Origin of the sequence: Streptomyces sp. NPDC003077 (assembly GCF_040611095.1) — a bacterium.
Lineage (GTDB): Bacteria > Actinomycetota > Actinomycetes > Streptomycetales > Streptomycetaceae > Streptomyces.
In genome coordinates this window covers 1-57671 of record NZ_JBEXNM010000011.1, presented here as the reverse complement: position 1 = coordinate 57671, position 57671 = coordinate 1, and the positions used below count along the sequence as shown (strand labels likewise).

The following is a 57671-nucleotide window of genomic DNA, read 5'->3' as shown; positions in this document are numbered from 1 at the left end:
GCCGATCACCTCCGTCACCAACGGCGTGCACGCCCCCACCTGGGTCGCGCCCGAGGTCTTCCGGCTCGGCGCCCGCCAGATCGGCGCCGGCCGCACCGAGGACGCGCTGACCGTCGGCGACTCCCGCCGCTGGTCCGCCGTCGCCGACATCCCCGACCAGGCGGTCTGGGACCTGCGCCGGCTGCTGCGCGAACAGCTCGTCGAGGAGGTCCGCCGCCGGCTGCGCGTCTCCTGGCGGCAGCGCGGCGCGGGCACCGCCGAACTCGGCTGGATCGACGACGTGCTGGACCCCGACGTCCTCACCATCGGTTTCGCCCGCCGGGTGCCGTCCTACAAGCGGCTCACCCTCATGCTGCGCGACCGCGACCGCCTGATGGACCTGCTGCTGCACCCCGAACGCCCGGTGCAGATCGTCGTCGCCGGCAAGGCCCACCCCGCCGACGACGGCGGCAAGCGCCTCATCCAGGAACTCGTCCGCTTCGCCGACGACCCCCGGGTCCGCCACCGCCTGGTCTTCCTCCCCGACTACGGCATGGCCATGGCGCAGAAGCTCTACCCCGGCTGCGACGTGTGGCTCAACAACCCGCTGCGCCCCCTGGAGGCGTGCGGCACCTCCGGCATGAAGGCCGCCCTCAACGGCTGTCTGAACCTCTCCGTCCTCGACGGCTGGTGGGACGAGTGGTACGAGCCGGACTTCGGCTGGTCCATCCCCACCGCCGACGGCTCCGCCATCAGCGACGACCGCCGGGACGAACTGGAGGCCGCCGCCCTGTACGACCTGCTGGAGAACCGCGTCGCCCCACGCTTCTACGACCGCAACGAGGCGGGCATCGCCCCCCGCTGGGTCGAGATGGTCCGCCAGACCCTCGTCACCCTGGGGCCCAAGGTGCTGGCCGGACGCATGGTGCGCGAATACGTCGAACGGCTCTACGCCCCCGCCGCCCACGCCCAGCGCGCCCTGACCCCCGAGGCCGCCACGGAACTGGCCCGGTGGAAGGCCCGCGTCCGCGCCGCCTGGTCGCAGGTCGCGGTGGACCACGTCGAGACCGGCGCCCCCGCCACCCCCGTCAACGGCAGCGCGGAACTGGGCGCCACCCTCGCCCTGCGTGTCCGCGTCGCCCTCGGCGAACTGGCCCCCGACGACGTCGAGGTGCAGCTCGTCTCCGGCCGGGTGGACGAGTCCGACCGCATCGCCGACGCCACGACCCTGGCCCTCAAACCCACCGGCGGCCCCGACCTCGAAGGCCGCTGGCTCTACGAGGGCCCCCTCACCCTCGACCGCACCGGCTCCTTCGGCTACACCGTCCGCATCCTCCCCGCCCACCGCCTCCTCGCCGGGAGCGTGGAGATGGGCCTGATCGCCGTGCCCTCCGAGGCGACGAGCGAGGCAGCGGGGGTGCTGATGCGGTGAGCCGCCCGCCCCGCACAGCAGTGGCCCGGCGTTACGCGCCGGGCCACACGTCCGTCCGGGCTCAGTCCCGTCCGGCCCCCGCCCGCACGGTGGCCAGGAAGGCTTCCCACGCGGCGTCGGGGAACAGGAGGGCGGGCCCGGTGGCCCGCTTGGAGTCGCGCACGGCCAGGCGGCCGGCGCGCAGCGCGGCGACCTGGACGCAGTTGTTGCCGCCGCCGCTGTAGGACGAAGTGGTCCACCGGACCGGAAGCTCAGCGGCGTTGGGGGCATGGGTGGTCATGTGAGTTCCTTGATGGCGGTCTTCAACAGGGACACGGATGCTCGCGGTGACGCGGCGATGGCGGTGAGCCGGTCGAACGCCCATTGAAAGCGGTGCAGTTCGCGCTTGTCCTCGAAATAGAGGCTACTCGCCAGATTTTCCGTCAGCACGACGTCGGCATCGCCATCCTGCGCGAACCCCAGTACGGTGAACGGCCCGTTCAGCCCCGGGTGCGCGCCCGCGCTGTACGGGAGTACCTGCAAGGTGACGTTGGGGCGCCGCTCCACCTCCACCAGGTGCTGGAGCTGCGCCCGCATCGTCTCCGTACTCCCGATGCACTGGCGCAGGGCCGACTCGCAGATGATGGCCTTCAATTCGAAGGGCTCCTCGCGATCCAGCAGCTCCTGCCGCAGCCGGCGCACCTCCACCAGCCGCTCGACCTGCTCCGGCCCCTCGGTCTCCCACGCCTCGGTGATGACCGCCCGCGCGTAGTCCGGTGTCTGGAGCAGCCCCGGCACCAGCATCGTCTCGAAGCTGTCGATCCGCGCCGCGTCCGCCTCCAGCCCGATGAAGTCCGCGTACGCCGGCGGGATCACGTCCGTGTACGACTGCCACCAGCCCTTCGTCTTGGCGCTGCGCGCGAGCTTGAGCAGGGCCGGGCGCCGGTGCTCGTCCGTGACGCCGTACAGGTCGAGCATCGCTTCGAGGTCCAGCCGCCGGGTCGGGGACTGTCCGAGCTCGATCCGGCTGATCTTGGAGATGTGGCAGTCCAGGCGCGCGGCGACCTGCTCCGCGCTGACCTTGCTCTCCTCGCGCAGTCGCCGCAGCTCGGCGCCGAGGCGCCGCTGCCGGACGGTGGGCTCGTTGGCCATACGCAGACCCCCTCGCTCGTGGTGCGGCGAGCGTACCCGGAACGTCGTGGTTCGCGGGAAGAGATTGGCATATGCCAGAACCCGCACTTCATAGGAATTCGCACCGCGCGCACCACTACGGTGGGTCGTCTGTCGCGCACGGAACGAACAGAAGAGCGCAAATAAAGGCCGCATCGTGCAAATCCAGTCAAAAACAAGCACGGCAAGCAGGCCAGTAAAAACGCGCAAACCAGGCATGCAGTACCAAGCGACAGACCTAATACAAGGCAAAAACGGACAGAGCGGGTGCGCGGAAACGCGCCTCGCCTCACGAGAGGGACCCACCTCCATGCCCGAATCGCCTCCCGCCCCGCCCCCCGCGCCAGGGCTGCCCGCACACCGATTGGCCATGCGGTTCAGCTCCACCCCGCGCGGCGCACGGCTGGCCCGGCGACTCGTCGCGCACTGCCTGGACCAGTGGGGCTACGCCCAGGGGAGCGACGACGCCGAAGCCGTCGTCCTCGTCGTGGCCGAACTGGCCGCCAACGCCGTCCAGCACGGCCACGTCCCCGGCTGCGACTTCCACCTCCACCTGTGCGTCCACCCCTCGGCCGCCACGACGACCACCCTCCGCGTCGACGTCACCGACGCCCGCGCCGACCGCCGCCCCCACTTCCCGGCCCCCACCCCGCCGGACGGCACCTCCGGCCGCGGCCTGCTGCTGGTGGACCGGCTGGCGACGCGCTGGGGGGTGGACGAGCGGTGCCCGTTGGGGAAGGCGGTGTGGGCGGAGTTCGACGTGGTGGGCACCGTGCCGGGCCCGTACCGCGACCACCGTCCGGTGTCGGAGTGTCCCGATACGCTGACGTGACAGGCGCCGTTCGCGGTTGGTCCTGACGTGGTGCGCGCCGTCTGCGGTTGGTCCTGGTGTGGCACGCGCCGTTCGCGGTTGGCCCTGACGTCACGCGCGCCGTCGGCGGTTGGCTGGAGACCGCGTGCTGACGCGACGCGAAGCCGACGGGTTCGAGAGCCCGCTCGGCTCGGCGGTGGACCTGGGGACGTTGCCTATCGTGGCGCGCCTTCGCCCACGCCTTGCGCGCCGCCCCGCGTGATCCGGGTGGGAGCCGCGCCACCCGAGCCCGCCGCGCCGCCTGGTTCGGCTTTTCCGAACCCGCGATGCGGGTGGTTGCCCCATCCCCCGTTGACCTGCGTGTTTGTAACGTCGCAGGTATGCGAGACAACGGTAGGGACAGCCGTTCCGAGGGTGGGGAGTGGGCGCTCGACCTGGTGGGCGTGACGCGGCGGCACGGGCGGGGGGCCAGGGCCGTGCACGCGCTGCGGGGAGTGGACGTGCGGCTGGCGCGGGGGAGTTTCACGGCCGTGATGGGGCCGTCCGGGTCCGGGAAGAGCACGTTGCTGCAGTGCGCGGCGGGGCTGGACCGGCCGACGGGCGGCAGCGTGCGGCTGGGGGGCACGGAGATCGGCGCCATGGGGGAGCGGCGGCTGACGCGGTTGCGGCGCGACCGGGTGGGGTTCGTCTTCCAGTCGTTCAACCTGCTGCCGACGCTGACCGTCGAGCAGAACGTCCTGCTGCCGGTGCGGCTGGCGGGCGGGGCGCGGGACCGCGAGCGGGCCCGGCGGCTGCTGGCCCGGGTCGGGCTGGCGGACCGCGCGCGGAGCCGGCCCGGGGAACTGTCCGGTGGCCAGCGGCAGCGGGCCGCCATCGCCCGGGCGCTGATCACCGACCCCGAGGTGGTGTGCGCGGACGAGCCGACCGGCGCGCTGGACCCGGCCACGGCCGAGGACGTCCTCGCCCTGCTGCGGGGAGCCGTGGCCGAACTGGGCGCGACGGTGCTGATGGTCACGCACGACCCGGCCGCCGCCGCGTGGGCCGACCGGGTGCTGTTCCTCGCGGACGGGCTGGTCGTGGAAGAGGTGCGGCCCGACGCGGTCGGGGTGGCCGGGATCGCCGGGCGGATGCGCGCGCTGGGCGGCGCCCGGCCGGGGGCCCGGTTGGGCACCACGGGTGTGAGGGGCGCGGGGGTGGCCGGGTGACCACCGGACTCGCCCGTGCCTCCGTACGGGCCCGGCCCTCCGCCTTCGGCGGCGTCTTCGCGGTGCTCACGCTGTCGGCGACCGTGGTGACGGCGTCCGTCGCGATGGTGCGGACGGCCTCGGGGGCGCCGCCCTCGGCGCATCGCGAGGACCTGACGACGATGGGCCTCGGGTTCACCCTCGTCACCGTCTACCTGTCGGTGTTCGTCATCGGGCAGGTCATGGCGCTGTCCGTCGCCCAGCGGGCGCGGGAGAACGCGCTGCTGAGGGCCGTGGGCGCCAGTCCCTGGCAGGTGCGCCGCATGGTCGCCGCGGAGGCGCTGCTCACCGCGCTGATCGCGTGGCCCGTCGGCTACGGGCTCGGCACCGCACTGGCGCGGGTGTGGTGCGACGGCATGGCCGGGCAGGGGATGCTGCCGGCCGGGACACGGCTGGTGGTCGGGTGGCCGCCGGCGCTGGCCGCCGCGGGCGTGCTGGCGGTGACCGCGCAGCTCGGTGGCCTGCTGGCCGCGCACCGCGCCGCGCGGTCGCGCCCGGCCGCGGCGCTCGGCGAGGCGGAGGCGCCGCGCAGCGGTGTGACGGTCGTGCGGCTGGGCATGGCGGTGGCGGCGCTGGCGGGGGCGGTCGCGCTGACGGCGGTGACCGCCGCCGGACCCGCGGACGAGACCGCCGAACGGCTGCCGCTCGTGCTGTTCGCCTACTTGGCGGCGGTGGGGCTGGCCGGTCCGGCGATCGGGCGGCTGGCGACGGGCGTCGCCGCGCTGGTCCTGCGGGCGCTCGGTAACGGCGTGGTGGGGGAGCTGGCGGTGGCCAACGGCCGGGCACTGGCCCGCCGGTGGTCCTCGGCGGTCACGCCGGTGGCCATGGTGGTGGCGTTCGCGCTGGTGAGGTTCGCCGCGCTGGCCCGGACGGGCACCCCGGCGTGGATGGACGTCTTCGCCACCGCGCTGTACGCGGGGTTCGCCTCGCTGGTCGCCGCCAACACGGTGGTGATGCTGACGGCCGAACGGCGGCGCGAGGTCGCGCTGCTGTGGGCGGTCGGAACCGGCGCGGGCCAGGTGGTGCGGATGGTGCTGCTGGAGGGCGCGATCGTGGCGCTGACGGGCTTCGGAGCGGGGGCGGCGGTCGCCTGCGCGGTGACGCTGCCCCTCGGCGCGGCGGCCGGTGCCCCGCTGTCGGCGCTGCCGGTGGCGGCGTGGGCGGCCACGGGGGGCGGGGTGCTGCTCCTGGTCCTGGGCTCGGCCGCCGTACCGCTGGGGCGGTTGCTGCGGGGGCGGCGCGGGGTGGTGGTGTGAGCGTGGGACGGTTCGGACGTGGGGGAGCCGAGGGTTTCCGGCGGGGGGCTGAGGGGTCATCGCGGGAGGCTGAGGGCTTCTCGCGGAGGGGTGAGGGGTCATCGCGGGGGGCTGAGGGCTTCTCACCGAGGGCTGGCGACTTCGCGCGGAAGCCTGACGACTCCTCACGAAGAGTCGGGGGCTCCTCACGACGAGCCGGGGACTCCTCACGACGAGCCGGGGACTCCTCACGAGGCGTGGAGGGCTCCCGGGAAGTCGGGAGCTCCTCACATGGCGTGGAGGGCTCCCGGAAAGTCGGGGGCTCCGCCCGGACCCCGCGCATCCTCGACGCCCTCGGGCTGCCCGCCTCCCGGGCCGCCTGCGGGGCCTCGGCGTACGCGGTGGCGGGCCTCGTCCCCGGGCTGCTGGGGATCCTGCTGGTGCCGCTGATCGCGTACGGCGGGCTGTTCTGCGTGACCAGGCTCGGGCCCCCGTTCCTGTCCGGCGTCCTCACCGCCGCGCGCGGGCTCACCACCGTCGACCGGTTCCTGCTGCGCCGGCTCGTGGGGGAGGAGATCCCCGCGGCGCCGCGCCCCCGGCGCGCGGTCAGGGATCGCGACGCGTGGCGCGGCGCCGCCTTCGCCGTCGTCAACGTGCCGCTGGCCGTCTTGCTGTTCTGCGTCGAGGTGCCGGTCCGCCTCTACGGGCTCGTCCTCGTCAGCTATCCCTTCTGGTTCGCGAGCGTGTCGGAGGACGGTCACCGGGGGCTGGAGATCGTCCGGGATCTTCCCCTGGACACATGGCCGCGGGCGCTCGCGGTCGCCGCCGCGGGGATGCTGCTGCTCGCCGTCGCGGGGCGGGCCGGGCGCGGGGTGCTCGCGCTGCACCGGGCGCTGGCCCGCGCGCTGCTCGCGCCGGGGCGGCTGGCCCGCCGCATCCACGACCTGGAGGAGACCCGGGCGCTGGCGGTCCGCGACGCCGCGGCCACCCTCCGCCGCATCGAACGCGACCTGCACGACGGCGCGCAGGCCCGCCTCGTCGCCGTCGCCATGTCCCTGACCCGCGCCCGCGCCGCCCTGGACCCGGCGCGGACGGACGCCGCCAAGGCGCGCGACCTGGTCGACCACTCGCTCGCCAACGCCCGGACCGCGCTGGCCGAGTTGCGCGACCTCGTCCGCGGCATCCACCCGCCGGTGCTCGACAGCGGGCTGGACGCCGCGCTCGCCTCGCTCGCCTCCGACATCGGGTCGGAGACGACTCGGGTCAGCGTCCGGACCCACCTGCCCGCCCGGCCGCCGGAGGCCGTGGAGACCATCGCCTACTTCTGCGCGGCGGAGCTCCTGACGAACGCCGCCCGGCACGCCCGCGCCACCACCATCGAGGTCACGGCACAGGCGCGGGCGGGCGCCCTGCTGCTCACGGTGCGGGACGACGGCGCGGGCGGCGCCCGCGTCACCCGCGCCGGATCGGGGCTGGCGGGGCTGGCCGAACGGGTGCGTACCATCGACGGCGCCCTGTCCCTGGACAGCCCACCAGGCGGCCCGACCACGGCCACCGTCCGGCTGCCCCTCCCGGAAGACACCCCATGCGCATCGTGATCGCCGAGGACGCCGCCATCATCCGCGAGGGGCTGGTCCAGCTCCTCGCCGACCGCGACCTGGACGTGGTGGCCGCCGTCGGCGACCCCGACGCGCTGCTCGCCGCGGTGGACGCGCACCGGCCGGACGCCGTCGTCGCCGACGTCCGCATGCCGCCCACCCACCGCGACGAGGGGGTCCGCGCCGCCATCGAACTGCGCCGCCGCCACCCGGGTTTGGGCGTGCTGCTCTTCTCGCAGTACATCGAGACCCGGTATGCCGACGCCCTCCTCGCCGACGGCTCCGCGGGCGTCGGCTACCTGCTCAAGGACCGGGTGCTGGACGTGGACGACTTCGTGGACGCCCTGCGCCGCGTCGTGGCCGGCGGCACCGCGCTGGACCCGGAGGTCGTCGGCCGCCTGCTCGCCGCCCGCGGCACACTCGGCGCGCTGAGCGGACGGGAGCGGGAGGCGCTGGAGCACATGGCGACCGGCCTGACCAACGCGGCCATCGCGCGCCGGATGGAGATCTCCCAGCGGGCCGTCGAGAAGCACGTCGCCGCGATCTTCGACAAGCTCGGCCTGCCACGCGGCACGGAGGAGCACCGGCGGGTGCTGGCGGTGCTCCGGTATCTGGATCCGGGGCGGGGTCCGGGGCGGGGTCCGGGGCGGTTTCCGGAAGGGGCGTGACGGGGGCCAACGGGGCGTGACGGGGGCCAGAGGAGGTGTGACGGGGTTCGGAGCCGGTCGGGCCGGCACGGATTCCGGCCTCGGGTATTCCTCCCTCCTGGCACCCCACTGCCCTCCGGGCACCAACGCGACCGGGCGCCGCTCCCGAAGGGCGGCGCCCGGTCTGTGTGCGCGGTGCTGTCCTGCTCGGCGGTCACCGCCGAGCGAGCCGCTCACACGGTCAGAACGTCAGCTTTCATGTGTCAGAACGTCAGCTTCCACGCGTTGATGTAGCCGCTGTCCTGCGCGTACACGTCCTGGACCTGGAGTTTCCAGGTGCCCTGGGCGGACTCGGAGGAGGCGTTGACGGTGTAGGTGGCCTTGACGTCCGGCATGCCGTCGCCGGCGTTGGAGTTCTTCAGGCGGTAGGAGGTGCCGTCGGGGGCGATCAGGCTGATGACGAGGTCACCGCGGTAGGAGTGGACGATGTCCACGTCGACCTTCAGGTCGCTCGGGGCGTTGCCGGAGCGGGTGACGTTGATGGGCGAGGTGACCGCGGCGCCCGCGTCGGGGATCTGGACGTCGTCGGTGTTCTCGAAGACGTCGCCGCTGCCGCCGCCGGTGACGGTCCAGGTGAAGGACGTCGAACCGGTCTTGTTCGCCGAGTCGGTGACCGTGACCGTCACGTTGCTGGTGCCGGTGGCGGTCGGGGTGCCGGAGATCAGGCCGGTGTTCGCGTCGATGGACAGGCCGGCGGGCAGGCCGGTGGCCGCGTACTTCAGCGGGCCGGTGTTGCTGCTGGTGGCCTTGATCTGGAGGCTGGCGGGCTGGTTGAGGGTGCTGGACTGGTTGCCCGGGTTGGTGACGGTGACGCCGCTGTCGGGGACGCGGGCGCCGACGTTGATCGCGGCCCAGGTGTTGGCGACCGTGTTCCACGTGGCGCTGCCCTCGCCGAAGAGGTCGGCGGCGGCGCGCAGGGTGGCGGTGCGGGCCGCGGCGTAGTTGGTGTTGGCGGTCATGTACTGGGTCAGCGCCTTGAACCAGATCTTCTCGGCGTTGTCCAGGCCGATGCCGGGGACCGGCAGGTTGTCGTAGGTCGGGCTGTCGTAGCGGACGCCGTTGATCTCCTTGACGCCGCTGCCCTCGGCCAGCAGGTAGAAGAAGTGGTTGGCCGGGCCCGAGGAGTAGTGGACGTCGATGCCGCCGAGGCCCGAGTACCAGTAGTCCTTGGAGCGGCCGTCCCGGCTGGGCTTGTCCATGTAGCGCAGCGGGGTGCCGTTGCTGTTGATGTCGATCTTCTCGCCGACCAGGTAGTCGCCCGGGTCGTTGGGGTTGTTGGCGTGGAACTCCACGGCGGCGGCGAAGATGTCGGAGGTCGCCTCGTTCAGGCCGCCGGACTCGCCGCTGTAGACGAGCTTGGCGGTGGCCGCGGTGACGCCGTGGGTCATCTCGTGGGCCGCCACGTCGATGGAGGTCAGCGGCTTGGTGTTGTTGGTGCCGTCGCCGTAGGTCATGCAGAAGCAGCTGTCCTGCCAGAAGGCGTTGACGTAGTTGCTGCTGTAGTGGACCCGGCTGTACGCGCCGACGCCGTCACCGCGGATGCCGCTGCGACCGTGCACGTTCTTGTAGTAGTCCCAGGTCAGCGCCGCGCCGTAGTGCGCGTCCACGCCGGCGGTCTGGGCGTTCTGCGGGGTGCCGTCGCCCCACACGTCGTCCGGGTCGGAGAAGAGGGTGCCGGTGCCGGACGTGCCGCGGTTGAGGTTGTAGGTCTTGTGGTTGCCGCGGGTGGTGTCGGTCAGCGTGTACGAGGGCGCGGTGCCGATCGTGACCTTGCCGCTGTACTGGCTGTTGCCGGTGCCGTTCTGCACACCCTGGTACTCGAAGATCTTGGCGCCGGTGTTGGCGTCGGTGATGACGTGCAGCTCGTTGGGCGTGCCGTCGTGCTGGAGGCCGCCGACGACGGTCTCGTAGGCCAGCAGCGGCTTGCCGTCGGCGACCCAGACCACCTTGCGGGGGGCCTTGCTCGCGTCGGCGTCCTTCGAACCCTGGGCGCGGGCCGCCTTGACGGCGGTGGCCTCCGCGGTGGGCGGGGCGAGCCTCGCGGTGGTGCTGGGGACCTCGATCCGCGACCGGACGGCGTGCGTGACGCCCTCGACCTTGCCGCCGCGCGCCTCGTGCACGACCAGGTCGCCGCCGAGCACCGGCAGGCCCGCGTACGTCCGCTCGTAGCGGGTGTGGACCGTGCCGTCGGCGTCCTTGGCGACGTCCCGGACGACGAGCTTCTCCTTGGCGCCCAGCTTCAGGTCCTTGGCGGTCTGCGCGGTGGTGGCGCTCGCCTCCCGCAGCAGTTCCGCGCGCTGGGACGGGGACAGCTTGACGGGCAGCGCGCCCGGGTCCGGCTTGGCGACGATCTTGCCTGACGGCAGCGGGGCGGCGGCGGTGCTGGCTCCGGCCTGTAGGCCGACGGCCAGCAGGGCCGATACGGCGACGACGGCGCCGGTGGTGGCGGCGCGGCGTCTTCCATGGGGGGTGCGTCTCACACGGACTCCTTCTGCGGTGGCCGCGTCGGAACGGGCGCGGTCGAGGGGGACCGGGCGGCCCCGTGGCCGCCCGGGCAGAGCGAGGCAGAACTCGTGGAGCGAGTGGAACGGAGTGCGGAACGGTGTGGGGGTGTCGCGCGCGCCGTGCGGACGGGGACGGGACGGTGGGGGACCGTGCGACGGCTGCGGGGAAGAGTGCCACCGGAGGTGTTGCGTTGTCAGGGTCCCGTCACGAAGTTGGCGGAAAACCGTTGGGAGGAGGGAGGCGGGGTTCGGATAGGGGACGGGTGGGGGTGAGGGGGAGTGCGGGGAATCGGTGCGTGACGTGTTGGCGGTTGTCGTGCCGATTCGGGTGGTGGGTGTTTGAGCGCGGGGCTCGGGGATGTGGTGTGCGCACGGTGGTTGCGCCGCGCGCATTCGCGTGTGCGTCCGGGGAGCCGATGCGTACTCCGTTGGCGCCTGCTGCGCCGATTTCGGCGCGGACTACGCGGAGACGGGCGGCCTCTCCCGGCCGGCGGCGTCGATGAGCATCTTGGCGGCCACCGTCGCCCCGTCGGCACGGATCGTGCCGGCCACGGCGCTCGCCCGTGCGCGGGTCTCGGGCGCCAGGGCCGTGGTGAGCGCGGTGGACAAGGAGTCGACGGTCGGCGTCCGGCCGGCGTGGGCCGCGCCGATGCCCAGTTCGGCCACGCGGGCGGCCCAGTACGGCTGGTCCGCGATCTGGGGGACCACCACCTGGGGCGCGCCGGCCCGGGCCGCCGTCGTCGTGGTGCCCGCGCCGCCGTGGTGCACCACGGCGGCCACCCGCCGGAACAGGGCCTGCTGGTTGACCTCGCCGACGACGAAGCAGTCCGCGGCGTCGTCGACCGGGGCCAGGCCCGCCCAGCCGCGGGCGAGGAGCACGCGGTGGCCGTGCGCGCGGATCGCTTCCGTGGCCACCCGGGCGGCGTCCTTCGGGGCGTGCGCGGCCATGCTGCCGAAGCCCACGTACACGGGCGGCGCTCCCGCGTCGAGGAACGCCTCCAGCTCTGCGGGGAGCGGGCGGTCGTCGGGCAGGACCCACGCCCCGGTCTGGACGAGGTCGAGCTCCGTCATGCCGTCCTGCCAGGGGATCAGGACCGGGTCCGCCGCCAGCAGAGCCCGGTCGCCGAAGACGTGGTCGCGGACGTTGTCCACCGGGGGCAGGCCGATCGCCGCCCGGTGGCGGTTGAGCGCCTCGCCGTACAACGCGTTCACCCGCTGGGCGTCCTCTTCCCACAGCGCCTTCAGGTCGGTCTTCTCCGGCGAGGACTGCTTGCCCGGCCGCCTCCCCGGAGGGAAGTGCCGCGACGGCAGCCCGAACGGGTGGAAGCAGGCGAGCACGTAGGGGATGCCCCGTTTCTCGGCCACGTCCCGCGCGCCGGCCGGCATCAGGCCGGTGGCCAGCAGCGCGTCGCACCCCTCGGCCGCCGCGCCGAGCGTGGCGAACCGCGCGGCGACCAGCTCGGGAGCGAGCCGGAACGCGTCCTTTGCCGTCGGCGGCTTCGGACCGGCGACCACCGAGCGCACCGTCGGGCCGAGCGGGATCAGCGGCACGCCGGCGCGGGCGAGCAGCGCCGCGAACTCCTCGTCCGGCGGCGCGCACACCCGCACCCGCGCGCCGAGTTCCCGCAACGCCACCGCCAGTCCCGCCAGCGGTTCGACATCTCCGCGCGACCCCCACGTCGTCAACAGCACACGCATTTCGCGACCCCCCATTTCCGCGGTACCGGTATTCGGTCGCCGATTGTGCGGTACGGGCCGGGTCTTGCCGCAAGCCCCCCGGTGCGTTATATGTTGAGAGTGGCAGGGAGTGGGAACTCCCTGCCTTCGCTTTTGCCGTCCGGTCTTTGTTTCCTCGTTCCTTTCTTCCGCCCGTTCCCTTTCTTTGCTTTCCGTCTGCGCGGAATTCGCTTTCCCGGTCCGCGTCTTGTGTTCGCCGTCCGCGACCGTGGTCATCCATGGCCGTCCGTGGTCGCGGTGACGCACCGGCCTTTCGCTTTACCGCACCTGTGTCTCCCGCCACGCCTGGTGCAGGGCCGCGAAGGGGCCGTCGCCCGCGGCCAGTTCGGACGGCGCTCCGTCCTCGACGACGCGGCCGTCGGCCATGACCAGGACGCGATCGGCCGTCTCCACCGTGGACAGCCGGTGGGCGATCACCACGGCCGTACGGCCGCGCAGGACGGTGTCCATGGCGTGCTGGACCGCGCGCTCGCCGGGAATGTCCAGGGAACTCGTCGCCTCGTCGAGAATGAGCACGGCCGGGTCGGCGAGCAGGGCGCGGGCGAAGGAGACCAATTGGCGCTGGCCGGCGGATATCCGGCCACCGCGCTTGCGGACGTCGGTGTCGTAGCCGTCCGGCAGCGCGGTGATGAAATCGTGCGCCCCGATGGCTTTCGCGGCGCGTTCGATGTCCTCACGGGTGGCGTCGGGACGGCCGAGGGCGATGTTCTCGGCGACCGTTCCGGAGAAGAGGAACGCCTCCTGGGTGACCATGACCACGCCCCGGCGCAATTCCGCCGTGGAAAGGTCGCGCAGATCCACTCCGTCCAGCAGGACCCGCCCGGACGTCGGGTCGTAGAAACGCGCCAGCAGCTTGGCGAGCGTGGATTTGCCCGCGCCCGTACTGCCGACGACGGCGACCGTGCGGCCCGCGGCCAGCGTGAGGTCGAAGCGCGGCAGGACTTCGCCGCCCGTGCGGTAGGCGAAGCGCACGTCCCGGAAGACGACCTCGCGGCCGGGTGCGGAACCGGCGCGGGCGGGCAGCGCCACCGGGGCGGCGGGCTCCGGGACGGAGGGCCGCTGCGCGAGCAGCCCCGCGATCTTCTCCAGGGAGGCCGCCGCGGACTGGTACGAGTTCAGGAACATCCCCAGCCGGTCGATCGGGTCGTACAGCCTGCGCAGGTACAGCACGGACGCGGCCAGCACGCCCAGGGCCAGCCCGCCGGTGGCCACCCGGTACGCGCCCCACAGGACGATGGCGGCCACCGCGGCGTTCGCGGTCAGGCGGGAGGAGACGACGTAGCGGGCCATCTCCAGGATCGCGTCGCCGTTGACGCGCTCGTGGGCGCCGTTGAGGCGGGCGAACGCCGCGTCGTTGGCGCGCTCGCGGCGGAAAGCCTGCACCGGGCGGATGCCGTTGAGCGTCTCGGTGAACTTCACGATCACGGCGGCGGTGGCCGTGGACTTCGCCCCGTACACCCGGCTCGAACGCCGTTGGAAGCGGCGGATCAGTAGGTAGAGCGGCCCGGCCGAGACGACGGCCGCGGCGCCCAGCCCCCAGTCCAGGTACAGCAGCGTCACCGAGATGAAGACCGCGGACACCAGGACGGAGACGAGCTCCTGGAGCCCGTCGTTGAGGAGTTCACGCAGCGACTCGACGTCGGTGGTGGCCCGGGATATCAGCCGGCCCGAGGTGTAGCGCTCGTGGAAGTCCAGGCTCAGCGCCTGGCCGTGCCGGAAGATCCGGCCGCGCAGGTCCAGCAGCACGTCCTGGCTGACGCGCGCGGACACCCGGACGAAGGCGTACTGCAGCCCGCCGGAGGCCGTCGCGCACAGCAGGTAGCCCACGGCCACGGCGATCAGCGGGCCGTGCGCTCCCGCCCGCAGGGCCGGGACGGCGCGGTCGATGGCGTACGCGACCAGCAGCGGGCCCGCCTGGACGGCGGCCTGCTGGAGCAGGAGCAGGAACGCGCCGCACCAGGCGCGGCCGGCGCGCGGACGCAGCAGCGACGCGAGGAGGGCCCGGGAAGCTCCCTTGGGGGTGGGCAGGACGTCCCGGTCGAAGTCGTCGGGCGGCTGCGGGGCGGTGTCGTCGGGCGGCTGCGGGGAGGTGTCGTCGGGCGGAGGTGGCGCGGTGGGCTCGGGGGTGGTGGTGCCGTGTGGGTGGTGCGGTGCGGGGCTACCCTTGCCGGTGGTCCGTTCCTTGATGGGGGAGGGCTTGCGGGGCGAGGGGGACGCGGTCGGGCGGTCGTCCGAGGACGGGCCGTCGGCCGGGAGCTCGGCGGGACCGCCGTCCACGGTCGGGTGGTCTGCTGCGGGACCGTTCATCGGGCGCTCTCCCCCTCGCGTCGCGGCGTGGCGGGCCCCTGCGGGCCGCCGGACATCAGCTCGGCGTACTCGGTGTTCGTACGCAGCAGTTCGTGGTGCGTGCCGACCGCGGCGATCCGGCCGCCGGAGAGCAGCGCCACCCGGTCGGCCAGCAGGACCGTGGACGGCCGGTGGGCGACGACGAGGGCGGTGGTGGTCGCCAGGACCTGCCGCAGCGCCGCCTCCACCAGCGCTTCGGTGTGCACGTCCAGCGCGGACAGCGGGTCGTCCAGGATCAGGTAGCGCGGTCTGCCGACCACGGCGCGGGCCAGGGCGAGCCGCTGGCGCTGCCCGCCGGACAGGCTCAGCCCCTGCTCGCCGACCTGGGTGCCGGCTCCCTGCGGCAGCGCCCCGACGAACCCGTCCGCCTGCGCCACCTCCAGCGCGCGTCGCAGCTCCGGCTCGCCGAGCCCGTCGCCGCCCATGAGGACGTTCTCGCCGGCGGTGGCGGAGAAGAGGGTGGGTTCCTCGAAGGCGACCGCCACCAGGGAGCGCACCTGGGCGCGCGGGAGCGTCGCGATGTCCACGCCGTCGAGGGTGATCCGCCCGCCGGTGGGGTCGTACAGCCGGGGCACCAGGGCCGTGAGCGTGGTCTTGCCGCTGCCGGTCGCCCCGACCAGGGCCATCGTCTCGCCGGACCGGATGCGCAGGTCCACGCCCCGGAGGGTGGGCGGGGAGCCGGGTGGCGCGTCGGGGTAACGGAACTCGATGTCCTCGAAGACCAGGCCGCCGCCCCGGGAATCGTCAGCGCGGGTGCCCGCTGCCGCACCCGTCTTGATCGCCGCCGGCCGAGGCCCGGCCGGTGCCGGGTGTGCCGTGACCGCCGTCGGCTCCGCCGTCACCGTGGCGGCCCCTCTTCCCTCCGGCCCCGTCCCCTGCGGTTCCGCCTCCACCGCCTTCTCGTCCATGACCTCGAAGAAACGGTCCGTGGCGGTCGCCGCCTCGTTGCTCATCGCCAGCAGGAAGCCGATCGACTCGACCGGCCACATCAGGGCGAGCGCAGTGGAGAGGAAGGCGACGAGCGTGCCGGCCGACAGATCGCCGTCGGCCACCTGCACCGTGCCGAGCACCAGGGCGGCGCCGACGGCGAGCTCCGGCAGCGTCACGATGAACGCCAGCAGGGCCGCCAGCAGCCGGGCCTTGCGCAGCTCCGTGCCCCGGACCCGGTGCGCGAGGGCCTTGAAGGCGCGGGCCTGGCTGCGGTGCCGCCCGAAGCCCTTGATGATGCGTATCCCGAGGACCGACTCCTCCACGACGGTCGTCAGGTCGCCGAGCTGGTCCTGAGTGCGGCGCGAGGCGACGGAGTACTTCGCCTCGAAGACCCAGCACAGCGCGATCAGCGGCAGGATCGGGGCGAGCAGCACCAGGCCCAGCGTCCAGCGCTGGGCCAGCAGGATGCCGCAGCCGACCAGGATCGTCGTGGCGTTGACCACCAGGAACGTCAACGGGAAGGCCAGGAAGAGCCGCACCAGCTGGAGGTCGGTCGTCCCCCGGGAGAGCAACTGGCCCGACGGCCAGCGGTCGTGGAAGGAGACCGGCAGCCGCTGGAGGTGCCGGTACAGCGCGTCCCGCATGGACGCCTCGACCCCGGCGAGCGGACGGGCCACCAGCCACCGCCGCAGCCCGAACAGCCCGGCCTCCGCCACCCCGAGCAGCAGCAGGTACCCGCCGCCCAGCCACACGCCGCCCGCGTCCCCCGCCGCGATCGGCCCGTCCACCAGCCACTTGAGCACTTGGGGGATGACCAGCCCGATGCACGACGCGAGGACGGCGACGAACGCGGCCGTGGCGAGGCGCGCCCGCACCGGCCGGACGTAGGGCCACAGCCGCAGCAGGGAGCGCACGGCCGACCGGCGCGGCACGGCATCGGTGCCGGTGGGTCCGGGACCCGCGGGAGGCCCGGCGGACGGGCCGGCGACCGGATCGGCGCCCGGTTCGGCGGGCGGTTCGGCGGGCGGATCGGCGGGCGGATCGGCGGGCGGTAAGAGAGCGGACGGATCGGCAGGTGGGGTCTTCGCTGTATCGGCCATCGTCACCGAGCGTACGGGCGACCACTGACAACGCTCACCGGGTTTTCCGGCGCACCGGCCGCACCGCGCCACGGCCGGCCAAAGCTCCTGAACTCCCACCCGCCGCTAGCCCCGTGGCGTCGATCGCCTCGCCCGCCCGGCGCCCCCCGGCAACGCTCGCCCCGCCCCCGCTCAGTCCTCCACGACCCGGAACAGCAGCACCGACCGCCCGGTCAGCGACACCACCGCACCCCCCTCGTACCGCGTCCCGGGCCCCCGGTCCTGCTCCTCCTCCGAGGTGTCCACGACGCACTCGTAGGCCCGCGCCCACGGCGTCCCCGGCAGGACGAAGGGCACCGGGTCGGGGCCCGCGTGCAGGACCGCGAGGAAACTGTCGTCGGTCACCGGCGCGCCCTGGGCGTCGCGCTGCGGGATGTCCCGGCCGGAGAGGTAGAAGCCGAGGGTGGCGGTGGGGGCGTACCAGTCGGACTCGGTCATCTCCGTGCCGCGCGGCGTGAACCAGGCCAGGTCGCGCAGCCCGCCCTGCCCCTGCGCGCGGCCCGAGAAGAACGCGCGGCGGCGCAGCACCGGATGGGCGCGCCGCAGCCGCAGCAGGCGGGAGACCAGGTCGGTCAGCGGACGCCACTCGGGGTCGTCCAGCAGCGACCAGTCCAGCCAACTGGTCTCGTTGTCCTGGCAGTAGGCGTTGTTGTTGCCGCCCTGGGTGCGGCCGAGTTCGTCACCGGCCAGCAGCATGGGCACGCCGGTGGACAGCAGGAGGGTGGTCAGCAGGTTGCGGAGCTGGCGGCGGCGCAGCGCCCGGATGGCGGGGTCGTCGGTCTCGCCCTCGGCGCCGCAGTTCCAGGACCGGTTGTCGTCGGTGCCGTCGCGGTTGCCCTCGTCGTTGGCCGCGTTGTGCTTGTGCGCGTACGAGACGAGGTCGCGCAGGGTGAAGCCGTCGTGCGCGGTGATGAAGTTGACCGAGGCGTAGGGGCGGCGGCCACCCCAGGCGTACAGGTCGCTGGAGCCGGACAGCCGGTAGCCCAGGTCGCGGACGTCGGGGTGGGCGCCGCGCCAGAAGTCGCGCACGGCGTCGCGGTAGCGGTCGTTCCACTCCGTCCACAGGGGAGGGAAGGCGCCCACCTGGTAGCCGCCGGAGCCGACGTCCCAGGGCTCGGCGATCAGCTTGACCCGGCGCAGCACCGGGTCCTGGGCGATGACGGCGAGGAAGGGGGAGAGCATGTCCACGTCGTGCATGGAGCGCGCCAGCGCCGCCGCGAGGTCGAAGCGGAATCCGTCCACGCCCATCTCGGTGACCCAGTACCGCAGCGAGTCGGTGATCAGGCGCAGCACGTTGGGCTGCACGACGTGCAGGGTGTTGCCGCATCCGGTGTAGTCGACGTACCGGCGGGCGTCCCCGGCCAGCCGGTAGTAGCCGCGGTTGTCGATGCCGCGCAGGGAGAGGGTGGGGCCCATCTCGTTGGCCTCGGCGGTGTGGTTGTAGACCACGTCGAGGATGACCTCGATCCCCGCGTCGTGGAGCGCGCGCACCATCTGCTTGAACTCGCCGACCTGCTGGCCGCGCGTCCCGGAGGCGGCGTACGCGGCGTGCGGGGCGAAGTAGCCGATGGAGTTGTAGCCCCAGTAGTTGCGCAGGCCGCGGCGGAGCAGGTGGTCCTCGTGGGCGAACTGGTGGACGGGCAGCAGCTCGACGGCCGTGATGCCGAGCCGTACGAGGTGGCCGACGGCGGCCGGGTGCCCGAGCCCCGCGTACGTGCCCCTCAGGTGCTCGGGGATACCGGGGTGCCTCATGGTGAAGCCCCGGACGTGCACCTCGTAGATGACCGAGTCGGGCCACGGCGTCTTGGGGCGGCGGTCGTCCATCCACTCGTCGTCGCCGCCCTCGTCGTGGACCACCACGCCCTTGGGCACGTACGGGGCCGAGTCGCGGTTGTCCCGCACGGTGTCGGCGACGTGCTGCTGCGGCCAGTCCCGCACGTGCCCGTAGACCTCGGCGGGCAGCGTGAACTCGCCGTCCACCGCCCGCGCGTACGGGTCCAGGAGCAGCTTGGCCGGATTCCAGCGGGCGCCCGTCCACGGGTCCCAGCGGCCGTGCACCCGGTAGCCGTACCGCGTGCCCGGTGTCACGCCGGGGAGGAAGCCGTGCCATATCTCGTGGGTGAGCTCGGTCAGCGGGTGCCGGGTCTCGTGGCCGTCGTCGTCGAAGAGGCACACCTCGACGGCCTCCGCGCCGCCCGCCCAGAGGGCGAAGTTGGTGCCGGCGGTGCCGTCCGCGGCGACGCGGTAGCGCGCGCCCAGGGGCTGTGGGCTGCCGGGGCGTACGGGCGGCGGGCCCGCCTCGGAGGCCGGGGCCGGGCGCGCGGCGCGGCCGGGGGAGGCCAGGGCGTCCGGCTCGCGTACGCCGCGGCCGTTGACGGCCCGCGGCGGGGCATCGGGCGTACCCGGCGCGGACGCCGGTGGGGGCACCAGGGACGGGGGCTCCGGGGGGCTCGGCGTCCGCGCCCGGTCTCCGCCCGCCTGTTCCTCCTGCTCTTCCCGCCCCTCTTCCGGCGCCCCCCGCCGGTCCTGCACTGCCTCGTGCTCGCGTGCGCTCGACACGCCGGCCTCCTGCGGCTCATGACTCGATCTCGGACGGCGGCCCGCGCGCGGCGTCCCGGCCGGGCGTTCGGCCCCGCCCTCCCCCCTGTTGTGCCCGCAACGGGCCGCCGCCTCACGTTTCCCGGCGGTACGGGCGCCCGTCGCCGGGCCGTACCCCGGAACGGCCGGGACCGGACCGGTGGGCTTGACGCAGCCGGGCGGGACCGGGGCGTCCCGCCCTCCCGCCTCCGCGCCGCGCTGCCGCGGAACCGGTACGGGCCACCGTACGGGCGCGTAGCGCACCATGCACGGGCGCCACCGTACGGGCCCGTTCCGCACCATGGGAGCACGCGCCGGTACCGGGACGGGGGCGGTATCCGGCCGACTCCCGGGGAGCTTCCGCTTTCTTCCGTACGTGCCGTCACACGCCTCTCACAGGCGACTGAACCGGTACCACAGAGGGGAGTTCACTGTCAGAGCGGTGTGGTTATCTATCCGCGAGCCGTGCGGGTGAGTCGGTGACCACGCGCGGGGGAGTGCGGGCCATACGAGGGGAAAAGGGGCCAGTGGTGAACGTGCAGCCGATATCGGGCGCGTCGGGCCGGAAGCGGCGGCGCGCTGCCAAAGGACCGCTCGCGCTGGTGGTCGCGACGTTGCTGCTGCTGGTGAGCGCCTGCGGTGGCGGTGACGACGAGCCGGGGAACGGGTCGAGGCAGGACAGCGCGGCGTCGAAAGCGGTCGTGACCGTCTCGCCCAAGGACGGGGCCAAGGAGGTGGCCACCAACGGCGCCCTGTCGGTGACGGCGGCGAAGGGCACCCTGAAGTCCGTCAAGGTCACGGACGGCAAGGGCAACACGGTCGAGGGGAAGATCGACGGTTCCGTCTGGCGGCCCAGCGGCCACCTCGGCGCCTCCACGACGTACACCGTCGACGCGGTGGCGGTGGACGACGAGGGGCGTGAGGCCGCCGAGCACAGCACCTTCACCACGCTCGTCCCCAAGAACACCTTCGTCGGCCAGTACACCCCGGAGAACGGCCAGAAGGTCGGCGTCGGCATGCCGGTCTCCATCCGCTTCACCCGGGGCATCACCGACCCCGCGGCGGTCGAGAGGGCCATCAAGGTCACCGCCGAGCCGTCCGTCCCGATCGAGAACCACTGGTTCGGCAACGACCGCCTCGACTTCCGCCCCGAGAAGTACTGGGCGCCCGGCACCAAGGTCACGCTCAGGCTCGCCCTCAACGGCGTCGAGGGCCGCCCCGGGGTGTACGGCACGCAGAACAAGGTGGTCTCCTTCACGGTCGGCCGCAGCCAGATCAGCACCGTGGACGTCGCGTCGAAGCGGATGACGGTGGTCCGCGACGGCAAGCCGATCCGCACCATTCCGATCACCGCGGGCGCCCCCGGCACCGAGACCTACAACGGTCAAATGGTGATCAGCGAGAAGCACCAAGTGACACGGATGAACGGTGAAACGGTCGGCTTCGGCGGCGAGTACGACATCAAGGACGTACCGCACGCCATGCGGCTGAGCACGTCGGGCACGTTCATCCACGGCAACTACTGGACCGGCCGGTCGGCGTTCGGCGCCCGCAACGCCAGCCACGGCTGCGTGGCCATGTACGACCAGCGCGGCGGCGGGGACAGCTCCACCCCGGCCGCCTGGTTCTACGACAACTCGCTGCTCGGCGACCTGGTGATCGTCAAGAACTCGCACGACAAGACCATCCAGCCGGACAACGGACTCAACGTCTGGAACATGCCCTGGGCCGAGTGGAAGGCCCCCCAGTAACGGCGCCGGCGCGACCGGGGCAACCGGCCGCCCGCCCCCGAATACGGCCCGGCGCACTGTGACCAAGTGCACCGGGCCACTCCGCGTTAACGACGGCTAACCTGCGGCTAACCTGCCCCCATGACTGTCAACCTTGAGGTAGCCGAGGGCGTCGGCACCATCCGCCTGAACCGCCCCCCGATGAACGCGCTGGACATCGCCACCCAGGACCTGCTCCGCGAGACGGCCGAGGAGGCCACCCGCCGCGACGACGTGCGGGCGGTGGTCCTGTGGGGCGGGGAGAAGGTGTTCGCGGCCGGCGCGGACATCAAGGAGATGCAGGACATGGACCACACGGCCATGATCCTGCGCTCCAAGGCCCTGCAGGACTCCCTCACCGCCGTGGCCCGCATCCCCAAGCCCGTGGTTGCCGCCATCACCGGCTACGCGCTCGGCGGCGGCTGCGAGCTGGCGCTGTGCGCCGACTACCGCATCGCCGCCGAGGACGCCAGGCTCGGCCAGCCCGAGATCCTGCTCGGCCTGATCCCGGGCGCGGGCGGCACCCAGCGGCTGCCCCGCGTCGTCGGCCCCTCCAAGGCCAAGGACCTCATCTTCACCGGCCGCCACGTCAAGGCGGACGAGGCGCTGGCCATCGGCCTGGTCGACCGGGTGGTGCCCGCCGCCGAGGTCTATTCGCAGGCCCACGCCTGGGCCGCGCGGCTGGCCGCCGGGCCCGCCCTCGCCCTGCGCGCCGCCAAGGAGGCCATCGACGCGGGCCTGGAGACGGACATCGACAACGGCCTGACCATCGAACGCAACTGGTTCTCGGGCCTGTTCGCCACCGAGGACCGGACGACCGGCATGCGCAGCTTCGTCGAAGAGGGCCCCGGCAAGGCCAAGTTCCGCTGATCGGGGCGGGGTTGGACCGACCCGCCCGGCCGGCCGGTGCTCCGTGCGGGCGAATCGCCGGCCCGCGCGGGCGGCCCGGCCGCGCCGCGGGGCGGCCTCCCGCGCGTCCTCGGCAGGGGGCGGGTCAGCGCAGGTCGGCGCCGGTGCCCGGGGGTGTCCGCTGCCGTTGGCATATGTGTCGGCGGTGGCGCGGACCGGTGTGTTCGGGGAGGGGATTCCACCGGTTCCGCCCCCGGACCCGCCCGGCAACGGCCATGATGGGGGCATGGCGGGCCTCGAAGGAATGGAGCAGCCGCAGCCGCGGGGCGACAGCGCCGCCGCGCGCTGGGCGCTCCCCGGAACAGACGGGGAGCGGGCGCCGGCCGCCGCGGTCGAGTCCGCGTCCCGGGTCCTGGAGCTGGTGGGCGATCCCACCCTCGGCGAGGTCCGGCTGCCGTCCCGCCCCGTCTCCGCCGGTACGGCCCGCCGGCTGACCCAGGCGGTGCTGTCCATGAAGTGGTCGGTGTCGCCCCAACAGACCGAGCACGCCGTGCTGTTGGTCTCGGAGCTGGTGGGCAACGCCGTCCGGCACACCGGGGCGCGCACCTTCGGGCTGCGGATGTACCGGCGCCGCGGCTGGTTCCGGATCGAGGTGCGCGACCCGTCCCGCGGCCTGCCCTGCCTGATGCCGGTCCACGAGATGGACATCAGCGGCCGTGGCCTCTTCCTCGTGGACAAGCTCTCCGACCGCTGGGGCGCGGACCTGCTGCCGCACGGCAAGACGACGTGGTTCGAGATGCGGGTCACCGACCGCTGAGGCGGGGCGGTGGGGGCGGCGCGAGGCGGGCCGAAGCCGGTGGAGCCGGTGCGGGGCGGGCCCGGAAACGAGACTGGGGCCCTTCCGCGGATTACGCGGCTCAGGGCCCCAGTGTCGACGTCCGGTGGGCGAAAAGGGGTGTGCCCCCGGCGTCTGAACGACCTAGCCCGGGTCAATGGGAGTCGTTGATCACGACTATGGCAGGTCGGACGTGACCTTGCCAAAGCCGCGATTGCGGACACAGTATCCCGTATGCGGAGCAAACAGTGGGAGATCAAAGGTGAGGTGTGCCACCAGCCTTGCTTTGGGTGGTTAAGTAATCGATTCCGTCGATGGTTATGCGGTGGGGGTGGGGAAGGGGCGCTGCGGTGAACGGGAGGGGGCCGAGAGGCGTGGCGCGGGCGGGAGGCCGCGCCGCGAGCCGCCGAGGGGGCCATCCGGATCATCTTCGGCGGCCGGGCGGAGCGGCGGCCCGCGGCCTGCGCGGAAGATCGCGGGTCAGGCGTTAGCTTCGCCGACCATGGACACCCTCATCTTCTCCGGCCTCTTGTTCGCGTCGCTGGCGGTCATGGGACAGAAGAGGCGGAGCCTGGTGCTCGGTGTGTGGTGGCTGCTGCTCGTCGTCACGCTCCTGCTGCTGGCCCACCACATCACCGGCGGCCTCTCCCTCGGGCTCAGCTACTGACCATGAGCACACGGACGCTCATCGGCCTGGAACCCGGGCCGCCTGCCCTCGTCGCCCGCGGGCAGTACTGGTTCGCCTGCGTCGTCGTCATCGGCTGGACCGGGGTGCTGGGCGGCGGGCTGTACTACCAGTTCGGGCGGTGGGAGTACCCGTGCCCGCTGTGCGTCGTCCAGCGGATGTTCATGGTGCTGGCGTCACTGGGCGCGGCGTACATCGTCCGGCAGGGGCTGGACGGCGTGATCACGCGCCGCGACTACCTCATGGGCTGGGGGCTGTCCCTCGTCGCCTGCGTCGCCGGGTCGTTCGCGGCCTGGCGGCAGACGATGCTGCACATCCTGCCCGGCGACCGGGGCTACGGGAGCACGGCGCTGGGGCTGCACCTCTACGTCTGGGCGTGGATCCTCTTCCAGGCGTGCGTCGTCGCCATCGGTGTCGTCATGGCCTTCGGGCACCTCACCGCGGCCCGCCGCATTCCGATGTCCGGCCTGTACCAGCTCGTCGGCCGCTTCGCGCTCGGGGTCCTGACCCTCGTCATCGCGGTCAACGTCGTGGCGGTCTTCCTGGAGGAGGGCTTCCACTGGTTCCTGCCGGACGATCCGGACCGGTACCGGTTCTTCTACGACGTGTGGATTCTTCCGTGAGGCGGCTCCTTGTGGGGCGGGGGCGGTCGGAGGGCGGGGCGGCGTGGGGCCGGAGCGGGCGGAGGGCCGGACGGGGCGGGGCCCGCCCGGCCCTCGCGTCCCCGCCGCGTCAGACCCGGATCCGACCGAGCACGGCGCGGTGGTGCGGCCCCGCGTCGGCCCGGCGCTTGCGGTCGTTGCACAGCAGGCACTTGCCGTAGCCCGGCGGCAGCGGGTCGTCCGGGTCCCCGTGCAGCGGATCGACGGCACCGTGCGGATGTATGGCGCAGCCGGTCGGGCCGGCCTGGGCTCCCAGGGAGCTGGCGGCGGTCAGGGCCCGCCGGAGCACGCCGACGAGCTCGTCGGCGTCGTGCCGGCTGGGCGCGGCCTGGAGGGTCGAGGCGATATCGGATGCGGTGGTCAGCGCGGTCCGGAGTTCGCGCAGGTCTGCGTAACTCATACCTCGGAGCGTAGGGGCACCCACTGACAACGGATCTTGTGTTCCCTCTGCACGGCTTCCGACCAGGGGTTCTTCGCGGCTTCCCATGGGGATCCGGTGCCCGGCGCCGGTCACCTGGCGGTGGCGGGCGGGTGACGTTCCGGCCACCGGCCGGCGACGAGCGGGGGCGGGTCCGTGCCCCGCACACGCGGAACGGGCCGCCCTCCGCGGAAGGCGACCCGTTCCCCTGCTCGGTGGCTCGCGAAGCCCCTGCTCGGCGTCTCGCAAAAGCCCCTGCTCGGTGGCTCACGGAGCGATGGGCAGCTCCCGCTTGTGGGCCGTCAGGCGGTAGCGGCGGACGATGGCCTGGAAGGCGGTCTCCTCGACCGGCTCGCCCTCCAGGAAGTCGTCGATCTGGTCGTACGTGACGCCGAGCGCGTCCTCGTCCGGCTTGCCGGGGTCCAGGGTCTCCAGGTCGGCGGTCGGGACCTTCGTCACCAGCTCGGCGGGGGCGCCGAGCGCCGCCGCGACCGCCCGCACCCGGCGCTTGGTCAGCCCGGTCAGCGGGACGACGTCGGCCGCGCCGTCGCCGAACTTGGTGAAGAAGCCGGAGACCGCCTCGGCGGCGTGGTCGGTGCCCACCACCAGGCCGTCGTTGGCCCCCGCCACCGCGTACTGCGCGATCATCCGCTGGCGCGCCTTGATGTTCCCCTGGACGAAGTCCTGGTGGCGCGCGTCACGGAAGACCAGGCCGCCGGCCAGCGCGGCGTCCAGCATGGCGTCGCTCGCCGGACGGACGTCGACGGTCATGACGCGGTCGGCGCGGATGAACTCCAGCGCCCGCTGGGCGTCCTTCTCGTCGGCCTGGACCCCGTACGGCAGCCGCATCGCGTAGAACGTCGCCTCGTAGCCGGTGGCGCGGGCGCGCTCCACCGCAAGCTGGCACAGCCGGCCCGCGGTCGTGGAGTCCACGCCACCGCTGATGCCCAGGACGAGGGACCGCAGACCCGTGGACGTCAGCCGCTCGGTGAGGAAGGCCACCCGGCGCTCGATCTCCCGTTCCGCGTCGAAGGACGCGGAAACCTGGAGGTCGCGGGCGATCTCCTGCTGCACGGACATGGACGCCGGGTCGGTCACGGCTGCTCCTCGGGGTACGTGGCGGGTGCGTGATGCTGGTGGTCCTGGAGTGGACAGGGAAACTCTATGACGGTTTCGCCCACTCCTTCATGGCAGCCCTGTCTTCGAAGTCGGCGACGTTCTTGTCCAGCGGGTGGTCCGTGTACTGGTGGATGACCCACTTGGCCTTGATCCGTGGATGCCCGGCCTTGACGTAGTCGGCGACCCACAGGCCGTCACCGGCGTAGGACGAGGTGTCGTGGTTGATCCAGAAATCGCGGTTGCAGTAGAGCAGCACACGGTGCGACGGGCGGAGCTTCTTGACCTCGTGGAGGAACTCGTCCTTCTGCGCCGAGCTGGCGTACGTCCCCGAGCTGGTGCGTTCCCAGTCGGCGGCGAGCAGGTCGCCCTCCTCCGAGCCGCATTTGTCGACGAAGTACTTGGCCTGAGCGGCGATGTTCCCGGGCCACAGGAAGTGGTAGAAGCCGACGACGCAGCCCGCCTTACGTGCTTTTTTGGCCTGTTCGACCTGGAGCGGATTGGTGTACGAGCGGCCTTCCGTGGCCTTTATGATCACGAAATCCACGCCGTCGGTGGAGTAAGAGCGCTGGTGGGAGCTGATGTCGACGCCGTGCAGCATGAAGGGGCCTCCTCGACCGGGTGATTGATTACGAAGCGTCACCTTTCCCTTACAGTGCAGCATGTACGCGTCTGAAAGCACAGGTCTCGAAGGCGAACTGTCACTGATCTCGGGGCTGTTGGTGCATTGATGGGGCGCTCGGGGTCACTTCGGCTTGTGGCCGGATACGAGTGCGTTAGGTTGGACGTTTTTCGCGGGCGGGGAGGGAGGGGCGCCGGGTTCCCGGGGGGTGGAGGAAACAGGGGGTCCGGATGGGCTTTTCTTTACTTTTTAGGCGGAACGCCCGTTACTTCTGCCTCGTCTACAGTTTCATAGACCATCTATCGGTGGCGCAGACCACCTCCCGATGACGTAGGCCACCCCCTCGCGGTGGCGCAGACCATCTACCGGTGGCGGACGGTGACACGGTCCTGGACCGCTCGGCGCGCCGGCCCGCCAAGGAGAACCCCCGTGATCCACCTCGCCTTCGGTGGCGCCTCGATCGACGGCGGCCTGTACACCTGGGTCACCGATCTCGCGCGGCGCGCCCCGCACGCCCTGAACACCCTCGTCGGCTACTGGACCGACTACGGCCTGTTCGTCTTCGCCGCCCTCGTCGTCCTCGCCTGGTGGCGGGCCCGGCGCGCGGACGCCACCAGGATGGCGATGGCGCTGGCGGCCCCCTTCGCCGTCGTCCTGGCCTACGTGGCCAACGTCGTCGTCAAAGACCTCGTCGACGAGCGGCGGCCGTGCCGGACGCTGCACACCCTGACGGTCCAGGTGTGCCCCGGCCCAGGCGACTGGTCCTTCCCCAGCAACCACTCGGCCATCGCGGCAGCCGCGGCGGTGACGCTCCTCCTGGTGCACCGCCGCCTCGGCGTGCTCGCCGCCGTGGGCGCGCTGCTCATGGCCGCCTCGCGGGTCTGGGTGGGGGCGCACTACCCGCACGACGTCCTCGTCGGGCTGGTGCTGGGGGCGCTGGTCGCCTGGCCGCTGACCCGCCTCGCCCGGAGGGCCGCGCCCGCGGTCACCCGGCTGCGGTCCGGGCGCGCGGGGGCGTTGCTGGCGGTTGTGGGGTCTCGGGGGTGATGGGGGGCCGATCACGGAGGGCTCGTGTGCTGACGGGAAGCTGACCACGGGGCTCGTGTGCTGATCGTGGGGGGACGGTGAGCCGCTGGTGGCAGAGGGTGCCGCGTGCTGACGGTGGTGGGGGCGTGCCGTTGGTGGCGGTGGTGAGGGTTCGCGGTCCGGGTTTCCCATCGAACGGCCAGGACCGGTCCAGATGTTCACCAAGTCGGGCGTGCGCGGGGCCGGTGGTGAGCACAACATTCCCGGGGGTGCCGGTGGTCGGCGGGAGTGGTCACCGGCCCGGCGCGGCACCGCGTTGTCTGTGAGCACGCGGGTCTCCACGTCCTCGCTGACCGGTCCTTCCGGGCGGGCCGCCCCCGTACGTGGTACGAGCAAGGGGAGGCGACCCGTGGACCGTACGCAGACACCGGATGGGCGGCAGGCCCGCTGCGACGTGGCGGCGGCCGAGGACCCGACACCCTGTGAGGGGCGGCGGGACGCCGCGACCATAGTGGACCGGCACGGACGGGAACTGGTCGGCTGCGTGCACCACTGTGCGCGGGTGCTGGCAGGGCTGGAGGGTGCCCGCGTCCACCCGTTCGTGCCGGCGGGACGGGCCCTGGAGGTCTACTCCCGGGCGCGCGAGCTGCCGCCGCAGGCGTGGGAGATAGGGCGCTGAGGCGCACGCCCGCCATACAGGTGCCGGTGTTCCTTCTGCACACCGCTACCTTCTGAACACCGCTACCCGTACGCACATCGCGCTCCGGGGCGGGCCGCCCGTCAGGCCGTCGGTCCTCAGGCCGTCGGTCCTCAGGCCGTCGGTCCTCAGGCTGTCGGTCCGTCAGGCCGTCGGCCCGTCTGATGGAGCGAGGCGCTGGATCAGGGCGTCCAGGAGGGGGTGCGGGAGGGGGGAGCGGTCGGCGGTTCGGGAGGCGCGGTGGCGGGCTTCCGGGGTGAGGCACCAGGCCAGGAGCTCGTCCAGGTTCTGAGGGGTCACCGACTCGCTGGTCAGGGCGGCGGGCCAGTCGAGCGCCGCCGCCTGCGCGCTGACCTTGGCGCCGCCCGCCACCGGATCGACGGCCAGCGCGGGCGTGCCCGCCCGCAGGGCCAGGACCAGGCCGTGCAGCCGGGTGGTGACCACGGCGTCGAGGCGGCCGAGCACGGCGTGCAGCTGCGCCGGGGTGGCCGGGATGCGCCAGTCCCGGGTGTCCAGCCGGGTGTCCAGGGGCAGCCGGGCCGCGTCGAGCGTGCCCAGCCACGTTTCCAGGGCCTCGGACACCTCGGCGTGCCGCCGACGCGGCCCGTACTCGTGCTGGCCACCGGTGAGGACGACGCCGAGCAGCGGTACGGGGGCGGGGCGAGCGGCGCGCACACTCAGGTCGGCGGTGGTCTGCCCGGCCTCCGCCTGCCGGGCCGAGTCGCGGGGGAGCAGGTCGTGGAAGCCGGTCGCGGCGGGGTCGGCCGGGTCCGGCACGGACACGCCCACCGCGATCCGGCGGCAGCCCGCGAACCGGCGGTGCAGCGCCATCAGCGGACTCGGCCCGCCGTCCGGGTCCGGCCGGGAGTGCACGGGGCCGCAGGCGAAAATCAGGTGCGTGTAGGCGTCCGGGTCGGCGTCGTCCAGGTGCGGGGCGTCCGGGCGGTACACCGGGGACCAGGCCGTCGTGTACGGGACGGACGCGGCGCGCAGCGCGTCCTGGACCGCCTCGGCGGCGAGCATGTCGCCCGCCGTGACCTCGCCGTGCAGGAAGCTGAACCATCCGGTGAGCAGGACGCGGACCGGCCGCCCCGCCGTCGTCGCCTCGCCGTTCAGGGGCATGACGGCCTCCTTGTGCTGCCGGTTTCGGTGGTGGGGGTGGGTCTTCCGGTTGCCGTGCGGGGGTGGGCCTTCCGGGGGCGTCGGGCTCGGGCGTGGGGGCGGAGGCGCGGAGTGCGGCGGCGGGTGGGGTTCCGGTCGGTCGGGTCGGTGCGGCGTGGCCGGGAGCACGGGCTTGACGGGGTCCGCGGGTGCCGGGACTCGGGTGCCGTCTCTCAGCCCACGTAGCGGCGTGCCGTCGATGCCTTCTGGGGGGCTTCCAGGAGGCGGAGCCGGTGTTCGACGGCCCGGGGGAGCGGGCGCCGCTCGCGCAGGACCCAGGGGAGACCGGCCGCCGCGTCGGCGAAGGCGCGGGCGGACGTACCGTCGCGCGGGACGGTGGCCGCCAGGTGCGCGGTGCGGCGTACGGCGGCGGGGACCGGGCGGCGCAACCAGGTGAACCACAGGGTGTTGCGGATGCCGTGCCGGCGGCGCAGCCGGGCGTCCCGGTGCGGCGACGGACGGTGGTGGATGGTCAGGTGCTCGGCGTAGGTGAGCCACCAGCCGTCGGCGGCGAGGTCGGCGGCCAGCAGTTCTTCCTCCCCGCCGAGCCACAGGCGGGGCGAGAACCCGCCCGCCGCGCGGAACGCGTCGGTGCGCAGCACGGTCGCGGCGGCGAGGAACGAGCCGAGCGCCGGGCCGGGGAGCCAGTCGGGACGGGGCAGAGGGGAGTCCCGCAGCTCGCGGACGATCGGGTCCTCGTACGGCGCGTCGCGGGACGCGCGGGCCGCCCCGCGTTCGGGCGCGGCGTCCGAGTGCGGGTGCACCAGGATGCGGGCCGTGACCGTGGCGAGCCGTTCATGGGCGTCGAGCAGGTCGGCGGCACCTGATAGCGAGCCGGCCTCCCACCAGGAGTCGTCGTCGCAGAAGGCGAGGTAGGGGGTGTCCGCCAGGCGCGCGGCGAGGTTGCGTCCGACCGCGCCGAGATTGCGGCCCGGCGTCAGCAGCCGCACGTCCGGGAACCGCGCGCGCACCGCCCGCGCCGTGCCGTCCGACGAGGCGTTGTCGACCACGGTGACCGCGGGCCGCTCCGGCAGCGCGGCGAGCCGTTCCAGGGTGTGCAGCAGTTCCGCGCACCGGTCGCGGGTGATGACGACGACGGTGGTCCGGTGGTCGGTCACGGGGGGTCCTTTTCGGTGGGAGCAGGAGTGGGGGGCTGGGGGGTGGCCTTGGGGGGTGTCGTGTGGCCGGTGGCCTTAAGGGGCGTCGTGCGGTCGGGGGGCTTCGAGGGGGTCGTCCGGCCGGTGGTCTTCGGAGTGGGCCGCTGGACGGTGGTCATCTGGGGGTGCGGGGTGGAGGTGCGCGGGGGCTCGGGGGGCCGCGCGCCGTCGGGCGGAAGGTTCCGAGGGTTCTCGTCGGGCGCGCCGTGCACCGGCAGCGCGTCCTGAGGGGGACGTGCTCCGCGCTCCAGGGTGCGGACGGCGTCCTCGACCCACGGCGGGACCACCCGGCGGCGGGACAGTGCGGCGGGCAACCGGTGCAGGGCGTCGGCGAACGCCTGGCGGGACGACCGGTCGGCGGGGCAGGCGCGCGCCAGCGCCCATGTGCGGGCCAGGGCGCGCGTCAGGGGGCGGCGCATCCAGGCGATGAGCAACTCGTTGCGCTGGATCAGGGCGGGGCGGCCGGCGCGGGGGCGCGGGTCCGGGTCGTGGCGCGCGACGACCTGGGGGCAGTACGCGAGCCCCCAGCCGCGGGTGGCCAGTTCGAGGGCGAGCATGGCCTCCTCGGCGCCGAAGTGGAGCACCGGGTCGAAGCCGCCGGCCCCGGTGAACGCGTCCCTGCGGACCACCGCCGCGCAGGCCAGGAAGCCCAGCACCGACGGCCCTGGGAGGTCGGTCTCCCGGCCGAGGGGCGAGGCGGCGAGCACGGCGTTCAGCGGGTCCGGACGACTCGCCGGGCCGACGCGGGTGGCGGCGGCGATCAGCCCGAGCCGGGGGTGCGCGTCGAACAGGTCGGCGGCGCGGTCGAGGGCGTCAGCCTCCCACCAGGAGTCGTCGTCGGCGAAGGCCACGTACGGGGTGGAGAGCGCGGCGACGCCGAGGTCGCGGCCGACGGCCCCCAGGTTGCGGCCCGGCGTCAGCAGTCGGATCTGCGGGTGCCGGGCGCGCAGGTCCCGTACGGCTTGGGCGGTGCCGTCCGACGAGGCGTTGTCGACCACGGCCACCGGTGGCCGGCCGGGCAGCGCGGCCAGCCGTTCCAGGGTCCGCAGCAGGCGCGTGCGGCGGTCGCGGGTGATGACGGCGACGCCGACGCGGGGCCCGGTCGCGGGGGCGGGGGAGGCGGCGGGGGAAGAGGCCGGGGTGGTCATGAGACGGACTCCGTGGAGCGCGCACGGCGGCGTTCCCGGCCGTGCTCGTCGGGATGCTTCGGGGTGGGGGTGGTGGAGGGGCTCCGGTTGGAGGTGGCGGAAGGTTCTCGGTTGGGGGTGGCGGAGGGTTCCCGGTTGGGGGTGGTGGGGGGTGACGGCTGGTGGGCGTGGCCGGGGTCGCCGGAGGGCGCGGTGCCGGGAGCGCGGTCGGGCTCCGGAGCGGTGGTGTGGCGGGCATGGGGTCCGGCGGGCTGTACGGGGCGGACGTGGCCGGGATCGGCCGGGCGCGGGCGGTGCGGGGACGGGTGCGTGGGTGTGGGGCCGACCGGGTGGACGCGGACCCGCTCGCGGCCGGCGCGGTGTGCGTGCTCCGGCTCGGGCAGGTCGGCCACGGCGTTGAGGACCTCGGCGGCGGTGATCCGCAGCAGCCGCTCGTCGGGCTGGTCGCCGTGCGCGTCCCCAGGGCGGGCCGGGTCGTCGCGGTCCGGATGCCACAGCACCCGATGGCGGGGCAGGTTCGGCGGCCCCCACAGGCGCGGCGAGACCGGGCCGAACAGGACGACGGACGGTGTGCCGAACGCGCTGGCCATATGGGCGAGCCCGGTGTCCCCGACGATCACCGCCCGGGCCCGCGCGACCAGCGCGGCCAACCGGGCGAAGGGCACGTCCCCCGCACCGCCCACCACCGCAGTGGCGGGGAGCCCGGCCTGCCCGGCCACCTGATGGGCGAGCGGTCCCTCGCCGGCGCCCGCCGTGACCACGACCCGGTGCCCCATCTGGCGCAGCGCGTGCGCCACGGCGGCGAACCGTTCCGGCGGCCACCGGCGAGCCCCGGCGTCCGCCCCCGGATGCACGACGATCGCCCCGGGCGCCGGGGAAGGGTGCACCGGTGCGGGGATGCGCAGGTCGGAAGGGTCGGCCGGGACGCCGTACCAGGACACCAGCCGGCACCACCGGGCGCACTCGTGCTCGTCCTCCTCCCAGGAGGGGCCGCGCACGTCCGGCGTGCCCGGATGCGCGTACGCGAACAGGCGGGCCGGGTGGAGGGCGCGCAGCAGCAGGTGACTGGGCGGGCCGTTGCCGTGCAGGTCCACGGCGAGCGCCGGGGGCGGGCCGGACCAGTCCAGCGACCGCGGCACCTCACGGCCCGGCGCCGCCGTGGGCAGCACCCGGTCCACGACGCCGGTCGCCGCGGCGGCCTCGGCCAGGCGGCCGGGCGCGGCCAGCACCGTCTCGTGCCCGGGGTTGGCCGCGCGCAGGGCCCGTAGGGCGGGCACGGCCGTCAACAGGTCACCGAGCCCGAGCGCCCGTAGGGCGAGCAGGCGGGGACGGGGCGGGGGGCCGCCGGGGTGGGGGCCTGAAGGAGTTGCGGCAGCGGGGCTCGATTCCTTGTGTGTGCCCATGTCACCCGGCGCCTTTAGGGGGCCTGGCCTTCCCGGGTATCGCCCTGGGGGCGATTCGTCACCGGGGCCCGGTCCTTTGCCCGTGCCCATCCGTGTCGGCGTTCCCCGGGGGCCCGGCCTTCCCGAGTACGGCCCTGGGGGCGGCGACCCGTCGCCCTTGCCCCTGACCTCCGGCCTCTCCAGGGGGCCTGGCTCTCCCGGTGCTCGTGCGCCCTCGCCGCCGGTCACCGGGGGGCTCCCGTGGTGGTGCGGGCGAGGGCCGCGCGGCGGGCGAGTTCGGTGGTGGAGCGGCCGGCGAGGTAGGGGAGGACGACGGCCTGGCCGTCCCAGTCGCGCAGGGCGACCGCCTCGGGCAGCGTGTCGGCGGTGTAGTCGCCGCCCTTGACCCACACGTCCGGACGCAGTTCGCGCAGCAGCGCCTCCGGGGTGTCCTCGCAGAAGACGGCGACCGCGTCCACCGAGCCGAGCCCGTACAGGACGCGCACCCGGTCGGCCTCCGGGGTCAGCGGTCGGCCGGGGCCCTTCAACCGGCGGATGGAGTCGTCCGAGTTGACGCACACGATGAGGCAGTCACCGATCCGGCGGGCGCTCTCCAGGAGGCCCACATGTCCGGCGTGCAGCAGGTCGAAGCAGCCGCCGGTGGCGACCACCGTGCCGCCGCGCGCCCGTACCGAGGCTGCCAGCGCGAACGGATCGACGGGCCCGGGCGGCTCCGGGGACGGCGGATCGCCGGGGTCCCACAGAGCGGGGTTGCCCGCGCCCCCCGCCGCGACGAAGTCGGCGGCCTCGGCGACCGCCCGCTGAACGGCCTCCTCGGGGAGCCCGCCGTCGGCGAGCGCCCCGGCCGCCGCAGCGGCGAACCGGTCGCCGGCTCCGCACGGGTCACCGGTGGCCGGTCGGGCGGGCGGCACGAGGAGCGGGCTGTCGCTGCCGTCACGGGTCAGCAGGGCCCCGCGGGCGCCGAGCGTGACGGCGACGGCGGCGGCGCGCCAGTGGCGGGCCAGGCGGGCGCCGCGCCGCGCGTGCGCGCGCAGCGAGTCGTCGTCCTCGCGTTCTTCCCCGCTCTCCCCGCCCTCCCCGCTCTCTTTCTCGTTCCCTTCGTCGTTTTTGGAACGCGCGGACGATGGTGCCGGGCCCAGGGCCTGTGCTTCGGCGGCGTTGGGCGTGGCCATACGGACGCCCGGTACGGGCGCGTCGCCCTTGGGGTGCGGGTCCCACAGCACGGGGACGCGCCGGGCGGCGTCGGCGAGGAGGTCCCGTACGGCCCGCGCGGTACCGCGCCCGTAGTCGGCCACCAGCACCGCGCCCGCCGCGCGCAGCACCTCGCGCACCGTCGTGCCGGGCGCCCCCGGTATGCCACCGCCCTCGTCGACGCGGACCAGCGGCCGGTCGTCCGCGCGGATCCGGGTCTTGACGGGCAGCGTGCCGTCCAGCGGCAGCGCGACCACGCGCACCCGGGGGGTCAGCATCTCCCGGACGGTGGCGCTGGCGGGGTCCGTTCCCAGGGCCGTGATCAGGACGACCTCGCGGCCGTCCCCGGCCGCCAGCGCGGCGGCCAGTCCCGCGCCGCCCGGCCGGCTGCGGTCGCTCCGTACGTCCACGACGGGCGCCGGGGCGTCCGGGGCCAGGCGTCCGGCCCGGCCGTCGATGTCCCGGTCGAGCAGGGTGTCGCCGACCACGACGAGCGGCTGTTGCTTCTTCACGACGCCTCCTGTGTCGGGAGCGGTTGGGGGAGTTGGGGGTGGGGGGATGCCTTTCGTGGGTGGCCGAGCCGGGTCGGTGCGGGCTGCCGTGCGCGGGATCCGGGTGGTCACCTTCCGGGGACGGCGGCGCGTATGCCGTCGAGGGCGGGCGCCTCCACCACCGCGCCGACCGGGGCCGGGGCGGTGGGCCGCGCGGCCTCGGCCACCGGTGCCACCAGCGCGTCGAAGGACTCGCACAGCAGGTGCAGCGCCAGCAGGTGGGCTTCCTGGACGGTCGCCGTGCTCTCCGACTCGATGCACAGCGCCTCGTCCGCCCGCGCGGCCAGCGGGTTGGGGTCCGGCCCGGTCATCGCCCAGACGCGCAGTCCGGCGGCGCGCGCGGTGTCGGCGGCGGCCAGGAGGTTGGGGCTGCGCCCGGAAGTGGACATCAGCAGCAGGACGTCGCCGGGGCGGCCGTGGGCGGCGACCTGCCGCGCGTACAGCTCCTCGAACCCGTAGTCGTTGCCGATCGCGGTGACGCTGGAGGTCTCCGCGTGCAGGGCGAGGGCGGAGTAGGCGGCGCGCTCGTCGCGGTAACGGCCGACCAGCTCGGCGGTCAGGTGCTGCGCCTGGGCCGCGCTGCCGCCGTTGCCCGCGGCCAGCAGCCGTCCGCCGCAGGCCAGCACGGCGGCGAGATGGTCACCCCAGGAGGCGATCCGGCCCAGTCCGCGGTGCCGGAGCCGGCCGATGGCGTCGAGCAGCGACTGGCAGTGCGCGTGTGCGGCGTCGTGGAGATCGGTCATGGCGTGTCGGGCCGCGCGGCATCCCGTCGAACGGTGCGCGGGTCCTGCCTCCCTCTGAGTGCGGCGGTGCGGTCGTACGAATCGGCTCGGGTGTGGACAACGGAAAGTGGCGGGGCGGCCGGGCCGTGACGATGGGTCCGGACGACAGAGACGGGGCCGGGGACGGAGACGCCGGGGCCGGGGAAGGAGCGGGAGGGGAGTGGTGGGGATGGAAACGGTCGGGGTGAAAGCGGTCGGGACGGAAGTGGTCGGGACGGGGGCGGATGGAATGAAAGCGGTCGGGACGGGGGCGGTCGGGACGACGGGGGTAGCCGTACGCGGGCGGGTCGGGTGCCGCGGCGGCGGGCGTATGGAGTGGGCGGGCCGCCGTGGACATACGCGGGGGCGGCCGAGTGGACGGGGCCCGGCGGGGCCGTGCGCGGCCCCGGCGCGGACCGGGCGGCGCTCACCCCACCGTGGTGGCCACGGCAGGGCGGCTGGCCAGGACATCGAGGTAGACCTTCTCCGTGGCCGCCGCCACCCGGTCCCAGCCGTACCGGGTCAGCACCCGCCGACGGCCCGCCGCCCCGCACGCGGCCCGACGGGCCGGGTCGCCGAGGAGGCCGGTGACCGCCGAGGCGAGCGCGGCCGGATCGCCGGGCGGGACGAGGCGGCCGGTGCCGGGGTCGGCGACCGTGTCGAGCTGGCCGCCCACGGCGGTGGCCACCACGGGCGTGCCGCAGCCCATGGCCTCCAGCGGAACGATCCCGAAGGGCTCGTAGTCGGCGGGGCAGAGCACCACGTCCGCGCCGCGCAGCAGGGCCGGTACGCGTTCGCGCGGCACTCCGCCCAGGAAACGCACCCGTTCCGACACTCCCACCTCCCGGGCCAGCGCGCGCAGGCGCACCACTTCGGGATCGTGCGCCAGTTCGCTGAGCGGTGGGCCGCCGGCGATGACGAGTTCGGCGTTGGGCATCGCGGCCAGCGCCGCCACGGAGACCCCCGCGCCCTTGCGCCGTACCAGCCGGCCGATCTGCAACAGCCGGTGCCGCAGCGGCCCGCGCGGCGCGACCGGCCCGAACGGCGAGAAGTGGGCCGGGTCCACGCCGCACGGCACCACGGAGGCGCGGTGGGCGGGCACCCCCATCGCGGTCAGTTCGGCGACCTCGTCGCGGCAGGTGGCGATCACCCGGTCGCAGCGTTCGCCGACCGCCGTTTCCAGGGCGATCCGGTCGGCGGGGCTGGTGTCCGCGGCCATCTGGTGCCGCCGCTTGACGGTGCCCAGCGCGTGGTACGTGTGGGCCAGCGGCAGGCCCAGCTCCCGGGTGGCCACCAGGGAGGCCACGCCGGACATCCAGAAGTGCGAGTGCACGATGTCGGGCGGCGCCAGGGCCTGCTGCCATTCCCGTACGAGGAACCGGCCGAACTCCTCCATGTACGGGAGGAGTTCGTCCTTGGGGACGTGCCGGGGCGGACCCGCCGTGACGTGCCGCACCTCGACACCGGGCCGCAGCGGCACCCGGGCGGGCAGGTCGGGGGAGTCCCGCCGGGTGTAGACGACCACCTGGTGGCCGCGGTCGGCGAGGGCGGCGGCCAGGTGGGCGACGTGCACGTTCTGCCCGCCGGCGTCCACGCCGCCCAGGACGGCCAGGGGGCTGGCGTGTTCGGACACCAGGGCGACGGTGTACGGGCCGGCCGCACCGGACCGTCCCGCGACCGCCGGCGCCGGTGTCACCCGCCGCCCGGGGGGCCCGGCGGGGGCGCGCCCGGTCACGTCCTGGCCGGTGATGCCCCGCCCGGGCGCCCGGTGGCGGCCGGGTGCGCCCCGGCCCGGCCGGGTGTCCCCGCGCACCGGCCGACCCGTGCTGCCGCTGCCCTGCCCGGATATCGCCAGGTCGGCCGAGCCGCGGGGGGCCCCTGGCGGCCCTTCGCCCACCGTGGGCGCGGTCGGCCGGTACTCCTCCGCCGTACGCGCGGTCAGCCCACCACCGGCCGCCGGCCGTTCGGCGGCGTGCTGCTCGCCCGCCGACTGCTCGGAGAGCCGGCCTTCGGCTGCCGGCCGTTCGGGACTCCGGCGTTCGGCTGCCGACTGCCCGGAACCCCGGCGTTCGGCTGCCGTCCGGTCCGCCACGCGTTCACCAGCCACCGTCCGTGCGGTTGTTCCCCGCTCGTCCCTCGCCTGACCGGTCATCCCCGGGTCACCTCCTCGATCACGCGCTCCCAGTCGTGCAGGAAGCGCTTGAGCCCGTACCGCCCGAGGGCCGCGTCCCGGGCGCGGGCGCCGTCCTCGGCGGCGGCCTCCGGCTCGTGCACGTACCTGCGGGCCGCCTCCGCCAGCACCTCCGGGCGGGTGGACAGGACGCCCGCGCCCGCCGGCACCGCCTCCACCGCCTCCGTCGTGGCCAGCGCGACCACCGGCATCCCCAGGTGCATGGCCTCCAGCAGGGACAGTCCCAGCGACGTCCAGCGGATCGGGTGGAGGTACAGGCGGCGCTCGGCCATCGCCGCGTGCAGGTCGCCCTGAGGCAGATCCGCGGCGCGGCAGCGGTCCTCCGGCAGGCCCAGGTGCGCTGCCAGCCCTTCCGTACGCATCCCGAACACGTCCAGGGGAGCCGCCTCGCTCAGCGCGGGCAGCAGGTCGGTGCCGGTGGTCCGGCCGCGCCGCACCGGCTCGTTGACCACCACGGCGGCGCGCGGCAGCCGCCCGGTGTAGCGGTGGCCGGGGTCGACGATGCCGTGCTCGATCACCTCCGTGCGGGTGCGCCCGTTGTCCCAGAACAGCCGGTTGAAGTGGGTGACATGGACAAGCAGCAGATCGTCACGGTCGGCGCACGGGTGGCGGGTGTGCGGCACGTCCCCGTCCGGGGCGTTGTGCTCCAGGTACACCGCGGGCACGTCACGGCCCGGGCGCCGGCCGCCGAGCCACCGTTCCGCCAGTTCGATCTCGTGAGGGCGCTGGAGGAGGACCAGGTCGACGGGCGTGCGGGCGAGTTCGTCCGGGGGCACTTCCCGCACCGACTCGGGCCAGGGGAAGGTGCGGGCCCGGCCCAGGCCGTCCGGCCCGCGGTCGGGGGTGACGGGGACGAGATAGGTGTGCGGGCCTTGGACGAACGCGGTGGTCCACGAGCCGTGGACGTGCCACAGCAGGATGTTCATACGGTCACCTCCTGGTCGGGGCCGCGGTCCGGGCTCAGGAGCGAGTCCACGGCGGCGAGGAGCTCGGCGTCCGTCACCGAGTCCAGGCAGGGATGGCCGGGGACCGGGCAGGTACGGGCCCGGCTCCCGGCGCACGGCGCGCCCTGCCGCCCGAGCAGCACGGACGGCACGCGGTACGGCGCCCACCGGTCGGCCGGGACGACGGGCGCGAACAGGCACACGACGGGGGCGCCGACCGCCGCCGCCAGGTGCGCGGGCCCGGTGTTGCCCACCACGACGGCGCGCGCCCCGGCCAGCACACCGGCGAGTTCGGCGAGACCGGTCCGGCCGCCCAGGTCCAGGGCATGCCGGCCGGCCACGTATGCGGTGAGGGCGCGCTCGTCGGCGCCGCCGGTGACCACCACCCGGTGCCCGGCCGCGGCCAGCGCGGCGACGCCGCGCGCGGCACGGGCCGCGCTCCAGGCCCGGGCCGGTACGGCGGCGCCGGGGTGCACGACGACGTACGGGTCCGGTCCCGTCAGGTGCCCGGTGGCCGGAACGGGCGCCACGCGCAGGGTGCCCGGGTCGTCCGGGGGCAGCCGGAAGCCCGCGGCCTCCGCCAGGTCCAAGGCGGCCCGCGCCTCGTGCCGGCCGTCCGCCCGGTGGTGCCGCAGGTCCAGCAGGGCGCCCGGGTAGTCCTCGCTGTCCGCGCCGATCCACGGCACCCCGGCCATCCGCAGCAACAGGGCGGCCGGCAGCGGACTCTGATGAAAGGAGGTCAGGATCAGCGCCCGGTCGAACCGGCCCGCCGCCAGCCGCGCCACCAGCGCGTCCGTCTCCGCACGCCGGACCGGCGGCGGGTCCAGGCCCACCCACGGCGCGTCGTACACCACGACCTCGTCCACGCCCGGCAGCAGCCGCGCCGCCCGCTCGCCGAGCGGACCGCACAGCACCGTCGTGTGCCGCGAACCCGCCGCCACCGCGCGCACCGCGGGCCCCGCGAGCAGCACGTCGCCCGCGCTGTCGAGCCGGACGACCAGGGTGCGCGGGGAACGCGGGGCGGGGGGAGGGTGCGGGTGCGGTGGTACGGCCGCGGTCATGCGTTCGTGCCTTCCGTCGCGCTGAGGGTGGTCGGACGTTCCGTGGCGCCGAGGGGGGCCGGATCTTCCGTGGCGCCGAGGGCGGCCGGACGTTCCATGCCGCTGAGGGTGGCCGGACGTCCCGTCGCGCCGAGGGTGGCGGGGCACCCGGGGCAGGGTTCGCGCGGCACGTCCGCGGGGACCGGCGCGTCCGCGGGGACCGGCGCGTCCGCGGGGACCGGCGCGTCCGCAGGGACCGGCGCGTCCGCAGGGACCGGCGCGTCTGCGGGGACCGGCGCGGGCGCCCGGGGCCGGACGCGGCCGGTGGAGGCGTTCACCTCGGGGTGTTCGTGTGGTCGGGGGGCGTCGGTCGCGGGGCGGCCGTCGGTTCCGGCCCAGGCCCCGCCCAGGACGCCTGCCGGGGTCACGCCGGTGCCTCCTGCCGGGGTTCCGCCCCGGAGGAGGCCGCGGACGGCGGTCAGCAGGTCCGGTGCGCGGTCCCTCGCCGCGTCGATCTCTTCCTGACGGGTCACCGGGGTCGGGACCAGGACGCCGCGGGCGCCCACGGCACGCGCCGCCGCCACGTCCGCGCCGATGTCGCCGATGACGACGGAGCGCGCGGGCGAGGCGTGCAACCGCCCGCAGGCGGCCAGGATCAGGCCGGGGGCGGGTTTGCGGCAGGCGCACCCGTCGTCCGGGCCGTGCGGGCACACGGCCCAGACGCCGAACGGGCCCAGCAACTCCTCCACCCGGTCCCGCACGGCGCGCACCTGCCGCTGGTCCAGCAGTCCGCGCGCGACGCCCGATTGGTTGCTCACCACGCCGATGGGCACGCCGAGCGACCGGACCGCCTCGACCGCCTCCCGCGCGCCCGGCATCGGGCGCACCAGTCGGGGATCGCCGTTGTACGGCACGTCCTCGATCAGCGTGCCGTCCCGGTCGAAGAGCACCGCGTCGGGCAACTCCGCCGAACGCCGCACGGCACGCTCCTCGCCCCGGCCGTCCGGAACGAACAGCCACGGCCCGCCGGCCGGGACGGTAGGTGCGTGAGAGGTGGATGTGTTGAACACACGCCTCAGGTATCCCGGCACTCAACTACAAAACCTGGACAAACCGCCTCCGGGGCGTGTTGATCAGGGATCGGCGGTCACTGATCAACAGTCGCTGATCAAGGATCAGTAATCGACGGGAGGCTACGCGCCAGCGCCCTGGATGCTCGGTTCCATGGGGTGGTTGCGGCCACGAGCGACCGGTGAGCCCCGCCGATTCCTGTGACCGGCGACCTCCGTGGTGCGGCCGGGTCCGATTGACGTCCCTGGTCCGGGGACGGCCGACGGCGGTAGGTACTGGCCCCGAACGCAGGCACGGATGAGGACCATGGCCAGTGACCGGCGGCAAACGCTCAGCACCGCCCAGTTTCGGAAGCGAACGCGATATGCGCCGCGCTTTTCTCGACTATCACCGCACGACCCTTGCCATGAACTGCGAAGGGCTCACCGACGAGGAACTACGGCAGCAGTCGATGCCGCCGTCCACGCTTTCGCTGCTCGGTCTGGTGCGGCACATGGCAGAGGTGGAGCGTGCTTGGTTCCGCCGAGCGTTCGAAGACCACGACGTGCCCCTCGTCTGGTCCGGCAAGAGCGACTTCCAGGCGGCGTACGACGCGAGCGCGTCGACCAGGGACGAGGCGTTCACAGCCTGGGAGGTCGAGGTGGAGAACTCGCGCCGTATCGAGCGGGAGGCCGAATCCTTGGACCAGGTCGCATATCAGCCAAGGTGGGGCGAGGAGGTATCGCTGCGGATGGTGATGATGCACGTGCTCCTGGAATACGGCCGCCACAACGGGCACGCGGACTTTCTGCGTGAGGGCATCGATGGGACCGTAGGCGCCTGATTCCGCTGCCGAGCTTCACGGCGTGGTGTCGCTCGGTGCGCGCGTCCTGGCCTGCGGTGGGGGCAACCGCCACGCGACATCACGCGGAGATCGCCAGTAAGCACCTGATTCCGCGGGAGCCACAGATCTCCACACGCCGATCCATTCCAGAGAATCACCCGCGCGCCATCCGCGAACATGCCGGCGGGTCAGGCAGGGCCCCGCCCCGCCCCCTCACGCCTTCTCCAGCACCCCCGCCCGCGACACTCCCCGCGCCCCCCGCGCCGAGACCGGCGCGGCGTGCCGGTGCCGGAGCAGGCCGCGCAGCCAATGCGCGGAAGCGGCCGGGGGAATGGCGACGCTGGTGACGGCCATGGTCGTCAGTTCCCGCGCCGTGCGGGGCCCGGGTGCGATCCGGGCCCACACGAACTCGGCGGTGCCCGCGCACCACGCGCCCGCCCAGCCGGCCGCGGCCCGTGGCCGGCCCGCCGCGGCAAGCGCCAGCGCCGTGATGCCCGCCGCGGTCACCGCGAGGTGGCGCGGCAGCCGCCCGCGCGGCGCGCCGGCCCGCGCCCACCAGCTCCGGCCGTGCACCCGGGTCATCAGGACGTCGTCGGCGTTGCCCGCCTGCGTCCGCAGGGAGACCCAGCGGTCGGCGGGGCGTACGGGGTGCGTGGTGCGGCGGTCGCCGGTCGCGATGGACCAGCCCGCGTCGATGACGCGGAGCGCCAGGTCGGCGTCCTCCCGGAACGCGCGCCGGAACCGCTCGTCGAATCCGCCGACCGTCTCCAGCGCGGCCCTGCGGTAGGCCATGTCGGCGGTGATCCACCGGGCGCAGGCCAGCCCCGCCGTGTTGCGTTCCCAGTCCGTGGGGCGCCGGTCCGTGGGTAGCGGGACGGTGATCCGGGCCTGCACGGCGGCGGTCGCCGGATCGGCCACCGCCAGGTCGGCGGCCAGGTCGGCCGCCCAGGTGGGGTCCGGCAGGACGTCGTCGTCGAGGAAGGCGATCCACGGCTCGGGGGCCGATCGCCAACCCGCGTTGCGGGCCGCGGCCGGTCCCCGGGCGCACCCCGGCACGATCTCCACCAGTTCCCGCAGCGCGTCGGGCACGACGACCGGCAGCGGCTCGCAGTCGTCCAGCGGCCGGTCGTCGACCAGCACGATCCGCCGGGGCCGTGGCCCCTCGCCCTCCGCCAGCGCCCGCAGGCAGGCCCCGAGGCTGGGGCGGCCGAGCGTGGGGATGACCACCGCGTACGCGATCGACGGCCCGCCACCGCGCTGCCGAGCACGGTCGGGCGCCTCGGCAATGGGAGCGGACGGCGGCGGCGCCCCACCGGCGGTCAACTCGCCGGTGACCACCCCGCTGCCAGGCGCCCGCCCGCCAACGGCCCCGTCACCAGTGGCCCCGCCACCAGCGACCGCCCCCTGCTCGCTCGCACCACTCACCTCACTCACCCCGCCAACTCCTCGGCCATCTCCTCCGCCACCGCATCCGCAGCACCGGCCGCCTCGCCCGCCGACCGAGGCGCCGAGGCAGACGCCCCCGCGTCCGGCAGCTCGCTCGCGAAGAAGTCCTGGCGGCGGACGACGAACGGGCCGATCGCCAGCAGGTCCACCGGCGCGGAGCCGAAGCACTCCAGCGCGTCCCGGGGGTCGTCGACCATGGGGCGGCCCGCCGTGTTGAGGCTGGTGTTGACGACGACGGGCAGCCCGGTCAGCCGCTCGAACGCGCCCAGCATCCGGGCCACCAGCGGTTCCGCCGCGGGGTCCACGGTTTGGATGCGGGCCGTGCCGTCCACATGGACGACGGCCGGGATCCGGTTCCGCCACTCCTGCGCCACGTCGTGCACGAAGAGCATGTATGGGCTCGGCAGCGGACCGTCGAAGATCTCACCCGCCCGATCCACCAGCACCATCGGCGCAACCGGCCGGAACTGCTCCCGGCCCTTGACGTTGTTGAGCCGCTCCAGATTGCCCACCCGGCCCGGGTGCGCCAGCAGCGACCGGTGCCCCAGCGCGCGCGGCCCGAACTCCGCGCGGCCCTGGAACCACGCCACGATCTGGTCCTCCGCCAGCGCCCGCGCCACCGTCTCGGCGACGTCCCCGGGCCGTTCGAACGGCACCGCCGCCGTCTTGAGCCACGTCTCCAGCTCGGCGTCCGACCACCCCCGGCCCAGCGCCGCCCCGGCGGGCGGGCTCGGCGTCCGGCCGGCCTCCGCCGAGAGCAGCAGCGCGCCGCCGAGCGCCGTCCCCGCGTCCCCGGAGGCGGGCTGCACCCACACCCGGTCGAACGGGCCCTCCCGGGCGACGCGGGAATTGGCGACGCAGTTGAGCGCCACCCCGCCCGCCAGCGTCAGCACCCGGTCGTGGGTGTTTCCGTGCAACCAGTGGGCGAGGTCGAGCAGCGTCTCCTCCAGGCACGCCTGGGCGCTGGCGGCCAGGTCGGCGTGGCGCTGCGTCCACGCCTCGCCCGGCCGCAGCGGCTCGGAGAACTCCGTCCACGGCACGCCCGTGGCCCGGAACCCGCCGTCCCCGGTGGGGTGCACGTACTTGCGCAGCTCCGGGAGCATCCGCGGGGTGCCGTACGACGCGAGCGCCATCACCTTGAACTCGTCGGAGGACCGCAGGAAGCCGAGGTGTTCGGTCAGTTCCTCGTAGACCAGTCCGAGGGAGTGCGGCAGTCGCTGCGCGGCCAGTGGTTCCAGGTGGTCGCCGATCCGCTGCGCGGCCAGGTGGGAGGTCGCCTCCCCCCGGCCGTCCGAGACGAGGACGGAGCACGTCTCCGCGTCGGGCGCCGCGTACGCGCTGGAGGCGGCGTGCGCCATGTGGTGCGGCACGAAGTGGACGAGGGAGGGATCGAGGCCGGGCAGCGCCTCGCTCAGGAAGTTGGGCGCCTCACGGGCGTAGGTGAGGCGCAGGTGGTCCCAGGGGTCGTCCAGCCCCATGGCGTCGGCGGGCCGGGCCAGGTCCGGGTCGAAGGAGTACGCGACCGCGTCGAGGTCCTCGGGCCGCAGCCCGGCCTGCCGCAGGCACCAGGCGGCGGACTGCTCGGGCACCTCCCAGGCCGAGAAGGGCACCGGCCGCTTGCCGTGCTTGCGCCGGGAGAACCGCTCCTCCTCGGCGGCGGCGACGGTCCGGCCGTCGATCACCAGGGCGGCTGCTGGGTCGTGGAAGAGGGCGTTGATTCCAAGAATGCGCATGGACGGGCCTTTCTCGGCCGTGGGCCTTTCTGGACTTGATGGGGGTGGACCTTTCCCGTGCGTTTCCGGGGCCGGTGGCGACCGAGAACGGGAGGCGGGACGACAGAGAACGGGACCGGGACGACAGAGAACGGGAGGCCGGACCGGGACGACAGAGAACGGGAGGCCGGGTCGGGACGACAGAGAAGGGGCGGACGTAGGCCGACAGGGAGGAAGGAGGAGGGAAGGGGGAAGAGGGAAGGGGGACGGCGACACACCTGTGGTGCACGCGCCCGCCACACGGCGCCGGGCACCCCGGCCACCTCACGCCACGCGCGTGACCGGTTCGGGGGGTGCCCGCGCGCCATGGGAAGACACGGGGAGACACGGCAACGGATCGGCGGCCTCGGGCGGGCGTACGCGCACACCGTCGTGGGCGCGTACACCCCCGTACGCACCGGGCCGTCACCACCGGCGCCCGCCCGACGCCCTCGCACGCCACCCGGCCGGTGCCACCAGGGCACCGCCACCAAGCCGACGCCACCCGGCCGCCATCGCCCCCGATCCATTGCCGACCGGGGACACCTACGGCACCGCCCACCACCCGGCAGCCTTCGCCAGGAAGCCGCTACCGCCCGGAAGCCGGGGCGGCGTCACACCACCTGTCCCGCCGTCTCCGGCACGGGGACGCGGACCGGCTCGGGAGCCGTGCGCCGCTCGCGGAACCAGCGGATCACCCGGGCCAGCCCCTCGTCGGCGGCTATTCGGGGCTCCCACAGCAGCTTGCCGCGCGCCAGCGTGATGTCGGGGCAGCGGACGGCGGGGTCGTCGGTCGGGCGGTCGATGAAGCGGATGTCCGAGCGCGACCCGGCCAGCCCGATGATCTTGCGGGCCAGGTCGAGCATGGTGATCTCGACGGGGTTGCCGAGGTTGACCGGGCCGCGCAGGTCCGACGCGGCCATGGCCAGGATGCCGCGCACGGTGTCGTCCACGTAGGCCAGCGAACGCGTCTGCTGCCCGTCGCCGGTCACCGTGAGCGGTTCGCCGGCCAGCGCCTGGCAGACGAAGGTAGGGACGGCGCGGCCGTCGTGGCCGCGCATCCGGGGGCCGTAGGTGTTGAAGAGGCGCACGATGCCCGTGTTGGTGCCGCGCGAGGTGGCCTCGGCCATGGTGAGCGCCTCGGAGAACCGTTTGGCCTCGTCGTACACGCTGCGCGGCCCCACCGGGTTGACGTTGCCCCAGTAGTCCTCGCTCTGCGGGTGCCGCAGCGGGTCGCCGTACACCTCGGACGTGGACGCGAGTATGAAGCGGGCCCCCGAGGCGCGGGCCAGGTCCAGCGCGTTGCGGGTCCCCGCGCTGCCGGTGCGCAACGTGTGCAGCGGCAACCGCAGATAGTCGGCCGGGGAGGCCGGCGAGGCGAAGTGCAGGACGAGGTCGACCGGCCCGGCCACACCGAAGGGTTCACCGACATCGGCCTCCACCAGGGTGAAGCCCGGCCGGTCCCGAAGGTGGGCCACGTTCTCCGGGGAGCCGGTGCAGAAGTCGTCCACACAGGTGACGGCGGTCCCCTGATCGAGGAGCGCCGTGCACAGATGCGAACCGACGAAACCGGCGCCACCGGTGACCACTGCGTGCTTCCACGGGGGAGCGGATGCGGTGTCCATGAGGGTCCTTCCGTGAGCGTGAGCGCGTCGCCGGGTCAGCCGTTGTGGAAGACCGCTTTCTGCACGTCGTTGGGGCCGTCGAAGTCGTTCTCCTTCAGGCCGGAGATCGTGTCCACGACCTGGCTCTTCGCCTTGTTGTGCTTGGCGCAGTCGACCAGGTCCTTCTTCTTCGCGGGGTAGTGCGCGCCCTTGAGCGCCTTCTGAAGGTCGATGGGGCTCATCGCGGCCATGGGGTCCTCCCAAGAGGGGTGTGACGGGGGATCGTCGCGGGTTGTCGGGCACCGCCCGGGACGACCGGGGCGGCAGCAACGCCAGTACCCCCGTATTTACGTGCCAATCGGACTTTTCGCTTCCGGGGTCACGGAGGGGCGAGGCGAAGCGCCCGAGAGAACGCCCGCCTGCCATACGGCGGGAACGCTTGGCAGGCGGGTGGCGGGGACGCCCGAGAGAACGCCCGCCTGCCACAGGACGGGAACCCCTGGTGCTCAGTCGCAGGCCGCCAGTCGCTGCCGCATCTGGGAGAACAGCCGGTTCAGGATGCGGGAGATCTGCATCTGCGACACGCCCACGTTCTCGGCGATCTGGCTCTGGGACAGTTCCACGAAGAACCGCAGGTGCAGGACGCGCCGCTCCCGCTCGGAGAGGTCCGCCAGCAGCAGCCGCAGCGTCTCGCGGTCCACCACCCGCTCCAGCGCGACGTCCTCGGCGCCGAGGGTGTCGTACACCGTCAGGTCGTCCGCGATGCCCGTCACGGCGTCCAGGGAGACGGGGGCGCACCCGGTGCCGGCTTCCAGGCCCAGCAGCACGTCCTCCTCGGACAGCCCGGTCCGGGCGGCGATCTCCCGCACGGTGGGGCGGCGCCCGCCCAGCTCCTGTTCGAGGTCGGCGACCGCGGACCGGACCCGGGACCGCGCCTGCTGGACGCTGCGTGGGACGTGCAGGGTCCACAGGTAGTCCCGGAAGTGGCGTTTCAGCTCGCCGATGATGGTGGGGACCGCGTAGGCCTCGAAGGAGTGACCCAGATCCGGGTCGTACCGGTCCACGGCCTTGACCAGCGCCATCGCCGCCACCTGGCGAAGGTCCGCGGCGGTCTCGCCCTTGTTGCGGAACCTGCGGCTGATCCGCTCGGCCATCGGCAGCCACGCCCCGATGACCTGATGGCGCAGCAGTTCACGGGCGGGGCCCGGCGCCAGCCGCGCCAGCCGGCGGAAGTCCTCGTCGGTGTCGGGTGGCGTGGGGGTGCGGCGCGGTGTCGTCGCCATGGCCGTGTTCTCCTCGCGTGCGGTGCCCGCCCGTAGGCGACCCCCGTGCGGCGACCGCCGTGCCGGGACCCGCGCCACCGCTCGACCGGCGCGGGCGCCGTCCCCGGACGGCGGTACCCCGACGGGGTGCCGAGCGGTGGGCGCCTCCCTCAATGTGCGCCGGGCATCGGAACGGCGCGATTTTTGACCGGCCGATCGGCCGGAGCGGGTGGGTGGGCGAGCGGGTGGACGGGCGGGCGTAGGGAGGCGGGTGCGTAGGAGGGCGGGGCGGTGGCCGCGCGCCGTGCCCGACCGGGCCGTCGGCGGCCACTCGGCCGGGCCGTCGGCGGTCACCCGAACGGCCGCTCCCCAACGCGCCGCCCATCCCCCGGACGGCGGCACGGTGGGGAGCGGGGCCGTCGGCGATGCCCTCGCTCTCCGTTCGCCCGTGTCCGGCCCCCTCCGTCCGCCGACGTGGAACCGGCCGTCGTTCGCCCCTCCCCCCTGGGGCGCGCGGGTGCTCCACGGACGCCTCCACGCCGCCCCTCGCTCCCCGGGCACGCGCCGTCCGCGCTCCGCCCATGCGCCCGCTGCTCCCGGGCACGCACCGTCCGCCCCCGGCCACGCGCGGCTTGCCCCCGACTACCCCCGGAGCAGCCTCCGACCAGCGACGACGGCCCGGCGATCGATCGCCGGGCGACCGTTCGCGGGGGCCGTGCCCGCCCGGCCCGGCGTTGCGGGATCGCGCCGGGAGGGTGAACCTGGTGGCACTCAGGGAGTGTCCGGTCGATCACGGTTCGTGTTCGCTCCTGCGTCACTCCAGGCGACGCGAGGAGCGCCCGGCAGGGCCGGCTCCTCCCGACGAGGAGGGAGTCGCAGTCGTGATCACCGAAGTCAGTCGCCAGTACACCCTCGACGCCGAAGCGAACCCGTTTCGGATAGCCCAGGTGCGGCGCATCGTCGCCGCCCACCTGCGGCATTGGGGTCTCGAACCGCTCATGCAGGCGGTGGGCCTGGGCGTCAGCGAACTGCTGACCAATGTCTACCGGCACGCCGGTGAGGACAAGACGTGCACGCTCGAACTGCGGTGGACCGGCCGTCGCCTGACGGCGTCCGTCGCCGACAAAGATTCCCGGTTGCCGCGGCTGTATACCGCGGTCCCGCTGGCCACCCCGCAGCGCGGTCTGGCGATGATCGCCTCCCTCAGCGACAGCTGGGGCACCCACGCCACGAACGAGGGAAAGGTCGTCTGGTTCACCGTTCGCACCGACGCGCCCACGGGCCCGCCGCTGCGTCCGGCTCCCCCTCCTCCCGCCATCCCCACCGCGGAGCAGGTCCTCCTGCCCGTCGGATGACGGCCACCCCAGGCCCGGGATCCCGCTCGCGCGACGGGGCCCGGGCCCTTTCGTGCGCTAGTGGTGGCGGGACCGGGGTACGAGCGCCCGGAGGCGCATACGGAGACGCGTACGAGCAGCCGGGGACACGCGTACGGGCATCCGGAGGCTGGGGCCCGTACGAGGCGGGGGCGCGTGCGGACATGCGGGGGCGCGGGCGCGTACGAAGGAAGACGGGGACGCGTACGGAAGCGAGGGCGGGCGCGGGAGAGGGCGGGCGCGGAAACGGAAGCGCCCCGGTGCGCGCGGGCCCGCCGTGGGTACCCGGAAGTCCCCGGGCGCGCTCACCGGGCTCGACGGGGCCAGGCTGGTCCTGGGCACCCGCGCAGGCCGGGAAGGGAAGGCGGGCAACCGCCGCCCGCCCCCTCACAGGCCCGCTGAGACACACGGGCCCCACGCGAACCCACGAGAACGGCCCATGAGAACGACCCCTGAGAACGCCCACGAAAACGACCCACGGAAGGCCCCCGGAGGTCACATACGTCCGCGGAAGGACATCAAGAGGACATCAAGGAGACCGTCCCATGCGATTCCATGACCGCCGCGACGCCGGCGAGCAGCTCGCCACCAGATTCCTCGAATGGAACGCCGACAACGAACTCTTCAACACCATCGTTCTCGCCCTGCCGCGCGGGGGTGTGCCCGTCGGGGCGGCGGTGGCGCGGGTGCTGCACGTCCCGCTCGACATCCTCGTCGCCCGCAAGATCGGCGTGCCGGGGCAGCCGGAGGTGGGAATCGGCGCCATCGTCGACGAGGATCCGCCTTTGTACGACAAACGGGCCCTGGAAATGCTCGGCCTGTCCGAGGACCGGCTCGGCGCGGAGGTGGCCCGCGAGCGGGCGGAGCTGCACCGCCGCGAGGACCTGTACCGGCATGGGCTGCCCCCGCTCCAGGTCGAGGGCCGCACCGTGATCGTCGTGGACGACGGGCTGGCCACCGGCGCCACCGCGCGTGCGGCCCTGCGCCACCTACGGGGCCGCGGGCCCGGTCGGCTGATCCTGGCCGCCCCGGTGTGCGGCCCGAGCACCGCCGCGCTGATGCGCGAGGAGGCCGACGACTTCGTGTGCCTCCACCAGCCGGAGCACTTCCGTGCCGTGGGGGAGGCGTACGAGAACTTCGACCAGGTCTCGGACGAGGAAGTGCTCAGCATCCTGCACGGCCAGGACGCCAGGTCGTAGTGCCGCGCCGCACGGAACGTACGGAACACGCAGCACGCACGGGACGCGCGGAACACACGGAATGCACGGGAACGCACGTGACCAAGGTCCCGCCCGTGCGGGGTCCCCCGTCCTCACCTCGTCGGGTGGGGCAATTTGGTGGGGTTCAACCGTTTTGCGGAGGGGGTGCCGGGAAGCCACTACTCCGAAGGCAAGGAGCGCAAGAGCCAGGAGTGACCCCAGGAACGAGGAGAGTGCACCGTGTCCGATGACGCCACGGGTGACGAGATCTACCAGCCGAGCAACACCGACGACCCCGACAACCCCGACTTCCTCGACATGGAGAACAGCCTCGACGAACCGGGGACCGACGAACTCCTCGACAAGGGCTACTCGCCCCCCGAGAAACCCCTCGGGGTCAACCGCTACGGCACGACCATCGAAGAGCAGCGCGAGGGCGAATCCCTGGACCAGCGGCTCGCCGAGGAGGTCCCCGACGTCCAGGTGCCGGACGGCGACGGCATCGGCGACCAGCCGGGCAAGGACGGCGAACCGGTGGACGACCTGGCCGGAGAAGACCGCGCGGGCCGCCTGACCAGGCCAGACGAGCCCGGCTCGAACCTGCCGAGCGACGTCGTGGGCGAGGACGTCGGCATCGACGGCGGGGCGGCCTCGGCGGAGGAGGCGGCGGTCCACCGCGTGGACGACGACGAGCTCTGAGCCGGTGCGGGGCCCGCCTCCGACGAAATCCCGACGAAAACCTGAAGAACCCTCGAAAGAACTCCCGCCAGGAATCCAGGAATCCTGGAACCCGGCAATCCAGGAACCCCCGACGAATCCCCGGAAACACCCGAAGGAAACCGCGCACCGCGCTGAAAGGTGAAAGGCCATGACGGTACCCGAAGAGAACCGGCCCAAGACCACCCGTACCACCGACCAGGGACGGAATTCGTCCGGCGGCCGGAAATCGGGGGCCGCCGACCAAGGCCCCGGCGCGACCTCGCGCGCCCGGCAGCGCGGCGCCGACCGTCCCGCCCGTACGAGTGAAACCGCTGGTGGACGAGGCGGCGACGCCACCCGCAGCGGCCAGGCCGACGGATCGGTCGGCAGAGAACTCCGCAGAAAGATGGACGAGGCGGGAATGAGCGCGGAGGACTTCGGCTGATCCGGCGGGAGAGCGAGGAGGGAACCGGCCGGAAGAAATCCGGCGACGAGAAAACCGGCGACGAGAAATCCGGCGACGACAGAACGGGGGAGGAATCCGGAGAACGGGCGGTCGGAGAAAGGCCAAGACGCGAGAAAACGCTGGGCGGCGCCCCAAGAGCCGCGCCGCCCACGTTCTCGTCCGTATCCACCCACCGGCCCCTATCCACCCACCCGGCCCGTACCCGTCCACAGGCCCCTACCGCACCCACGCCCGCCCAGGCCCCGCGTCCCTACCCACCCCGCCTCTGCCAGGCGCGACCCCACCTCCGCCAGGCGCCCGACGCCTCCGCCAGGCGCCCGACGCCCCTGCCAGGCGCCCGACGCCTCCGCCAGGCGCCCGACGCCCCCGCCAGACGCCCCACCCCGCCCGCGCATCCCCTACGGCCGCTACGGCCGCCGCCAGGCATCGCTCTCCAAATGCGACCCGGCCTGCGGCCCCATCCGCAGCATTCCGCCGTCCACGCTCCACGAGGCCCCGGTGACGTAGCTCGCGTCCGGGCCGCAGAGGAAGGCGATCACCGCCGCGACCTCCCGGGCGTCACCCGGACGGCCCACCGGGATCCCGGGGCGCCGCTCGGTGTGCACGTCGGTGTCGGTCTGGCCGGTCATCGGCGTGGCGATCTCTCCGGGCGCCACCGCGTTGACCGTGATGCCGTGCTCGGCCAGTTCCAGCGCCATGACCTGCGTGAGCAGCCCGAGCCCGCCCTTGGCCGCGCAGTAAGGGGCCGCGCCCACCCGCGGCTGGTGCTCGTGGACGCTGGTGACGTTGACGATCCGGCCGCCCCGGCCCTGCCGGATCATGTGCCGGGCGGCGTGCTGGCCGCACAGGAACGGGCCGATGAGATCGACGTCGAGGACCTGCCGGACGGTGGCCAGGTCCAGGTCCAGGAACGGCGTGGCGGTGCCGGTGCCCGAGTTGTTGACCAGGATGTCCAGGCCGCCCAGTTCCTCGGCGAGGTGGTCGATCACCTCGGCGGCGTCCGGCAGCAGCGTCAGGTCGAGGTGGGCGACCGCCGCCCGCCGCCCCAGGGCACGCACCTCCTCGGCGGTGCGCCGGGCGCCCTCGATGTCGCGGTGCCAGGTGATGCCGATGTCCGCGCCCTGCTCGGCGAGGCGTACGGCGGTGGCGCGGCCGATGCCCGAGTCCGAACCCGTGATCACCGCGACCCGCGCGGCGTGGCCCTGCTGTTGCCCGTTCATACGTCTCCTCCGGCGATAGGACGGCAGTGCGGCGGAAGGGGTGGACAGGGGGAAGCGGTGGGGCGGTAGGGGTGCGGGCCGGTCCCCGGCCCGACAGCGTGACGCGGTACGTCCCCGCCCCCCTCCCCTTTCCACCACGCTCTCCGGCGTGTGCGGAACGGGTTCCCCAGACGCCCCGGACGACGCTTCCGCAGGGGCCCGCGGGCCCCTGTGAGCAACCCCACCCACTGTGCCGGAGCCCTTGGGGCGCAAGGGATCGGGCGCAGTGGGCCGGTCGTTGTCGGCAGGGGAGGTCGCCGACTGACCGCATTGGTCTGTGAGGATGGGTTATCGCTGAGCCGAAGGGGTCCTTCCGTGTTCGCCCGGGGCGTCGACGGACAGCGCAGCCAGATCTCGGCGGAGCCGCCGCGCGCCGCAGCCGGTGTCCGCTCTTGCGCCGATTCCGCTTTCCGAGCCTGATGGGCTCTTCACGAAGTCGTCGTCTTCTGTGCCTTCCTCCTTCTCTGCCCTGCTGAAGCGCCCAGCCCTGCGCCGACGCGCAGCTCTGCCGGAGCGCTCGCCCGCCCCGCCCACCGAGGCGCCCGCGCCCTCGTCCTCGTCCATCCCGTCCACCGCGCCCGCTCCGGACGCGAGGAGCGCGATGGACGTGACGGGTGCGACCGATGTGACGGGCGCGACCGACGTGACGGACACCCCGGACACGGGTACGCCCAACGCCACCGACACCGCCCACCCCACCGGCCCCACCCCCCGCCCCGGCCGGCTCCGCGCCCTGGCCCGTCGCAAGGCGGGCGGCGGCGGTGACCACGCGCCGTGGCGCTCGCTGCGCTACCGCAGCATGCGCTGGTGGTCGGTGGCCAACCTGGTCTCCAACGCCGGTACGTGGATGCAGCTCACCGTGCAGAACCTGCTCGTGCTGCAGCTCACCGGTTCCGCCGCGGCCACCGGTCTGTCGCTGTCCGTGCAGGCCGCGCCCGGTCTGCTGATGGGCCTGCTGGGCGGTGCCGCCGTCGACCGCTGGCCGCGCAAGCTCACGGCCGCGGTGAGCCAGGCCGTGCTGGGCCTGATCGCCTTCACCACGGCGGCGCTGGTCGCGTTCGACATGCTCAACGTGCCGATGCTGATGACGCTGGCCGCCGTCACCGGTCTGATCGCGACCATCGACAGCCCGGCCTGCGCCCTGCTGGGCAACGACCTGGTGCCGACCAAGGACGTGCCGTCCGCCATCGCGGTGGGCTCGCTGGTCCACAGCGTGGGCCGACTCGCCGGTACGGCGCTGGCCGGTGCGGTCGTCGCCTTCCTCGGCACCGGTGCCGCCTACGCGGCGAACGGCGTGTCGTTCCTGTTCGTCGCGGCGGTCATCCCGTTCCTGCGCCCGGTCGCCAAGGAACTGCGCGAGCCGTCCGGCCAGGAGGTCCAGGCGCCCGCGAAGGCCGCTTCCCGGGACCGGCGCGCCCAGCGCACGGAGCGGGGAACCGGGGCCCGTGAGGGATTCGTGTTCTTCCTGCGCCGCCCGCGCCTGGTCGCGCTGGCCGTGATCACCGGACTGAGCGCCATCTTCGGCCGCAACTACCAGCTGACGCTGGCCGTCCTGGTGACCACCACGCTGCACGGCGGCGCCGGGGCGTTCGGCACGGTCTCCTCCGTCCTCGCAGTCGGCGGCATCGTCGGCGCCGTGCTGGCCGCGCGCCTGCGCAGCCCCTCGGTGCGGATGGTCGGCGCGCTCGCGGCGGCGGGCGCCCTGCTCCAGATCGTGGTGGGCCTGTCCCCGTCCTTCGCGATGGTGCTGGTCCTGGTGCTCCCGATGGCCATCGCCGAGTCGATCTCGGACACCGCTGGCACTACCGTCCTGCAGACCGACCCGCCCGCCCACATGCGGGGCCGCGTCCTGGGCGTCTGGCGCAGCGCCAGCACCGCCTGGGGCCTGGCGGGCCCGCCGCTGCTCGGCCTGCTGATGGAACTCGCCGGGGCGCGCGGCGCGCTGGTGGCCGGCGGCCTGGTCATCGTCGCCGTCATCGCGGGCGGTGCCCTGCTCCGCAAGCGGCGCGAGGTGGCGGTCTCCCCGCTGCCGTCCGTGGCGGAGACCCCGCTTCTCCCGCGCCCGGACCTGAGCACGGCCGCCTGACGAGGACCTTCCTCGGGGCTCGCCCCATATGGCGGTCGAGGCGCTCGGGGGAGCCGAGGGCTTGGGCGATCTCGCCGAGCAGGGGCACCGTGCCCCCGGCGGCTGCCTCGGCGACCACCAGGTCGAGGGCGAGATCCAGGGCGGTGTGCTCCATGGGCAGCAGATCGCGCTTCAGCACGGTGCGCGCCAGGCCGGCCAGGAGCAGCAGGCGACGCTTGCGGACCTCCGTGGACCAGTCCTCCTCGCTGACCGAGGCGGGCCGGGGCGGGGCGTCCAGCGGGTTCAACCGGCCCGGCAGCCCCGGGCCCAGCGCGATGCTGTAGCCGCCGAGGGCCTGGGCGACGCCGGTCCACTCGCCCTTCGGGTCGCACGGGATGTAGATCCGGTAGCCGTGGGCGATCGACCGGGTGGCGATGGACTTCGCCAGCGCGGACTTGCCCATGCCGATGATTCCGGCCAGGACCGCGTTCGGGTTGGTGAAGCCCTCGATCCGGCCGCTGCTGTACAGCGAGAAGGGGTCGAAGCAGAGGGCGGCTTCGGCGTGGACGTCGCGGCCGATGAAGATGCCCTCCGCGCCCAGGCCGCCCTCGGCCACGAAGGGGTAGGCACCGCTGGCGGTGGCGGTGGTCATCCGGTGGGTGGGCAGGTTGAGCCTGCCGCTGCGGGCCGAGGCCGGACCGGGGCGACCCGCCGGCGGAAAGGTCGGCCGCAGTTCCGGGTCCAGGGTCTGCTCGGCGCGGTGCTGGGGCGGTGTTGCGGCGATGCGCGCCTGGCGGCGGGCCTCGGCGAAACCGGCGCGGGCGGCCCGCTGCTCGGCACGCGGTGCCTTGTGGGGCACGAACAGAGGGGAGGCGCTGGCGCGGGGGCGGGGCATGAACGTTTCTCCAGGAAGGGGGGCGGGTCAGCGGCGGATAAGGCCGGTGAAGGGCGCGTGCAGGTCGGCCGGGGTCGTGCGGCGGCGCACCAGGTGCGCGGTGCGCTGGTGGCGCTGGCAGACGGTCAGTTCGGGTGCGCCTTCGGGCAGGCCGGCCCGGCACCTCTCGGGGTCGGGTACTTCGCCGGAATCGGGCCGGGGCGCCGCGTGGTAGGCGGCATGGACGTGCTCGGCGGCCTGCCACAGCCGGGTGCGGGCGGCGCGGAGCTGCTCGCCCTCGGCCGGAACGAGCTGGCCGACCCGCAGGGCGTGCGCGTCGAGCAGTCCGTGCGCCGAGACGAGGTGGCCGTGCAGGGCGTCCAGCTCGGCCCGGGTGGTGACGAGCGGGCCGCCGGGAAGGTTGAGCGCGCGGTGGAAGTCGAGCGCGGCGGTGGCGAAGGGCACGAAGTCCTGAGCGGTGGGGCTGGGGGTGCGGGACATGGGGGTGCTCTTTCGAGGGGGAGGGTCAGGCGGCGATCGCGAGCGGCATGGCGGCGGCGGTGAACGCTTGGGCCTGCTGCCAGGTCAGGGGCCGGATGTCGAGCTGGGCACCGACGGCGGCGGTCTCCAGGACGGCGCAGGCGGTGCGGAGTTCGTCCTCGGAGTCGGCCGAGACGGTCAGCAGCCCGGTCAGGGCGACATCGGCGTGCCCGGCGATGAGCTGGCGCTCGCGGGACTTGATGTCCTGGTATTCGATCGAGTCGGCCTCGGAGTCGACCTGTCCGCGCCGGGCCCGCTCGGCGGCGTCGGCGATGACGCTGGCCTTCTTGCGCTGGACGTCGCGCAGGGCGGCGTCCAGTCCCTTCGGCTCGTAGGAGAGCGACAGGGTGCGCCGGATCCCGCCGGTGAACAGGAGCTGGTGCAGGAAGCCGGCCGAGGTCTCGGTCCGGGGCCAGTTCTCCACCCAGTACGTGGCGTGGACGGCCGAGTCGGTCGCGATGTGGTCCGCCTTCTCGACGACCACGACGGGGCCGGCGGCGGGCTCGGCCTCGGGGCGGCCGGCGGTGGACCACCGGTCCAGCGTCGCCAGCGCCTTCGGATCGTAGGCGGTGCGCACGACGGCGGCGATCTCGCGGGCGGTGAGCCAGCCGGTGGGGTTGAGCCCGGCGGTTCGCGCGGCCTGGTCGAAGGTGGAGGTCAGCTGCGCCAGCACGCTGAAGGAACCGGTCAGGCCGCCGCCGGCCTGATTGATCAGCCGTCGCGCCGCCTTGGTGTCCAGGGACACCGCGACGTACGCCTCGTGGGGGGCCGCGGCCGGGCCCGCGCTTTGGATGAGCTCGTTGTAGATCGGGCCGGCCATGGGGGCGTGCGGTCGGCCGTGCTCTTCCCAGTAGCGGCGCAGCGCGTCGCCGGAGTCCGGGACGGTGCGCTCGATCACCTGGATGCGCGCGATCTGCCCGGTGCGGGCGAGCGCGGCCAGGGCACGTCCCCAGCCGCTGACGTTGGCCTGCTGGGTGCCCGGGTCGAGCAGCGCGTAGGCGCGGGAGGAGACCTTGACCACGGCGGTCAGCGTGCCGTGGTGCGGGTCGTGGACCGCACCGTACCGGCCGTCCGGAGCGGTGTGCACGCGCAGGCTGGCGGCGGTGCCGGGAAGGTGGAGAAGTCCTTCGCGGGTGGGCCGGCGGGAAGGCTGGGTGAGCCAGAGGAGCTGGCCGCGCACCCGGCGCAGGACGTACCGGGCCGCGATCGGCGCCCAGTCCGCCAGCGCACGGCCCCGGTGGCGGGCGAAGACGAGCAGGGCGAGGACGGCCCACAGCGGGAGGAGCTGGAGGGCGCCGACCACGCCGCGGGTGAGGACCACGGCGAGCAGGAGCAGGCCGGCGAGGCCGGCGACGATCAGTTGCGGGGTGGTCAGGCCGAGCAGGATGCCGCGCCTGCTGCGGTGGGGAAACTTCACGGTGGCCGTGGGGACCTGGTGATTGCCGGACATGGTGATTCCAGACGGTGAGAGCGGGCGGAGGACAGGGCGCACGGCGCTCTGGTGGACGGCATGACGAGATTCCTCTGCTGGTCTGGGGTGGGGCGGGGGCGGGGCGTGCTCCACCGCCCCCAACGGAAGAGCACAACTCAGAAAAAAAATCACCGGTATGCCAAAAAAGGGTTGG

Annotated in this window: 44 protein-coding genes and 4 pseudogenes (1 of these 48 running past the window's edge); 19 read left to right on the top strand and 29 right to left on the bottom strand. The window is 74.0% G+C overall.

Translation table 11 applies throughout. The features are described 5' to 3' along the window. Positions 1 to 1411 carry the 3' portion of an alpha-glucan family phosphorylase gene (glgP, locus tag ABZX96_RS10500; protein ID WP_355541087.1) on the top strand. It extends 1223 nt beyond the left edge of the window, so the window shows 1411 of its 2634 coding nt (coding positions 1224-2634); the start codon falls outside the window, past its left edge; the stop codon is at positions 1409 to 1411. A gap of 61 nt (positions 1412 to 1472) precedes the next feature. Here the strand turns inward: glgP and ABZX96_RS10495 are convergent, their stop codons facing one another. Further along, a complete protein-coding gene (locus ABZX96_RS10495; protein ID WP_355541084.1) occupies positions 1473 to 1691 on the bottom strand; it encodes a DUF397 domain-containing protein in 219 nt (72 codons plus the stop codon). After that, positions 1688 to 2542 (bottom strand): helix-turn-helix transcriptional regulator, encoded by an 855-nt coding sequence (locus tag ABZX96_RS10490; RefSeq protein WP_355541081.1) that lies wholly within the window; start codon positions 2540 to 2542, stop codon positions 1688 to 1690. The genes ABZX96_RS10495 and ABZX96_RS10490 overlap by 4 nt, the downstream gene beginning before the upstream one ends. 388 nt (positions 2543 to 2930) lie before the next feature. On the opposite strand from ABZX96_RS10490, the gene ABZX96_RS10485 reads away from it, so the two are divergent. The 5 genes from ABZX96_RS10485 (at position 2931) to ABZX96_RS10465 (ending at position 8116) form a co-directional block, all read left to right on the top strand. Further along, positions 2931 to 3392 (top strand): ATP-binding protein, encoded by a 462-nt coding sequence (locus ABZX96_RS10485; RefSeq protein WP_355541078.1) that lies wholly within the window; start codon positions 2931 to 2933, stop codon positions 3390 to 3392. Positions 3393 to 3751: 359 nt separating this feature from the next. After that, a complete protein-coding gene (locus ABZX96_RS10480) occupies positions 3752 to 4576 on the top strand; it encodes an ABC transporter ATP-binding protein (protein WP_355541075.1) in 825 nt (274 codons plus the stop codon). Then, positions 4573 to 5871, top strand: coding sequence for an ABC transporter permease (locus ABZX96_RS10475; RefSeq protein ID WP_355541072.1), 1299 nt, complete (start codon positions 4573 to 4575; stop codon positions 5869 to 5871). The genes ABZX96_RS10480 and ABZX96_RS10475 overlap by 4 nt, the downstream gene beginning before the upstream one ends. Positions 5872 to 6146: 275 nt before the next feature. After that, on the top strand, positions 6147 to 7448 hold the full coding sequence (locus ABZX96_RS10470; RefSeq protein ID WP_355541069.1) for a sensor histidine kinase: 1302 nt from the start codon (positions 6147 to 6149) through the stop codon (positions 7446 to 7448). Beyond that, entirely contained in the window at positions 7436 to 8116 is a 681-nt protein-coding gene (locus tag ABZX96_RS10465; protein ID WP_355541066.1) for a response regulator transcription factor, read from the top strand. Before ABZX96_RS10470 ends, ABZX96_RS10465 begins: the two co-directional genes overlap by 13 nt. A gap of 242 nt (positions 8117 to 8358) precedes the next feature. Here ABZX96_RS10465 and ABZX96_RS10460 read toward each other — a convergent pair whose 3' ends face one another. The 5 genes from ABZX96_RS10460 to glgX form a co-directional block, all read right to left on the bottom strand. Continuing rightward, positions 8359 to 10635: a M4 family metallopeptidase gene (locus ABZX96_RS10460; protein WP_355541063.1), complete on the bottom strand. Its 2277-nt coding sequence runs from the start codon at positions 10633 to 10635 to the stop codon at positions 8359 to 8361. Positions 10636 to 11118: 483 nt separating this feature from the next. Then, positions 11119 to 12357 carry a glycosyltransferase gene (locus ABZX96_RS10455; RefSeq protein WP_355541060.1) on the bottom strand — a complete coding sequence of 413 codons (1239 nt, stop codon included), beginning with the start codon at positions 12355 to 12357 and terminating at the stop codon, positions 11119 to 11121. A 297-nt stretch (positions 12358 to 12654) separates the two neighbouring features. Further along, positions 12655 to 14703: an ATP-binding cassette domain-containing protein gene (locus ABZX96_RS10450; protein WP_355541057.1), complete on the bottom strand. Its 2049-nt coding sequence runs from the start codon at positions 14701 to 14703 to the stop codon at positions 12655 to 12657. Next, positions 14700 to 16772 (bottom strand): ABC transporter ATP-binding protein, encoded by a 2073-nt coding sequence (locus tag ABZX96_RS10445; protein ID WP_355541054.1) that lies wholly within the window; start codon positions 16770 to 16772, stop codon positions 14700 to 14702. Before ABZX96_RS10445 ends, ABZX96_RS10450 begins: the two co-directional genes overlap by 4 nt. Before the next feature lie 171 nt (positions 16773 to 16943). Then, the gene (gene glgX / locus ABZX96_RS10440; RefSeq protein ID WP_355541370.1) at positions 16944 to 19154 is read right to left on the bottom strand and encodes a glycogen debranching protein GlgX; all 2211 of its coding nucleotides are present in this window, start codon (positions 19152 to 19154) and stop codon (positions 16944 to 16946) included. A 764-nt stretch (positions 19155 to 19918) separates the two neighbouring features. Between glgX and ABZX96_RS10435 the strand changes: the two genes are divergently transcribed. The 5 genes from ABZX96_RS10435 (at position 19919) to ABZX96_RS10415 (ending at position 24149) form a co-directional block, all read left to right on the top strand. Beyond that, complete coding sequence (locus ABZX96_RS10435) at positions 19919 to 21139, top strand: Ig-like domain-containing protein (protein WP_355541051.1); 1221 nt, start codon at positions 19919 to 19921, stop codon at positions 21137 to 21139. 120 nt (positions 21140 to 21259) lie between these two features. After that, positions 21260 to 22027: an enoyl-CoA hydratase/isomerase family protein gene (locus tag ABZX96_RS10430; RefSeq protein ID WP_355541048.1), complete on the top strand. Its 768-nt coding sequence runs from the start codon at positions 21260 to 21262 to the stop codon at positions 22025 to 22027. Between the two features lie 265 nt (positions 22028 to 22292). Beyond that, entirely contained in the window at positions 22293 to 22823 is a 531-nt protein-coding gene (locus ABZX96_RS10425) for an ATP-binding protein (RefSeq protein ID WP_355541046.1), read from the top strand. Between the two features lie 520 nt (positions 22824 to 23343). Next, positions 23344 to 23508 carry a DUF5993 family protein gene (locus tag ABZX96_RS10420; protein ID WP_355541043.1) on the top strand — a complete coding sequence of 55 codons (165 nt, stop codon included), beginning with the start codon at positions 23344 to 23346 and terminating at the stop codon, positions 23506 to 23508. A gap of 2 nt (positions 23509 to 23510) precedes the next feature. Continuing rightward, positions 23511 to 24149, top strand: coding sequence for a disulfide bond formation protein B (locus ABZX96_RS10415; protein WP_355541040.1), 639 nt, complete (start codon positions 23511 to 23513; stop codon positions 24147 to 24149). A 109-nt stretch (positions 24150 to 24258) separates the two neighbouring features. Here ABZX96_RS10415 and ABZX96_RS10410 read toward each other — a convergent pair whose 3' ends face one another. From ABZX96_RS10410 to ABZX96_RS10400, 3 genes are all read right to left on the bottom strand, one after another. Further along, positions 24259 to 24588, bottom strand: coding sequence for a hypothetical protein (locus ABZX96_RS10410; RefSeq protein ID WP_355541037.1), 330 nt, complete (start codon positions 24586 to 24588; stop codon positions 24259 to 24261). Between the two features lie 285 nt (positions 24589 to 24873). Next, positions 24874 to 25704 carry an ammonia-dependent NAD(+) synthetase gene (gene nadE, locus ABZX96_RS10405; protein ID WP_355541034.1) on the bottom strand — a complete coding sequence of 277 codons (831 nt, stop codon included), beginning with the start codon at positions 25702 to 25704 and terminating at the stop codon, positions 24874 to 24876. 64 nt (positions 25705 to 25768) lie between these two features. Then, the gene (locus tag ABZX96_RS10400; protein ID WP_355541031.1) at positions 25769 to 26323 is read right to left on the bottom strand and encodes a GH25 family lysozyme; all 555 of its coding nucleotides are present in this window, start codon (positions 26321 to 26323) and stop codon (positions 25769 to 25771) included. Positions 26324 to 26773: 450 nt separating this feature from the next. On the opposite strand from ABZX96_RS10400, the gene ABZX96_RS10395 reads away from it, so the two are divergent. Together ABZX96_RS10395 and ABZX96_RS10390 are read left to right on the top strand one after the other, a co-directional pair. Next, entirely contained in the window at positions 26774 to 27391 is a 618-nt protein-coding gene (locus tag ABZX96_RS10395) for a phosphatase PAP2 family protein (RefSeq protein ID WP_355541029.1), read from the top strand. A 388-nt stretch (positions 27392 to 27779) separates the two neighbouring features. Continuing rightward, positions 27780 to 28049 (top strand): hypothetical protein, encoded by a 270-nt coding sequence (locus ABZX96_RS10390; RefSeq protein ID WP_355541026.1) that lies wholly within the window; start codon positions 27780 to 27782, stop codon positions 28047 to 28049. A 162-nt stretch (positions 28050 to 28211) separates the two neighbouring features. Here ABZX96_RS10390 and ABZX96_RS10385 read toward each other — a convergent pair whose 3' ends face one another. The 10 genes and pseudogenes from ABZX96_RS10385 to ABZX96_RS10340 form a co-directional block, all read right to left on the bottom strand. Then, positions 28212 to 29189: a polysaccharide pyruvyl transferase family protein gene (locus ABZX96_RS10385; RefSeq protein WP_355541023.1), complete on the bottom strand. Its 978-nt coding sequence runs from the start codon at positions 29187 to 29189 to the stop codon at positions 28212 to 28214. Positions 29190 to 29401: 212 nt separating this feature from the next. Then, the gene (locus ABZX96_RS10380) at positions 29402 to 30346 is read right to left on the bottom strand and encodes a glycosyltransferase (RefSeq protein WP_355541020.1); all 945 of its coding nucleotides are present in this window, start codon (positions 30344 to 30346) and stop codon (positions 29402 to 29404) included. A gap of 284 nt (positions 30347 to 30630) precedes the next feature. Continuing rightward, positions 30631 to 31533, bottom strand: a pseudogene (locus ABZX96_RS10375) (glycosyltransferase); the annotation flags it as partial. 371 nt (positions 31534 to 31904) lie between these two features. Further along, positions 31905 to 32936, bottom strand: a pseudogene (locus ABZX96_RS10370) (glycosyltransferase family 9 protein); the annotation flags it as partial. 224 nt (positions 32937 to 33160) lie between these two features. Beyond that, on the bottom strand, positions 33161 to 34639 hold the full coding sequence (locus tag ABZX96_RS10365) for a PfkB family carbohydrate kinase (RefSeq protein WP_355541017.1): 1479 nt from the start codon (positions 34637 to 34639) through the stop codon (positions 33161 to 33163). A 107-nt stretch (positions 34640 to 34746) separates the two neighbouring features. Continuing rightward, positions 34747 to 35421 carry an SIS domain-containing protein gene (locus ABZX96_RS10360; protein ID WP_355541014.1) on the bottom strand — a complete coding sequence of 225 codons (675 nt, stop codon included), beginning with the start codon at positions 35419 to 35421 and terminating at the stop codon, positions 34747 to 34749. Between the two features lie 445 nt (positions 35422 to 35866). Further along, complete coding sequence (locus ABZX96_RS10355) at positions 35867 to 37135, bottom strand: glycosyltransferase (RefSeq protein WP_355541367.1); 1269 nt, start codon at positions 37133 to 37135, stop codon at positions 35867 to 35869. 452 nt (positions 37136 to 37587) lie between these two features. Beyond that, entirely contained in the window at positions 37588 to 38556 is a 969-nt protein-coding gene (locus ABZX96_RS10350; protein ID WP_355541011.1) for a glycosyltransferase, read from the bottom strand. Further along, positions 38553 to 39635, bottom strand: a complete 1083-nt coding sequence (locus tag ABZX96_RS10345) for a glycosyltransferase family 9 protein (RefSeq protein WP_355541008.1) — start codon at positions 39633 to 39635, stop codon at positions 38553 to 38555. Before ABZX96_RS10345 ends, ABZX96_RS10350 begins: the two co-directional genes overlap by 4 nt. A 437-nt stretch (positions 39636 to 40072) precedes the next feature. Beyond that, positions 40073 to 40594, bottom strand: a pseudogene (locus tag ABZX96_RS10340) (HAD-IIIA family hydrolase); the annotation flags it as partial. Positions 40595 to 40998: 404 nt separating this feature from the next. On the opposite strand from ABZX96_RS10340, the gene ABZX96_RS10335 reads away from it, so the two are divergent. Continuing rightward, a complete protein-coding gene (locus ABZX96_RS10335) occupies positions 40999 to 41508 on the top strand; it encodes a DinB family protein (protein WP_355541005.1) in 510 nt (169 codons plus the stop codon). A gap of 213 nt (positions 41509 to 41721) precedes the next feature. Here ABZX96_RS10335 and ABZX96_RS10330 read toward each other — a convergent pair whose 3' ends face one another. The 5 genes from ABZX96_RS10330 to ABZX96_RS10310 all read right to left on the bottom strand — a co-directional run bounded on the left by ABZX96_RS10330 (position 41722) and on the right by ABZX96_RS10310 (position 47592). Further along, complete coding sequence (locus tag ABZX96_RS10330; protein WP_355541364.1) at positions 41722 to 42795, bottom strand: glycosyltransferase; 1074 nt, start codon at positions 42793 to 42795, stop codon at positions 41722 to 41724. 143 nt (positions 42796 to 42938) lie between these two features. Beyond that, positions 42939 to 44687: a carbamoyltransferase C-terminal domain-containing protein gene (locus tag ABZX96_RS10325; protein WP_355541002.1), complete on the bottom strand. Its 1749-nt coding sequence runs from the start codon at positions 44685 to 44687 to the stop codon at positions 42939 to 42941. 632 nt (positions 44688 to 45319) lie between these two features. Then, complete coding sequence (locus tag ABZX96_RS10320) at positions 45320 to 46330, bottom strand: NAD-dependent epimerase/dehydratase family protein (RefSeq protein WP_355540999.1); 1011 nt, start codon at positions 46328 to 46330, stop codon at positions 45320 to 45322. A gap of 35 nt (positions 46331 to 46365) precedes the next feature. Beyond that, positions 46366 to 46560, bottom strand: a complete 195-nt coding sequence (locus ABZX96_RS10315) for a DUF2795 domain-containing protein (RefSeq protein WP_355540996.1) — start codon at positions 46558 to 46560, stop codon at positions 46366 to 46368. Between the two features lie 255 nt (positions 46561 to 46815). Further along, positions 46816 to 47592, bottom strand: a complete 777-nt coding sequence (locus ABZX96_RS10310; protein WP_355540993.1) for a SigB/SigF/SigG family RNA polymerase sigma factor — start codon at positions 47590 to 47592, stop codon at positions 46816 to 46818. A gap of 860 nt (positions 47593 to 48452) precedes the next feature. On the opposite strand from ABZX96_RS10310, the gene ABZX96_RS10305 reads away from it, so the two are divergent. From ABZX96_RS10305 to ABZX96_RS10290, 4 genes are all read left to right on the top strand, one after another. Then, entirely contained in the window at positions 48453 to 48926 is a 474-nt protein-coding gene (locus tag ABZX96_RS10305; protein WP_355540990.1) for an ATP-binding protein, read from the top strand. Positions 48927 to 49489: 563 nt separating this feature from the next. Continuing rightward, positions 49490 to 50143, top strand: a complete 654-nt coding sequence (locus ABZX96_RS10300) for a phosphoribosyltransferase family protein (RefSeq protein WP_355540987.1) — start codon at positions 49490 to 49492, stop codon at positions 50141 to 50143. Between the two features lie 240 nt (positions 50144 to 50383). Beyond that, the gene (locus tag ABZX96_RS10295; protein ID WP_355540984.1) at positions 50384 to 50842 is read left to right on the top strand and encodes a DUF5709 domain-containing protein; all 459 of its coding nucleotides are present in this window, start codon (positions 50384 to 50386) and stop codon (positions 50840 to 50842) included. Between the two features lie 169 nt (positions 50843 to 51011). Then, entirely contained in the window at positions 51012 to 51287 is a 276-nt protein-coding gene (locus tag ABZX96_RS10290) for a hypothetical protein (protein ID WP_355540981.1), read from the top strand. A gap of 428 nt (positions 51288 to 51715) precedes the next feature. Here the strand turns inward: ABZX96_RS10290 and ABZX96_RS10285 are convergent, their stop codons facing one another. Continuing rightward, positions 51716 to 52528, bottom strand: a complete 813-nt coding sequence (locus ABZX96_RS10285; RefSeq protein ID WP_355540978.1) for an SDR family oxidoreductase — start codon at positions 52526 to 52528, stop codon at positions 51716 to 51718. Positions 52529 to 53168: 640 nt separating this feature from the next. Between ABZX96_RS10285 and ABZX96_RS10280 the strand changes: the two genes are divergently transcribed. Further along, a complete protein-coding gene (locus ABZX96_RS10280) occupies positions 53169 to 54653 on the top strand; it encodes an MFS transporter (protein ID WP_355540975.1) in 1485 nt (494 codons plus the stop codon). Between the two features lie 4 nt (positions 54654 to 54657). Here ABZX96_RS10280 and ABZX96_RS10275 read toward each other — a convergent pair. The 3 genes and pseudogenes from ABZX96_RS10275 to ABZX96_RS10265 form a co-directional block, all read right to left on the bottom strand. Next, positions 54658 to 55527 (bottom strand): annotated as a pseudogene (locus ABZX96_RS10275) (ATP-binding protein); the annotation flags it as partial. A gap of 27 nt (positions 55528 to 55554) precedes the next feature. Next, on the bottom strand, positions 55555 to 56007 hold the full coding sequence (locus tag ABZX96_RS10270) for a DUF6238 family protein (protein ID WP_355540972.1): 453 nt from the start codon (positions 56005 to 56007) through the stop codon (positions 55555 to 55557). A gap of 25 nt (positions 56008 to 56032) precedes the next feature. Continuing rightward, a complete protein-coding gene (locus ABZX96_RS10265) occupies positions 56033 to 57496 on the bottom strand; it encodes an SCO6880 family protein (protein ID WP_355540969.1) in 1464 nt (487 codons plus the stop codon). Positions 57497 to 57671: the final 175 nt, after the last annotated feature.

Bases quoted from the DNA above. Each gene is read 5' to 3' on its own strand.
- ABZX96_RS10410 (WP_355541037.1), bottom strand. From the start codon at position 24,588: ATGAGTTACGCAGACCTGCGCGAACTCCGGACCGCGCTGACCACCGCA.
- ABZX96_RS10350 (WP_355541011.1), bottom strand. From the start codon at position 38,556: ATGAACATCCTGCTGTGGCACGTCCACGGCTCGTGGACCACCGCGTTC.
- ABZX96_RS10325 (WP_355541002.1), bottom strand. From the start codon at position 44,687: ATGCGCATTCTTGGAATCAACGCCCTCTTCCACGACCCAGCAGCCGCC.
- ABZX96_RS10420 (WP_355541043.1), top strand. From the start codon at position 23,344: ATGGACACCCTCATCTTCTCCGGCCTCTTGTTCGCGTCGCTGGCGGTC.
- ABZX96_RS10450 (WP_355541057.1), bottom strand. From the start codon at position 14,703: ATGAACGGTCCCGCAGCAGACCACCCGACCGTGGACGGCGGTCCCGCC.
- ABZX96_RS10425 (WP_355541046.1), top strand. From the start codon at position 22,293: ATGGCGGGCCTCGAAGGAATGGAGCAGCCGCAGCCGCGGGGCGACAGC.
- ABZX96_RS10315 (WP_355540996.1), bottom strand. From the start codon at position 46,560: ATGGCCGCGATGAGCCCCATCGACCTTCAGAAGGCGCTCAAGGGCGCG.
- ABZX96_RS10490 (WP_355541081.1), bottom strand. From the start codon at position 2,542: ATGGCCAACGAGCCCACCGTCCGGCAGCGGCGCCTCGGCGCCGAGCTG.
- ABZX96_RS10415 (WP_355541040.1), top strand. From the start codon at position 23,511: ATGAGCACACGGACGCTCATCGGCCTGGAACCCGGGCCGCCTGCCCTC.
- ABZX96_RS10445 (WP_355541054.1), bottom strand. From the start codon at position 16,772: ATGGCCGATACAGCGAAGACCCCACCTGCCGATCCGTCCGCTCTCTTA.
- ABZX96_RS10280 (WP_355540975.1), top strand. From the start codon at position 53,169: ATGGACGTGACGGGTGCGACCGATGTGACGGGCGCGACCGACGTGACG.
- ABZX96_RS10270 (WP_355540972.1), bottom strand. From the start codon at position 56,007: ATGTCCCGCACCCCCAGCCCCACCGCTCAGGACTTCGTGCCCTTCGCC.
- ABZX96_RS10320 (WP_355540999.1), bottom strand. From the start codon at position 46,330: ATGGACACCGCATCCGCTCCCCCGTGGAAGCACGCAGTGGTCACCGGT.
- ABZX96_RS10345 (WP_355541008.1), bottom strand. From the start codon at position 39,635: ATGACCGCGGCCGTACCACCGCACCCGCACCCTCCCCCCGCCCCGCGT.
- ABZX96_RS10400 (WP_355541031.1), bottom strand. From the start codon at position 26,323: ATGCTGCACGGCGTCGACATCAGCTCCCACCAGCGCTCTTACTCCACC.
- ABZX96_RS10385 (WP_355541023.1), bottom strand. From the start codon at position 29,189: ATGCCCCTGAACGGCGAGGCGACGACGGCGGGGCGGCCGGTCCGCGTC.
- ABZX96_RS10285 (WP_355540978.1), bottom strand. From the start codon at position 52,528: ATGAACGGGCAACAGCAGGGCCACGCCGCGCGGGTCGCGGTGATCACG.
- ABZX96_RS10465 (WP_355541066.1), top strand. From the start codon at position 7,436: ATGCGCATCGTGATCGCCGAGGACGCCGCCATCATCCGCGAGGGGCTG.
- ABZX96_RS10290 (WP_355540981.1), top strand. From the start codon at position 51,012: ATGACGGTACCCGAAGAGAACCGGCCCAAGACCACCCGTACCACCGAC.
- ABZX96_RS10485 (WP_355541078.1), top strand. From the start codon at position 2,931: ATGCGGTTCAGCTCCACCCCGCGCGGCGCACGGCTGGCCCGGCGACTC.
- ABZX96_RS10480 (WP_355541075.1), top strand. From the start codon at position 3,752: ATGCGAGACAACGGTAGGGACAGCCGTTCCGAGGGTGGGGAGTGGGCG.
- ABZX96_RS10265 (WP_355540969.1), bottom strand. From the start codon at position 57,496: ATGTCCGGCAATCACCAGGTCCCCACGGCCACCGTGAAGTTTCCCCAC.
- ABZX96_RS10360 (WP_355541014.1), bottom strand. From the start codon at position 35,421: ATGACCGATCTCCACGACGCCGCACACGCGCACTGCCAGTCGCTGCTC.
- ABZX96_RS10310 (WP_355540993.1), bottom strand. From the start codon at position 47,592: ATGGCGACGACACCGCGCCGCACCCCCACGCCACCCGACACCGACGAG.
- ABZX96_RS10455 (WP_355541060.1), bottom strand. From the start codon at position 12,357: ATGCGTGTGCTGTTGACGACGTGGGGGTCGCGCGGAGATGTCGAACCG.
- ABZX96_RS10430 (WP_355541048.1), top strand. From the start codon at position 21,260: ATGACTGTCAACCTTGAGGTAGCCGAGGGCGTCGGCACCATCCGCCTG.
- ABZX96_RS10300 (WP_355540987.1), top strand. From the start codon at position 49,490: ATGCGATTCCATGACCGCCGCGACGCCGGCGAGCAGCTCGCCACCAGA.
- ABZX96_RS10495 (WP_355541084.1), bottom strand. From the start codon at position 1,691: ATGACCACCCATGCCCCCAACGCCGCTGAGCTTCCGGTCCGGTGGACC.